Annotated in this window: 39 protein-coding genes and 1 other annotated feature; of the genes, 28 read left to right on the top strand and 11 right to left on the bottom strand. The window is 36.0% G+C overall.

Annotated elements, in window-relative coordinates:
* A partial coding sequence (gene trmB, locus ACESM9_RS03310; RefSeq protein ID WP_372995266.1) for a tRNA (guanosine(46)-N7)-methyltransferase TrmB occupies positions 1-561 on the bottom strand: 561 nt, incomplete at its 3' end.
* A 274-nt stretch (positions 562-835) separates the two neighbouring features.
* Here trmB and ACESM9_RS03305 point away from each other — a divergent pair.
* Positions 836-2,068, top strand: a complete 1,233-nt coding sequence (locus tag ACESM9_RS03305; RefSeq protein ID WP_372995264.1) for a dicarboxylate/amino acid:cation symporter — start codon at positions 836-838, stop codon at positions 2,066-2,068.
* Between the two features lie 40 nt (positions 2,069-2,108).
* On the opposite strand, the gene ACESM9_RS03300 is transcribed toward ACESM9_RS03305, so the two are convergent.
* Positions 2,109-3,179, bottom strand: a complete 1,071-nt coding sequence (locus ACESM9_RS03300) for a CAP domain-containing protein (protein ID WP_372995262.1) — start codon at positions 3,177-3,179, stop codon at positions 2,109-2,111.
* Between the two features lie 230 nt (positions 3,180-3,409).
* Between ACESM9_RS03300 and ACESM9_RS03295 the strand changes: the two genes are divergently transcribed.
* Both ACESM9_RS03295 and tyrS read left to right on the top strand, forming a co-directional pair.
* Positions 3,410-3,931, top strand: a complete 522-nt coding sequence (locus ACESM9_RS03295; RefSeq protein WP_372995260.1) for a DUF2179 domain-containing protein — start codon at positions 3,410-3,412, stop codon at positions 3,929-3,931.
* 48 nt (positions 3,932-3,979) lie between these two features.
* Positions 3,980-4,210, top strand: a binding site (T-box leader).
* 53 nt (positions 4,211-4,263) lie between these two features.
* Positions 4,264-5,499: a tyrosine--tRNA ligase gene (gene tyrS, locus ACESM9_RS03290; protein ID WP_372995258.1), complete on the top strand. Its 1,236-nt coding sequence runs from the start codon at positions 4,264-4,266 to the stop codon at positions 5,497-5,499.
* Between the two features lie 100 nt (positions 5,500-5,599).
* On the opposite strand, the gene ACESM9_RS03285 is transcribed toward tyrS, so the two are convergent.
* Positions 5,600-6,385 (bottom strand): FMN-binding protein, encoded by a 786-nt coding sequence (locus tag ACESM9_RS03285; protein WP_372995256.1) that lies wholly within the window; start codon positions 6,383-6,385, stop codon positions 5,600-5,602.
* Positions 6,386-6,640: 255 nt separating this feature from the next.
* Between ACESM9_RS03285 and ACESM9_RS03280 the strand changes: the two genes are divergently transcribed.
* A complete protein-coding gene (locus tag ACESM9_RS03280) occupies positions 6,641-7,711 on the top strand; it encodes an alanine/ornithine racemase family PLP-dependent enzyme (RefSeq protein WP_372995254.1) in 1,071 nt (356 codons plus the stop codon).
* Here the strand turns inward: ACESM9_RS03280 and ACESM9_RS03275 are convergent.
* The gene (locus ACESM9_RS03275) at positions 7,701-8,771 is read right to left on the bottom strand and encodes a hypothetical protein (RefSeq protein ID WP_372995252.1); all 1,071 of its coding nucleotides are present in this window, start codon (positions 8,769-8,771) and stop codon (positions 7,701-7,703) included. The genes ACESM9_RS03280 and ACESM9_RS03275 overlap by 11 nt on opposite strands.
* A 193-nt stretch (positions 8,772-8,964) precedes the next feature.
* On the opposite strand from ACESM9_RS03275, the gene ACESM9_RS03270 reads away from it, so the two are divergent.
* From ACESM9_RS03270 to ACESM9_RS03260, 3 genes are all read left to right on the top strand, one after another.
* The gene (locus ACESM9_RS03270; RefSeq protein WP_372995250.1) at positions 8,965-9,333 is read left to right on the top strand and encodes an ArsR/SmtB family transcription factor; all 369 of its coding nucleotides are present in this window, start codon (positions 8,965-8,967) and stop codon (positions 9,331-9,333) included.
* A 228-nt stretch (positions 9,334-9,561) separates the two neighbouring features.
* Entirely contained in the window at positions 9,562-11,670 is a 2,109-nt protein-coding gene (locus tag ACESM9_RS03265; protein ID WP_372995248.1) for a heavy metal translocating P-type ATPase, read from the top strand.
* Positions 11,671-11,877: 207 nt separating this feature from the next.
* Complete coding sequence (locus ACESM9_RS03260) at positions 11,878-13,533, top strand: methyl-accepting chemotaxis protein (RefSeq protein WP_372995246.1); 1,656 nt, start codon at positions 11,878-11,880, stop codon at positions 13,531-13,533.
* Between the two features lie 36 nt (positions 13,534-13,569).
* Here ACESM9_RS03260 and ACESM9_RS03255 read toward each other — a convergent pair whose 3' ends face one another.
* The 4 genes from ACESM9_RS03255 to ACESM9_RS03240 all read right to left on the bottom strand — a co-directional run bounded on the left by ACESM9_RS03255 (position 13,570) and on the right by ACESM9_RS03240 (position 16,669).
* Positions 13,570-14,082: an ECF transporter S component gene (locus tag ACESM9_RS03255; protein WP_372995244.1), complete on the bottom strand. Its 513-nt coding sequence runs from the start codon at positions 14,080-14,082 to the stop codon at positions 13,570-13,572.
* Positions 14,075-14,944 carry a pyridoxamine kinase gene (locus ACESM9_RS03250; RefSeq protein WP_372995242.1) on the bottom strand — a complete coding sequence of 290 codons (870 nt, stop codon included), beginning with the start codon at positions 14,942-14,944 and terminating at the stop codon, positions 14,075-14,077. Before ACESM9_RS03250 ends, ACESM9_RS03255 begins: the two co-directional genes overlap by 8 nt.
* 149 nt (positions 14,945-15,093) lie before the next feature.
* Entirely contained in the window at positions 15,094-15,735 is a 642-nt protein-coding gene (locus tag ACESM9_RS03245) for an undecaprenyl diphosphate synthase family protein (RefSeq protein ID WP_372995240.1), read from the bottom strand.
* 40 nt (positions 15,736-15,775) lie between these two features.
* Positions 15,776-16,669 carry a hypothetical protein gene (locus ACESM9_RS03240; RefSeq protein WP_372995238.1) on the bottom strand — a complete coding sequence of 298 codons (894 nt, stop codon included), beginning with the start codon at positions 16,667-16,669 and terminating at the stop codon, positions 15,776-15,778.
* A 193-nt stretch (positions 16,670-16,862) separates the two neighbouring features.
* Here ACESM9_RS03240 and ACESM9_RS03235 point away from each other — a divergent pair, with 193 nt between their 5' ends.
* Both ACESM9_RS03235 and ACESM9_RS03230 read left to right on the top strand, forming a co-directional pair.
* Positions 16,863-17,756 carry a copper amine oxidase N-terminal domain-containing protein gene (locus tag ACESM9_RS03235; RefSeq protein ID WP_372995236.1) on the top strand — a complete coding sequence of 298 codons (894 nt, stop codon included), beginning with the start codon at positions 16,863-16,865 and terminating at the stop codon, positions 17,754-17,756.
* 260 nt (positions 17,757-18,016) lie between these two features.
* The gene (locus ACESM9_RS03230; protein ID WP_372995234.1) at positions 18,017-19,804 is read left to right on the top strand and encodes a sigma-54 interaction domain-containing protein; all 1,788 of its coding nucleotides are present in this window, start codon (positions 18,017-18,019) and stop codon (positions 19,802-19,804) included.
* A 39-nt stretch (positions 19,805-19,843) separates the two neighbouring features.
* Here the strand turns inward: ACESM9_RS03230 and ACESM9_RS03225 are convergent, their stop codons facing one another.
* A complete protein-coding gene (locus tag ACESM9_RS03225; RefSeq protein WP_372995232.1) occupies positions 19,844-20,995 on the bottom strand; it encodes an MFS transporter in 1,152 nt (383 codons plus the stop codon).
* A gap of 514 nt (positions 20,996-21,509) precedes the next feature.
* Between ACESM9_RS03225 and ACESM9_RS03220 the strand changes: the two genes are divergently transcribed.
* From ACESM9_RS03220 to ACESM9_RS03150, 15 genes are all read left to right on the top strand, one after another.
* A complete protein-coding gene (locus ACESM9_RS03220; protein WP_372995230.1) occupies positions 21,510-22,589 on the top strand; it encodes an ornithine cyclodeaminase family protein in 1,080 nt (359 codons plus the stop codon).
* A gap of 74 nt (positions 22,590-22,663) precedes the next feature.
* Positions 22,664-23,299: a B12-binding domain-containing protein gene (locus ACESM9_RS03215; protein WP_372995228.1), complete on the top strand. Its 636-nt coding sequence runs from the start codon at positions 22,664-22,666 to the stop codon at positions 23,297-23,299.
* A gap of 13 nt (positions 23,300-23,312) precedes the next feature.
* A complete protein-coding gene (locus tag ACESM9_RS03210) occupies positions 23,313-24,785 on the top strand; it encodes a trimethylamine methyltransferase family protein (RefSeq protein ID WP_372995226.1) in 1,473 nt (490 codons plus the stop codon).
* Positions 24,786-24,810: 25 nt separating this feature from the next.
* Positions 24,811-25,743 carry a uroporphyrinogen decarboxylase family protein gene (locus ACESM9_RS03205; protein ID WP_372995224.1) on the top strand — a complete coding sequence of 311 codons (933 nt, stop codon included), beginning with the start codon at positions 24,811-24,813 and terminating at the stop codon, positions 25,741-25,743.
* A gap of 66 nt (positions 25,744-25,809) precedes the next feature.
* The gene (locus ACESM9_RS03200) at positions 25,810-26,166 is read left to right on the top strand and encodes a thioredoxin family protein (protein WP_372995222.1); all 357 of its coding nucleotides are present in this window, start codon (positions 25,810-25,812) and stop codon (positions 26,164-26,166) included.
* Between the two features lie 258 nt (positions 26,167-26,424).
* Positions 26,425-27,861, top strand: a complete 1,437-nt coding sequence (locus ACESM9_RS03195; protein ID WP_372995220.1) for a sodium/glutamate symporter — start codon at positions 26,425-26,427, stop codon at positions 27,859-27,861.
* Between the two features lie 72 nt (positions 27,862-27,933).
* Positions 27,934-29,739, top strand: coding sequence for an ASKHA domain-containing protein (locus tag ACESM9_RS03190; RefSeq protein WP_372995218.1), 1,806 nt, complete (start codon positions 27,934-27,936; stop codon positions 29,737-29,739).
* 73 nt (positions 29,740-29,812) lie between these two features.
* Positions 29,813-30,775: a radical SAM protein gene (locus ACESM9_RS03185; protein WP_372995216.1), complete on the top strand. Its 963-nt coding sequence runs from the start codon at positions 29,813-29,815 to the stop codon at positions 30,773-30,775.
* Between the two features lie 37 nt (positions 30,776-30,812).
* The gene (locus tag ACESM9_RS03180) at positions 30,813-33,494 is read left to right on the top strand and encodes a hydantoinase/oxoprolinase family protein (RefSeq protein WP_372995214.1); all 2,682 of its coding nucleotides are present in this window, start codon (positions 30,813-30,815) and stop codon (positions 33,492-33,494) included.
* Positions 33,495-33,537: 43 nt separating this feature from the next.
* Positions 33,538-34,131 (top strand): GTP-binding protein, encoded by a 594-nt coding sequence (locus ACESM9_RS03175; RefSeq protein ID WP_372995212.1) that lies wholly within the window; start codon positions 33,538-33,540, stop codon positions 34,129-34,131.
* Positions 34,125-34,508: a hypothetical protein gene (locus tag ACESM9_RS03170; protein ID WP_372995210.1), complete on the top strand. Its 384-nt coding sequence runs from the start codon at positions 34,125-34,127 to the stop codon at positions 34,506-34,508. The genes ACESM9_RS03175 and ACESM9_RS03170 overlap by 7 nt, the downstream gene beginning before the upstream one ends.
* 51 nt (positions 34,509-34,559) lie before the next feature.
* Positions 34,560-35,363 (top strand): class I SAM-dependent methyltransferase, encoded by an 804-nt coding sequence (locus ACESM9_RS03165; RefSeq protein WP_372995208.1) that lies wholly within the window; start codon positions 34,560-34,562, stop codon positions 35,361-35,363.
* A 9-nt stretch (positions 35,364-35,372) separates the two neighbouring features.
* Positions 35,373-36,650: an aconitase X gene (locus ACESM9_RS03160; RefSeq protein ID WP_372995268.1), complete on the top strand. Its 1,278-nt coding sequence runs from the start codon at positions 35,373-35,375 to the stop codon at positions 36,648-36,650.
* A gap of 2 nt (positions 36,651-36,652) precedes the next feature.
* Positions 36,653-37,072, top strand: a complete 420-nt coding sequence (locus tag ACESM9_RS03155) for an aconitase X swivel domain-containing protein (RefSeq protein ID WP_372995206.1) — start codon at positions 36,653-36,655, stop codon at positions 37,070-37,072.
* A 63-nt stretch (positions 37,073-37,135) separates the two neighbouring features.
* Positions 37,136-38,212, top strand: a complete 1,077-nt coding sequence (locus ACESM9_RS03150; RefSeq protein ID WP_372995204.1) for a mannose-1-phosphate guanylyltransferase — start codon at positions 37,136-37,138, stop codon at positions 38,210-38,212.
* A 251-nt stretch (positions 38,213-38,463) separates the two neighbouring features.
* Here ACESM9_RS03150 and ACESM9_RS03145 read toward each other — a convergent pair whose 3' ends face one another.
* Together ACESM9_RS03145 and ACESM9_RS03140 are read right to left on the bottom strand one after the other, a co-directional pair.
* Positions 38,464-39,585 (bottom strand): glycosyltransferase family 4 protein, encoded by a 1,122-nt coding sequence (locus ACESM9_RS03145; protein ID WP_372995202.1) that lies wholly within the window; start codon positions 39,583-39,585, stop codon positions 38,464-38,466.
* A 125-nt stretch (positions 39,586-39,710) separates the two neighbouring features.
* Positions 39,711-39,977, bottom strand: a complete 267-nt coding sequence (locus ACESM9_RS03140) for an ATP cone domain-containing protein (RefSeq protein WP_372995200.1) — start codon at positions 39,975-39,977, stop codon at positions 39,711-39,713.
* Between the two features lie 349 nt (positions 39,978-40,326).
* Between ACESM9_RS03140 and ACESM9_RS03135 the strand changes: the two genes are divergently transcribed.
* From ACESM9_RS03135 to ACESM9_RS03120, 4 genes are read left to right on the top strand one after another with little or no spacing between them, the layout of a single operon-like run.
* A complete protein-coding gene (locus ACESM9_RS03135; protein WP_372995198.1) occupies positions 40,327-41,313 on the top strand; it encodes a CotS family spore coat protein in 987 nt (328 codons plus the stop codon).
* A gap of 21 nt (positions 41,314-41,334) precedes the next feature.
* A complete protein-coding gene (locus ACESM9_RS03130; RefSeq protein WP_372995196.1) occupies positions 41,335-41,559 on the top strand; it encodes a hypothetical protein in 225 nt (74 codons plus the stop codon).
* Positions 41,560-41,563: 4 nt separating this feature from the next.
* A complete protein-coding gene (locus tag ACESM9_RS03125) occupies positions 41,564-42,583 on the top strand; it encodes a CotS family spore coat protein (RefSeq protein ID WP_372995194.1) in 1,020 nt (339 codons plus the stop codon).
* A complete protein-coding gene (locus ACESM9_RS03120) occupies positions 42,580-43,632 on the top strand; it encodes a CotS family spore coat protein (RefSeq protein WP_372995192.1) in 1,053 nt (350 codons plus the stop codon). The genes ACESM9_RS03125 and ACESM9_RS03120 overlap by 4 nt, the downstream gene beginning before the upstream one ends.
* Positions 43,633-44,178 lie beyond the last annotated feature (546 nt).

The following is a 44,178-nucleotide window of genomic DNA, read 5'->3' as shown; positions in this document are numbered from 1 at the left end:
TTCCGGATCATTTTCTGAAGCCAAATCATATGTAATATTAATAATATCCAAGTTGGCAGCTCTAAACTCTTCAATGCTGAAGTCAAAGAGAGGTCTATTGTCCGTTTTGAGTATTATCTGTGCCCCATCCTTTAAAAACAGCTTATACTTTTCCAAAAATCTGTTATGGGTAAGGCGCCTTTTAGCGTGACGAGCCTTTGGCCAAGGATCGCAAAAGTTTATAAACAGCCGATCTACTTCTTCTTTATCAAAAATTTCATTTATATTTTCAACGTTAAATGGAAGCAATGCCAGGTTTTTTACTTCCTTTTCAAGAGCCTTTTTCAAAGCCATATAGATTACGTCATATTTAGAGTCAATTCCGATAAAATTAATCTCAGGATTCCTATAGGAGTTCTCTACAATGAACTTACCTTTTCCTGTACCTAGTTCTACATATAATGGATTATTGTTATCAAAATGACTTTTCCAATTTCCTTTTTTTTCTTCTGGTTTAAATATTATCAAATGCTGATTTGCTTCTAATGTGCTAAGTGCTTTAGGCTTTTTTCTCAACCTCATTATACCGCCTCCAATTGATTAGTCGTGATTATGAATTATATTATCAATAAGTATTTTAACATAGATAAGTTTATTTTAAATAGTATTCCTAAATAGGATTATATAATTCTAGATATTCCGGAGCTTGGAAAAAGCACAATGCATTGCAATTTTTGACAGAATATTGACAATATTGTATACAATTGAATGTGGACAAACCTATTTTTATATATCATAATATAGATGTAGGATTTATATACTATTATAAGAGAAAAATATTAATGGAGGTGTTTTAATGAAAAAGCTAAGTTTATCTACAAAGATACTTATAGCATTGCTTATTGGTATAGTAGTGGGGTTGTTCATGCAAGGAATGCCGGATGCTGCTAACAATTATATTAAGCCTTTCGGTACATTATTCCTAAATCTCATCAAGCTTATTGTAGTACCATTAGTGCTGGCTTCATTGGTTGTAGGCACTACGGGATTAGGAGATATTAAGAAAATAGGTAGAATTGGCGGAAAAACTTTAGCTTATTATCTTTTAACTACTGCTTTTGCAGTAATCATTGGACTTATACTTGCTAATGTACTAAATGTAGGTGGTGGATATACTATACCTGTAGGGGCAACTCAAGAAGCCCAGGAAGCCCCTAAATTTATTGATACTCTGCTGAACATAATTCCTACAAACCCAATTAAAGCACTAGTAGATGGCAACATGTTGCAGATTATTGTGTTTGCACTAATGTTAGGTGGAAGTATAATGGCTGTAGGAGAAAAGGCTGAATCTCTAAAGAGAGGTTTTGAATCCCTGGCTGAAACCATGTATAAGATGACTGCAGCTATTATGCAATTTGCACCATATGGTGTATTTGCACTTATAGTACCTGTTGTAGCGGTAAACGGTCCATCGGTACTTCTACCTTTATTGAAAGTAATACTGATCGTATACTTTGGCTGCATACTTCATATGGCGTTGGTATATTCCAGCACATTGAAGGTATTGGGAAAATTCAGTCCAATAGAATTTTTCAAGAAGGTGTCTCCTGCATCCTTATTTGCTTTCACAACAGCAAGCAGCAGCAGTACCCTTCCTATAACTATGAAATGTACAGATGAAATGGGAGTATCTAAATCCATAAGCAGTTTCGTCCTTCCTTTGGGCGCTACCATAAACATGGATGGCACAGCATTGTATCAGGGAGTTTGCGCATTCTTTATTGCTCAGATTTCAGGTGTTGACCTGACTATTGGTCAACAGATTACAGTAGTTCTTACAGCTACCTTAGCATCCATAGGTACTGCCGGTGTTCCTGGAGCAGGATTCATTATGCTTACCATGGTTCTTCAAGCAGTAGGATTGCCACTGGAAGGTTTGGCATTGATAGCAGGTATAGATAGAATATTGGATATGGCAAGAACTTCTGTCAATGTTACTGGTGATGCTGCATGTGCAGTTGTAGTTGCAGCGTCGGAAAATGAATTGAATAGAGAAGTAAAAGCAACAGAAACTGCATCTATGTAAAGCCACCGCAGGAGCAATCCTGCGGTTACTTTTTTCTGTTTTATTTACCAATAAACAATTGAGTATACATATTGCTGCCGTCCATAGAAGCAATACCGACTCCTAATTCAGTAAAGTTAGGATTCAGAATATTTTTCCTATGACCCTCAGATTTCATCCATGCTTGGAATGCTCTGTCGGCTGTTGTATTTTGCGCAAGGTTTTCACCTGCATACATATAAGATATACCGTAATTCCGCATCATATCAAAGGGTGATCCATATGTGGGTGATTGGTGAGAGAAATATCCCTTATCAATCATATCTTTTGATTTCATACGAGCAAGTTTTGTCAAGTCATTGTTGGCCTTAAGCGCAGGTGCTCCGACTTTTGCTCTCTCTGCGTTACATAGCTCTAATATTCTTCTTTCTTCAGCAGTCATAACACCTGTACCAGCCGTATCCTCTGTAGGAGTTGTTCCTCCACCGGCACCAGGAGTGGTTGTTCCGCCGCCAGCACCAGGAGTTGTTGTTCCTCCACCAGCACCAGGTGTAGTTGTGCCACCACCAGGGCTCATATCGTTTCCAATACCTACATTTCCAGCATTGTTATTGCCATTTGTTACAGGTGGTTTAACATTTGGTATTTGTTTTGGTTTAGTTCCTGATGGATAAGGTTCCACATATCTGCTTTCAACGCATCCGATATTTTTACTTCCAGGAACCTGAACAATATACCAGTTGCCTGCTTTTCCATAAACATTTAACTTTTGATTTGATGTTACTGTACCAACTTTGGAATAATTCGTACCAGGACCAGACCTTATGGTAAGGCTGGGTATTTTGATCTTTCCGTAGGATATATCAGCCTTTTCAGAACTTGCTGATATTCTGCTGTTATAATCAACATTACCCCATAAGTCATATCTTCTATTGTTTGTCCTGCCCATATTATTGTTGCCTAAACCATCTAGTCCTATATTATTACCCCTGTTGGTGCCGTTTAAATCTCTGTTCTGCTCGTTTGGAGTTGCTATTCTTCTTGCATATTGGTTAGTTGTACATGCTGACAGTGTCAAAGAGAAGACCAACATGCATAATATGAAAGCAAAAAGCCTTTTATATCTACTCATAAACAGCCTCCTTCTAAAATTTATGTCGAAAACTTGCAAATTTAAATGCAGCTTTCATATTTATTTTGCTTTTATAAATGAAAAATATAAAAAAGGATAAGCCTCAAATATAGGTTTGCATGGATTAAAATTCTTGTTTCTTTTAATGCAAATTTTGTATAAAATAAAAGGAGAAATGATAATATTGTAGAAATATAATAGTCAATAAAATTATGAAAGCAGGAGAAATAATGCCAGTATTTGTACAAGCAATATTTATTTTTTTTGCCAGGATATTGGATGTATCAATAGGCACATTAAGAACAATTCTATTAGTCAAGGGAAACAGGAGAATTGCGGCTTTTTTAGGGTTCTTTGAAGTGATGATATATCTTATTGTTCTTGGCAATGTTGTAGGAAACTTAAATAAGCCAATTCTCATAATTGCATACTGCCTTGGTTATGCATGTGGAAATATAATTGGGGGCAAGATAGAAGAAAAATTGTCCTTAGGCAGAGTCACAGCGGAAATAATAGTAAAGGAAGATTATGAGGATATTGTAAAAGTACTTAGAGACGAAGGCTTTGGTGTAACCATATTTGAAGGAATAGGCTTGGAAGGAAAAAGCTATATGCTGAACATAATATTGGAGAGAAGGCAGGTTCAAAAGCTGAATAAAGTTGTGAAAAAAATAAAGCCTAACGCTTTTGTCACTGTGACTGATGTGAGATCTTCAATAGGAGGTCATTTTATTCCCAAAAAGATGTTTTAATACTTAGCTATTGACACAAAATTATATCAAATATATAATAAGATTCATATAAAGGCGATGACAGGGAGAAGTACCAGAAAGTATGCCTCAAAGAGATCCGGCGGCTGGTGTAAGCCGGAAGGCATTGTCTGAGAAATACACCCTTAAGCTGCAGGCTGAAGTTTGAGTAGGCTGAGACGGAAACTTCCACCGTTATATAGGAAGGGGATATTATCTGTATCCTGTTTGAGTTGGGCATTTTGCCAATTAGGGTGGTACCGCGAGCCATTCGTCCCTATCTGTGGGATGAATGGCTTTATTTTTTACACAATATAAGATGGGAGGATGTTATGATGGAAAAAAGAAATGTTTTTGATGTATTAAAGGAAAGAGGATTTATCCAACAAGTAACTCACGAAGAAGAATTAAGAGAACTATTGGGTAAGGAGTCGGTGACTTTTTATATAGGCTTTGATCCAACTGCAGACAGCCTTCATGTAGGTCACTTTTTACAGATGATTGTGATGGCCCATATGCAGAGAGCAGGCCACAGGCCCATTGCACTCCTTGGAGGCGGCACAACAATGGTAGGAGACCCTAGTGGCAGGACGGACATGAGGAAGATGCTGACATTAGAAGAGATTCAGAGCAATGCTGAGAAATTCAAGGTACAATTTGAAAAGTTTTTAGATTTCAGTGATGGAAAAGCAATAATGGATAATAATGCTAACTGGCTTTTGAAGCTTAACTATGTTGATTTCCTCAGAGAAATAGGGGTACATTTCTCAGTAAACAGAATGCTTACTGCTGAATGCTACAAGAACAGAATGGAAAAAGGACTCACATTTATAGAGTTTAATTACATGCTTATGCAATCCTATGACTTTCTTGAATTGTACAGAAGATATGGTTGCAGACTTCAGTTAGGCGGAGATGATCAATGGTCAAATATAATATCCGGTGCAGATCTGATAAGAAGAGTAGAAAACGTACCTGCCTATGGAATGACCTTCACACTCCTTACTACAAGCGACGGCAAGAAGATGGGTAAGACCCAGGCAGGTGCAGTGTGGCTTGATCCGGAAAAGACCAGCCCCTATGACTTCTATCAATACTGGAGAAATGTTGACGATGCAGATGTAGAAAAATGCTTGGCGCTTTTGACATTCCTGCCTATGGAAGAGGTAAGAAGACTAGGCTCTCTCCCCGGCAGCGAAATAAATGAAGCCAAAAAAGTTCTGGCTTATGAAGTAACCAGACTGGTTCATGGCGAAGAGGAAGCAAAAAAAGCCCAGGATGCAGCAGAAGCATTGTTTGGAAAAGGTGGCAATCTGGATATGGTACCAACTACAGAGATTGATAAAGACCAGCTAAAGGATGGGATAAATATCATAGATTTGCTGATCTTAACAGGTTTAGTACCTTCAAAAGGTGAGGGAAGAAGACTCATCAATCAGGGTGGCCTAGCCGTAAACGATGAGAAAGTAGAGTCTATTGATCTCCAAATCACTTTAGAAGACTTCAAAGAAGAAGGGCTGATGATGAAGAAGGGTAAAAAGACATACCATAGAGTTATTATTATAGCATAGGATACCAAATATATAAATTATCAAATAATAATCGATACAAAATAAAAATAAGACGCTGTTTAAGCGTCTTATTTTTATACATTATTCTGTATATTTATAACTATTTAGCTTGGCTCAAAGCTTTTTCTACAAGAGCTTTGAAGTTCTCTCCTGAGTGAGTTGCTCCGCCTGTTACATCAACCTTAGCTATATCTTGTGCAGCAACAAGGTCTGTACCGAATTTTTCATAGGCTGCAGCAACATCTACGTTTTTGTTTTTCATGAAGCTTGCTTTGTAGCCTTCATCTTCAGATTTGAAAACAACAGCATTAGATGAAGCTTCATCATAAGTAGCAGCTGTTATTTTGCCTTCTGCAACAGTGATTGTAACATAAGGAGTCCAGCCTCTTTCATCTGTCTGGCCTGTAGCTTTGAAGCTGCCGTCTTTCAAATTGTCGCCATCTTTTGCCTGAGCTATAGCTTCAGCTGCTAATGCTTTGAAGTTTGTGAAGGAACCTGTAGCGCCTGATACTGCAGCAACTTTTTCTGCATCTTGAGCAGCTACTAAAGCTTCTCCAAACTGTTTGTAAACTGAAACAATGTCCACATTTTTAGCATCCTTGAAGGATTTGATATACTCAGCATCCTCTGATTTGTTCATAGCTCTTGCTTCATCATATTTCACTTCGGATATTTTTCCGTCTTTAACTACTACTGTAACTTCTGGTGTCCAACCTCTTTCGTCGGTGTCACCTTTAGCTGTGTAAGTACCATCCTTATAGGCATTTTCTCCGCTTGTAGATTCATTAGCCGGTGGAGCCGCAGCAGGTTCACTTTTTGGAGCACATCCTGCAGCCATAGCAACTATCAATACTACTACAAGTGCTAATGATAATATTTTTTTCATTAATTTCCCTTCCCCTTTCGAGACTTTGTTAATAATTTTACATTTTTATTATAGCATACTCTAGAAAAAATGAAATAGTTTTATTACAAAATTTATAGAATTTACATAAATAATATTGGTATAAAAACTAATATATGTCATGAAGGTAGCAGAATATACCTTTTTCCAATAAACATCTAATGGTATAATTTAAGGGTAGGGGGTTTATAGTACGTCATTCTTAATATTTTTTACAAAGATGGAGGTATATTTTAAATGTATACACCTGTATTGGAAGTAAACCTAGGGAAGATAAAACATAATACCCAAAAAATAAAAGAATTTTGTGAAATATCAAACATCGAAGTATGTGCAATAACAAAAGGCTTTTGCGCTGAATTACCCATTGTTGAGGCAATTATAGAGGGAGGACTTAATTTTTTCGGTGATTCCAGGATTCAAAATATTATTAAGGTTAAGAAAAAATTTCCCCATGTGAAATATATGATGATAAGGATTCCGAAGATAAGTGAAGCAGAGAAAGTGATAACTTATGCAGATATAAGCCTTCAATCCCAGTTGGAAGTCATTGAAGTATACTCACAGAAAGCAATAAGCATGGGTAAAGTACATAATATTATACTAATGGTTGATGTAGGAGACCTTAGAGAAGGTGTTATGCCTGAAGATGCAGAGCAAGTAGTAGGTAAGATACTATCCATGAAAGGTGTCAACCTCATGGGAGTAGGTACAAATGTTGGTTGTTATGGTAGCATCATGCCCACAGTAGAAAATGCTACAATATTGATAAATTTGAGGAATAAACTGGAGAAAACCTATAACATAAAGCTGCCTATTATCTCTGGAGGTGCTACCAGTTCCCTTAAGCTTCTGAGAGAAAACAACATGCCCAAAGAAATAAACAATTTAAGGATTGGAGAAGCTATTCTACTAGGAGAAGACAGTAATAATGGTATTATGCTTGAAGGCTATCATCAGGATGCATTTATACTAAAAGCTGAGGTAATTGAGTTGAGGGATAAGCCCTCAGTTCCTATAGGAGAAAGAGGTTATGATGCTTTTGGCAATCAACCTGAGTATCCGGATAAAGGTATAAGAAGAAGAGCTATATTATCAATAGGCAGGCAGGATGTAAGGGTAGAGGCTCTTACACCAATATGTCCGGATATGGAAATCCTTGGGGCAAGCAGCGACCATCTCATAGTTGATGTAACAGACAGCAAGGAGAATACGGAGCCAGGCAGCATCATCGCTTTTCGCTGTGCTTATTCAGCCATGCTGAGTCTTACCACATCCCCATATGTAGAAAAAGTTTTTATTCCATGATGTTTCTTGCGCAGCTGCAGGAATTGCCTTTAAAGATTATATATACTATAAGGAATATGGAAACTGCTCCGAACAAGGGGTAGAAAAATGCTACAAGAGATTTAAAGTCGAAGAGGGATAAGGGTACAGAACATAATACTATTAAAGTACATACAGCTTTATAGCTGTATTTCTTTTTGCTGGAAATACGATTTGCGAGGCTGAAAACATCTGAAACAGCAGTAGAAAATATCTCTCCCCATATACACAAAGCCAGTGCATATTTGAAATAAGGATGAAATGATTTTGTTATGTACAGCATAGGCATAGATTCATTTAGTATATCAGGCATATGAATCAAGATCAATGAATTCAGCAAAAAAGCAAGGAGCATAAGACCGAATCCACCGATGAAAGCACCCAACATAAGCACTTTTCTTCTTTTAATATCCTTGGGAAAAGCAGATAAAACTCCTAAAGATAGCACAAGGTTGTATGAGCAATAAAATAACATGAAGAAAAAAGCCTTAAAAGCAGAAGCTTCAGGAGCTATATTTATAGAGTCAAAAATCTGCCAAGTGCTATTTTCCCTAAGAAAAGAAAAGGCAGTAAAAATCACTACAGAGGATATGACTGGCACAATGATGGAGTTTACATTCAATAAACCTTCAAGAGATTTAAACACAGCCAGTAGTGTTAAAAGACATATTATTATGATTCCAACCATCTTTGGAATGTTGAAAAAAGCCTTAAAAACCTCACAACTACCTGAAAACATTATTGAGGTGCCTAAAAATAAAAACAAAGTGATAATGAAATCATAGAACAAGCCTATCTTTTTGCCGCAGAGCTTGCTCACAAAGCTGTTATAATCATAAACCTTCAAATTGTTTGATATTTTGAATACGGAGTTGGCAGCTATAAAAAATATAAATCCTGATAATATAAGAGTTATAAAGCCATAGGAACCAAATATGGAGAAAAATTGCATTATCTCCTGACCTGATGCGTAACCAGCTCCTATGACAGTTCCAATGAATGCAGCACCTATTCTAAAAGATAACAGAATTCCTTTTCTCATATGACCACCCTTTCAATCCATTATATTTTGATTTGCTTAATAATATGTGATTAGTGCCGATATAATCTGAAAAAACATTGACATATAAAAGCAAAAATTATAAAATAATATTGAACATATGAACAACTATTCATATGTTCATATTTGGACGAGACTTAATTAAGCCAAGTCCAGTGATAAAGGAGGTAATAGTATGGGGGATGATAAAGCAAAAATCGACAGCTGTGAAATAAATATAATACACGAAGACATAGTAAAAAGAATAAGTGAGAATATGCCAGATGAGAATTTGTTATATGATATGGCAGATCTTTTTAGAGTATTTGGGGATAGTACAAGGGTAAAAATACTGCATGCCCTTTTTGAATCAGAGATGTGTGTATGCGACATTGCAGCTCTCTTAAACATGAACCAATCTGCTATATCTCATCAGCTTAGGGTATTGAAAGGGTCAAGACTGGTAAAGAACAGAAGAGACGGCAAAGTAGTATACTATTCTCTTGATGATGAACATGTGAAACATATATTTGACCAAGCTATGGCTCACTTGAAGCATAAGTAGGCAAATGGGCTGATGGGCCAATGGGCAATAGGCAAATGGAGGATGTCATTCTGAGCGCTAGCGAAGAATCTAAAGCCCAAGAGAAATACCTAAATTCCGCGTGCCACGTGCCGTGAACCACACCCAAGAGGAATACCATAGCTTATTGACCAGCGACTAGAGACTAGAGACCAGCGACTGACCTATAAGGAATACCCAAGGCCACGCATATTATAAGGGGGAAACATCATGGAAGGAAAAATAAAAAGAGAATTTATTATAAAAGGTCTTCACTGCGCCAACTGTGCAGCAAAGATTGAAAGGGGCATTCAAAATATTCTAGGAATACATAGTGCTTCCATAGACTTTGTTGGCAAAAGGCTGGTATTGGAATACCAAAATTCTGCAGATGGAGAAAGGATAATAGATGAAACAATAGATATAATAAATAGAATTGAACAAGGTGTAGAAATCGTTGAAAAGAAATTGGCACACAAGGAAGAAGTGGAAGAAAAAAGCACCATAAAGTTGGAAATATCTAAACTCATAGGAGCTTTAGCAATATATGTTGCTGCTATCATGTTTAAATCCTCAGAAATAGTAAGATTGTCACTGTTTGTAGCAGCTTATCTGTTAGCAGGATGGGAAGTAATATCAAGTGCATTGGGAAATCTTTTTAAGGGTCAGTTGTTTGATGAAAACTTTCTTATGACTATAGCTACCATCGGAGCCTTTGCCATAGGAGAATATCCCGAAGCTGTAGCAGTAATGATATTCTTCAATATAGGTGAAATATTTCAAGATATGGCGGTGGACCGCTCCAGAAGATCTATCAAGGCTTTGATGAATATAAGACCTGACCATGCCAACCTGGTATTAGGAAACACTATAGAAGAAGTTTCCCCCGAAGATGTAAGAGTAGGAGATATAATACTAGTTAAACCAGGTGAAAGAGTACCTTTGGATGGTACTATTGTAAAAGGTGAAGCATCTCTGGATACAGCTGCTTTGACTGGTGAATCCATACCAAGAATAGTGAAACCAGGGGATGAGGTTCTTAGTGGCTTCATAGTAAAAGATAAAATCATAACATTAAGAGTAGATAAGGAATACTCCCAGTCTACCATTGCAAAAATACTTGACCTTGTAGAAAATGCGGCTTTGAAAAAGGCTCCTACAGAAAACTTTATAACCAAGTTTGCTAAAGTATATACACCTATTGTAGTTTTTACAGCGTTAGGTATCGCATTTATACCTACTTTGATTTACGGTTTTGATACTTTCTCCCAATGGCTCTACAGAGCACTGATATTCCTGGTTGTGTCCTGTCCCTGTGCATTGGTGGTATCTATACCCCTTAGCTTTTTCGGAGGTATTGGGGGAGCTTCCAGAAAAGGCATTTTGGTAAAGGGAGGCAACTATCTGGAAGCTTTGAATAATATTCATACAGTGGTATTCGACAAAACCGGTACCCTTACTGAAGGAGTATTTAAGGTGAATGAAATAATTAATGAAGGAGATTACGATGCGGAAGCGGTATTGGAATATGCTGCAACAGCAGAAAGCTTCTCTGATCACCCTATAGCCCTTTCCATAAAAGAAGCCTATGGAAAAGATATAAACGCAGCTATGATTAAATATCATGAAGATATGACAGGAAAAGGAATCAGGGTCAAAACTGAATCAGGTGAAATACTGGTTGGAAATGAAAAACTAATGGAAGCAGAAGGTATAGCCTATAAAAGAGTTGAAGCCTCCGATACCATAGTCCATGTTGCCATAGAAGGCAAATATGCAGGATATATCCTTATATCCGATAAGATAAAGAAAGACTCGGCAGATACTGTGGAAGCACTGAAGGAAGCAGGTATAAAGAAAGTTGTGATGTTGACAGGTGACAACAAAACAACAGCCATAAGAGTAAAAGAAGAGTTAAATCTGGATGAAGCCTATTATGAACTGCTTCCCCACGAAAAGGTAGAAATCCTGGAAAAGATAAAAAATGAAAAAAGAGAAAAAGGAAATGTAGTATTTGTTGGAGATGGAATAAATGACGCTCCTGTTCTGACCATGGCAGACATAGGAATAGCCATGGGAGGCCTGGGATCTGACGCCGCCATAGAAGCTTCAGATATAGTGCTCATGACAGATGAACCTTCCAAACTGGTTGAGGGCATAAAAATCGCAGCTTTTACCAGAAAGGTAGTATGGCAGAATATCCTATTCTCACTAGGGGTGAAGCTAATTGTGCTGATTATGGGAGCATTGGGCTTTGCTAATATGTGGGAGGCAGTATTTGCTGATGTAGGAGTAGCTCTTATTGCAGTATTGAATGCTATGAGGGTCATAAGGAACTAGAACTTAGAGTTTAGAACTAAGGGAGCTAGTTTCAGGTAATAAGCTTAAGCAGCTAACAGTTGAAAATGAAAAATTTAACAAAAAATCGGTAATATATGTTACCGATTTTTTATTTTACTTAAATTAATATGGATATCAAACTATAAAAAATGTCTTCTGGCAGGTTGTTTTACTAATCAAATATTAATTTACGGGGGGATGAATTATATGAAGATCAGGACTAAGCTTTCAATAATATTCGGATCATTTACTATTCTGATTCTAGCGGTTGTAGGTTTAAATTATGCTACATATCTATCATTAGACAGTGATGCCAATTTTGTTAATTCAGCAGGAAGACTAAGGGCTGGAAGCTACAGAATGGCTCAGATTTCAGCAAATATAGTCATGAATCCTTATTTGAGCAATGATTATAAGAATGAACTGGAAGATAGAGCTAAGTCTTTCAGTGATTTGCTGACATCCCTTATGGAAGGAGACGATCATCAAGGATTAAAACCTCTTGAGGATGAAAAAATCAAAAATCAATTACTAGATATACAAAATCAATGGGAAAATAATTTTAAACCTGCCTATATGAAGATCAAAGATAATGAAGATATGCAATCCCTTAGCTATATCAACAATAATATATCCGACTATGTATCACAGATAGATAAAATGGTCAGTGATTATTCTTCAATATCACAGTCAAAGGTAGCCAATGCGAAAAATCTGAGTATGCTATCTTTCCTAATATCACTGTTTCTTATGGTTTTTGCGATAATAATAATCAAAAAGGATATTATCGCAAGTATCAACATGATTACCCAGCAGTTAAAAGAAATATCAGAAGGGAATGGAGATTTGACAAAATCTATAAAGGTAAAAAATAAAGATGAAATTGGCACTCTTACAGAATATTTCAATAAGTTTGTAGGGAGCATAAGGGATATAGTGATCACATTGTCTCAATCTTCAATTACTCTTGCTGATTCAACTGGTTCTATATCAGAGACAAGCAGTGAGCTTGCAAAAACTACAGAAATGATTGCTAATGCTGTAGTAGGTGTATCTGAAGGCAGTGCAAATCAATCAGCTATGGTAAAAAAATTGACTGATTTGATTGATAAAATGAGTTTGGATATAGCTAATGTCATAAATAAAGCTAATCAATTGCTTATGGAATCGGAAGAATCAAAGAATGCTGCAATGGATGGAAATTTCACTATACAAAACCAGGTTCAAGAGCTTGCCGAGGTTGTAAAAAGCACCAAAGAAGTAGCTGATACAGTAAATGAGCTTGAAAATCATTCCCGTGATATAGGAAATATAGTGGTGATGATTGATTCAATTTCTAAGCAGACAAATCTTCTTGCGCTAAACGCTTCTATAGAAGCTGCAAGAGCAGGAGAAGCAGGTAGAGGCTTTGCAGTTGTGGCAGACGAAATCAGAAAGCTGGCAGATGAAACAGCGAAATCAACGGAGCAAATTGTAAAAATCATTAATAATATCACGGGACAAACCTCCAAAGTCAAGACACGAATGGATGAAATGGAAAACAAGATTGCAATGCAGGAAAGAAGCATGCATGATGTACAGGTAAAGCTGGATAAAATTGTTGAGAAATCAAATATAACATATGATGAAGCTGCAAAGATAGAGAGCATCAATAGAACTATCAAAGATAATTTCACTGTCATCAATGGATCAGCCAAGAAAATATCGGAGGTAGTTGAAAAGAACTCGGAAAATACTCAGGAGGTAGCGGCTGCAGTAGAAGAGCAAACAGCATCCTTCCAAGAAGTTTCAGCTAATATGGCTCTAATGGATGAACTTTCAAAAAATCTAAATGAGATAGTGGCCAGATTCAAAATAGAATAACAGGCATGAGGAGGCTTTAGCCTCTTCATGCTTTCTTTATGCACTCAATCTTCTTATAGGTTTGTACAATGCAGCTGCCAGAGGAAGTGCAACAATAGCACCTACGGCAGAAGTAATAATTGAACTTGGTATATTGAGCAAAGCCGCTTCAAACTTTCCTATAACAGCTGTCCAGGCTGCTAAATATCCTACGAGAGTCCAGGCAGCACCAGCTATAACGGCGAACACATTTCTTATGAAACTTTTACCCTGAGCCCCACCGGAATGAGCAATGCGGCCTACTATATATCCTGCCAGGCCCTTGATGAAGAATGACCATAATGTATAAGGGGAAAAGCCCATCAAAAGATCAAAGAAGGCTGAGCCTATAGCTCCTCCAAAGCCTGCATACACTCCACCGAAGAGCAGTGCTGTGGTGTATATGGCTGCAGAGCCAAGATGCACCATTGCTCCATTGCCATAGGGTATCTTTATGGTAGTGCCTATGGTGCAAAAAGCAGCCAGCATGCCTATGATAACAATGTCTCGAATGGTAAATTTTTTATTCATTTATTATTTCACCTCTACCAAAATTATTTGCATTGCTAAGTTCAAATAGCATATTCTCTAATAAAATACCTTCTCTCACAGGGGTTTTAGCCATATAGGTTTTCTCAACAGCCAAAGACACAAATCTGCTGGCTCCGCTTACAGCCTGAGGTAAATCGAAGCCTTTGACAATATAGCCTGTAAGTGCACTGGCAAATATATCACCTGTTCCCGGATACTGAGCCGGTATATGTGTATAATTTACTTTCCAATAGGAATCATCTTCTTTGCTATATCCAAAATTTCCGTAACTTCCCTCTGAAATCCTTATTCCTGTAATAACCACATTAGCCGGACCTAAATCAGAAAGCTTTTTAAGCAAATGCTTCACTTTCTGCAAGTCTAAAGGCTTGTCATTATAATCCTTTCCTGCAAGCAAGCATGCTTCTGTCAAATTAGGAGTTATAACATAGGCTTTTTCTATCAGGGAAAGCATACCATTCTTTATATCTTCGTCAGTTATTTTATAAAGCTTTCCATGGTCTCCCATAACCGGGTCAATTACTATCAGCTTGCTGTCGTTGTTTTCTATAAGTCTTTTTACTAATTCTACTTGCTTTGCAGAACCCAGAAAGCCGCTGTATATGCAGTCGAATTTTATATTTTCCTCTTTCCAGCAATCAATGGCGTGTTCCATTTCATTTGTAAGCTCATAGAAGGTGTAATTATCAAAGCCTCCGGGATGGCTGCTCAATACTGCTGAAGGCAAAGGGCAAACCTGAATACCCATGGATGATAGGACAGGTATTACTACAGAAATAGAACTCCTACCGAAGCCGGTTACACCATGAATGGCAGCTGTCTTAGGTATTGTGTTTTTCATGGGACCCTCCTCTTTTGTGTAAAAAATAAAATCAAATGCATAAGTAGCATCTGATTTTATTCTAAAAGATTATATAACAATAATGAATATAACAAGGGGGTAATAAACATGATTTTATAATTATTATTAAAAGTGTATCGATACACTAATCAACCTCCCAGGGTTATGTCCTGGTGGTCATACCACTCCAAAGCTTCCCAGAAGTGTTGGGGTTTAAAATCCGGCCAATAATCATCTATAACATAGAAATCCGAATAAATAGATTGAACAGGTAAAAAGCCACTCAATCTCCGCCTTCCACCCCAGCGAATAATCAAATCCACCCTGGATACATCTTTGGATTTTATGTAATCTGTAATATTTCTTTTAGTATTCTTAGCCATCTTCAGATAGCTTAAATCCCACTCCCAACCGTAATTCACCAGAAAGTTTACCCTTATCCCCCCTTTTCCAAAGGTTTTTCTGGTAGTATAAGGGAGCAGCTCTTCAGGAAACATTGGCGAATCACTGTTTCCGATTACCAATAATTCTGCATCTTCATTAGAAAGCAGCTTTACTGCATGGATGCAGGCCTCGGTAAATGCCTTTCTCTGCTCCACGGGTCTCTTGGTATTATCTACGGTGAAACCATAGTAAGTCAATTCATAGATGCCAACTTCTTTACAGAGTTTAAAGAGAGCTAATCCTGGTTCGGTACCTATCATATATCCCTTTTCCTTGGTCAATCCCTTGGACTCTGCCCATCTTCTGTTTCCATCGGGTATGACACCAATATGCTTGGGTATTCTCAATACAATTCACCTCAAGGATATTATTTACCCTTAGCAAATATTAATACACCTCAACATCGCCATAACGGTATCTTACTGGGGAATGATCCAATCCGCCGTTTGCTTCTACAATCCATCCTTCCATATGGCATTTATAATTTAAACCCATATTGTCTTTGGCTGTGATATACATGATTATTTCATCACCTGCATTGCATTGGAGTTCATAATCTTTCAGCAGCACATAGAATCTTTCATATTTTGATGTGTCCTCCAACTTCATAGGGAAAGTATCAATGACCTTGCCATTTAGCTCTATATGGAGATTTGCTTCTTTTATTGCGGTGATATCACCATCCGGTTTGGAGTCGTTAATAAGCTCGTATTCATAGGTTATAATTTGTTTTGTGCTCCCTGCATTCCGCCTTATAGAGCCACCTAATGAATGGGGCCTTAACCTTGCTGCATATTTGTCTGCAACTGAACGAATGGTATCCAGTTTTTCAGTTTTCTTGTTATTTTCACCTTCGATTACCAAATCAATATTTGCCTCATCAAATATAGAAATACTGGCATTTGCTGTAAAGATGATATTATCCTCAGTCTCTGCAGGTATAAGCTGTGGACTGTCTTTGTCTGTATTTATGAGGAAATAGAGCTTTTCCCCCTCTTTATAAGCTTTAGGTATGACACTGAGAAGGTAATCTACTTTTTTGTCCTTTATACCCATATTTTCATACTTAAACTCATTTACAATGCTGGCTTCCTTCTCCAACGTTCTTTCTATATCGTTTATGATATTTGACATATTATTAATTATAGAATGCTTCAGAGAATTTATATCACTTTTTAAATTTCTGATTTCATTTTTCAGTGAGCCAATATCTAAGGCTGCCTTCATATTCAGGAGCAAAGATGCTATAAGTATTACTGTGACCCATCTAGGTAATTTCATTGTCTTGACCTCCTTATTTTAAAATTTTATGCCCCATTAATATGATTATATCATTAAAAAATGTCATCAGCCCATATATTACGAAATCCAAAAAAATAATGATGATAAAAGGGCATAATAATTTAAGGAACTTTTTTATATGGACTTATGTCTAATTATATGCAGCTGTAGATTAAGAATGGGAGGTATTCATGTGAAAATAAGAAAATTTGTTATAATTACAGCATCTGTTGCAATACTAAGCTTTGCTACTATGGCTTTCGCAGATCCGGTTATAAAGCTTGTGTTAAATGGACAAGAATTGAAAACTGATATAGCACCAATTCCTGCGGATGGCAGGGTTATGGTGCCCATAAGAGTTATATCTGAAGCTTTGGGTGCCAAAATTGAATGGGATGCTGAGACCAATTCTGTAATAATCGACTCAACTGAATTGGAAGCCAGGAAAATGCAGATAGAAAAGCTGGAAGAGGCTGTGGAAATTCTCATGCCTCAGGATCAGCTAAGCGTAGCCAAAACATGGGCAGAAGGTGTTAAAAGAAGAAATGGAGTATTGCAGTATTCTGTAATGTCACCGGAACTTCAAAAACAGAAGTATGACTATTTTGTATCATTGGGCTGGGTAACAGGCACATCAAGCCCTTGGGTTGAAAGCTATGAGATAACAGAAAAGTACAAATCCGAAAAAACATACAGATATGAAGTTGAATTCACCTATACAGATTCAACAGGAGCTAAGTTTACAGAAAAGCAATTCATAACTGTAAAGGATTTTGATGGTACCTGGCTGATTTCTGATATAGAAAACATAGATGTAAAGGGTAAAATAACAGAATTGACCTTTGGTAAGGATAATATGCTGGAGAAAATATTTGTGGAAGACGATGCACCAGCAATGGGCTCCTATGACAAAGCCAATGTTTTAATAGGAAAAAACACCAAAATATATAAGGGTTATTCCGATGAAGAGCTAAAACCCAGCGATCTCAAAGAGGGTATGAAGGTGGAAGTGGACTTTGTAGACGGTCCCATGATAATGATCTATCCCCCTCAGGCTGAAGCCAATGTAATCAGGGTAATTGAATAGTTAAAAGTGAATGATTTGTAGTGGTTGCGTATGTTATTCTTGTTGACATAAACGCAACCACTTTTTTTAAATATTTATAAAATCAAGAGCTTTATCGTTAAGAAATATAATTATGAATATATTATTTTATCAAAAAATTTGCATTAAATTAATATAACAGACTATTTTGAGAAGGTAATGAATGGATTAATGTAGAAATATTTATGCGCGACAAATTCCGACAAATAGTAGAATATAATGATGATTTTGAGGTGGTGTATATGAGCAGGTTATCCCAGATCAAGGATGCAGTACAACAGTTTGCAGAGGCAACAAGTGCAGCCCTTGGGCTAGATGTGGAAGTAGTTGATGATAACTTACAAAGAATAGCAGGAACAGGTCATGCATACGACTTAATCGGGAAATTTATCCAATCACGAGGAATAATAAACAGATTTTTATTTAAAGACACCAAAAAAATAATTATTGATAAGCCTGGTGCATGTGAGTATTGTCAAATATGCCCCAAGTACGGTAAGTGTATTTATAAAATGGCTGTATATTCATCTATTGAATATCGATCTAAGGCGATAGGTGTTATTGGTTTGACAGCGATGAATGATCATCAGATTAAGCTTATAGAACATAACAAATATGCCATGCTTGACTTTGTTGATAAAATTGCTAATCTAATCAGCCTAAAAGTTAAAGAGCATGAAATGCTTAAGCAGGTTGAGACTTATGCACAATTTATGCATATAGTTATAGATAACATCAATAAAGGAATCGTTATACTAAACAAAGATCATATAATAGTTGACATAAATAGTTACTTAATCGAAAAGTTAAGTACCAAAAAAGTTGAAATAATTAATAAGAATATCCGAGATATTTTTCCTAATATAAATCTAGTAAAAAAGAAAACCAATACTACTACTGCAGACAATGAATACCAAGAAATTGTTTATAGTAATAAAGGTAAGCAAATATATTTGCTATGCATGACTAAAACAATAATCGTGGACAATCAAATTGAAGGGATAATATGCTTAATTGAAGATTATAAGGATACAAAACAATTAGATTATGATATTTCAGAAAAACAACGGCAGATATCATTAGCTGATATCGTTGGAAATGATACTAACTTTATAGCTTTTAAAGAAAAGGTGCTGGATGTCGCACGAAATGATTCAACGGTTTTACTGACAGGGGAAACTGGGACAGGTAAGGAGCTTTTTGCCAGAGCCATTCATACAGAAAGTATGCGTAAAGATAAGCCTTTTGTAATCATAAACTGTGGAGCCATTCCGGAGTCGCTGATAGAAAGTGAACTTTTTGGATATGAAAAAGGAGCTTTTACAGGAGCAAAGAATATTGGAAAACATGGGAAGTTCTACATAGCAGATAAAGGCACAGTTTTTCTTGATGAAATTGAAACTATGCCGTTATACCTACAAACTAGGCTGCTTAGAGTTATTGAAAATCAAGAGATAGAAAGAGTAGGTGGCATTAAAAGTATACCTATCGATGTAAGGATAGTTGCAGCTACCAATGTAAGATTGGATGAGATGGTTAGAAATGGGCAGTTTAGAGAAGATCTTTACCATCGTTTAAATGTGGTAACATTGTTTATACCGCCTTTAAGAGATAGAGGTGAGGATATATTGGTTCTAGCTCAACATTTTATTGAAAAGTTTTCAAAAAGATTTAAAAAGGATATATTTGGACTATCTGAAGAGGTAAAAAAGATATTTTTAAACTATCAATGGAAAGGTAACGTCAGGGAACTACAGAATACTATCGAGTATGCTATTAATATGGAACATGGTAATTATATCACTGCAAAAAATTTGCCCTTCCAGTTTAGACAAACCAAGAGTAATAACAAATTTGTTACTCTGGAGGAACGAGAGAAAGAATATATAAAAAAGGCTTTGGATGAGTTCGGATGGTCGGAAGAAGGAAGACTAGAGGCAGCAAAACATTTGGGCATAAGCAGGGCAACTATTTATCGAAAAATAAAAAAGTATGGTTTAGTTTGTGGTTCAAATAGCAATTTTTTGTGATTTAATTGTTTACTGTTACTCAATAAAAGCAAGGCTTTATTATGCTGTTTTTATGTAGTACCAGGAAATAAATGTTCCGATAACTCCTACTAATCCAGTTGCTATAAAGCCGAAATTTAAACTGGTTGTATCAATTAAAAGTCCTACTATTATAGGTCCGATAAATGTTCCTAATGCAAAAATTGCTTGATAAATTCCCATAGCAGTACCTCTTTTCTGGTATTTTACGTTCTTAATGCTTAATGCCATCAATAGCGAATAGACAATATGCCTTCCAAATCCCCCTACAAATTGAATTATATAAAAAATAAATATCTTATTAATAAAAGGTGTAAGAAAACATGATAATGAGATTATTGTGTACCCCAGTATTATTGTTCCTTTTTCACCAAATTTTTTTGCAAAGAATGTACCACTCATTGCAGATGCTAAGATTCCTGGAAGGTTAAAAATAGTAGCTAACATGCCAATTTGAATATCATTGGCTCCAATGCCTTTTGCAAATAAAGGAGTAAAGCCATATATAGTAGAGAATGTTATGAATTGTAAAGTCATCGCAATAACTGAAGCTATTATTAGATTTCTGTCCTTAAGAATTTCCATTAGAATAGTAAATTTAATTGGCACGTGATATTCATTTTTCTTTTCATATATAAAAAAGCTAAGTAATAATGCTATTGTACTCGCAACTGAAGCAAGCAAGAAATTATATTTTTGATTGAAGCAATGTGATACTATACTACCTATCAGTAAAGCGGATACCATAGAAAAAAAGTCAAAGCTGTTAAGTATACCTATGGGTTTTGCAACATTATTATCACTAAAATAACTAGCAAAAAGTACAGTGAAGATAGCCCAAGTTGCAGAAGCTATTCCTGATAATGAACGAAAAACTATTAAAGAAGTTACATTTGTAGAATACCACATACCTAGACTGCTTGTTAGAGAGGTAAAAAGACCAAGAATAATAAATACTTTTCGATTGTTAATAGCATCAGAAAATATACCAATAGGAATTCTACACAACATTTGGGTAAAACCATAAGAACCTATTACTATTCCTACTAGCTTATAAGAAGCTCCCAAGGATTCCGCATATGCAGGAAGAATAGGAACATATGTGTATAGGGAGAAACTGTATAGGCTGCTTACAACACAAAACAAAATCGTACTATGCTTATTGCTATTCATTTATATCATACCTCAAGATAAATGTTGTTACTATTTCAAACTCAATAATATTTAAAGCAATTTTTATGCCATGGCTTTGTGTTCAATAACAAAGTAAAGCTGTATAAGAAGTATTATAGTTTAGCCTTTTACATAAAAAGAAAGAGGTAGATAAAAGAATAGCATGGATGATGCATAACAACATATCAGATTGAGATATAACATCTCAATCTGATATGTTGTTGCAACTAAGTATTGGAGACAAGTTAGCATTGTATATAAACATATCAAATTGAGACATAACTTAATGGGATTTATACAGTAAACTAATATAAAATATTTTGGATGAAATTTAAAATATTTTTGTGTTTGTATTCAATAGTAGCTTGATTTCCTTATAAATCCTTAAAATAAATGATGAGTTTTTAGAAATATAAGTAGTTTTCAGAATAATAAATAATCTTTGGCATAATAGTTGCTCTAATAGTTTATAGAGCATTTAATCATCATCATATATTTTAAGGAGGAAATAAAAGTGAGCAGAAAAGTAGAATTCTTATATCTACAACAGGAGGATTGTGTTAAAGCTGGCGGCTTTGATATGAGCGGTACCTTAAAAGCAGTTGAAAGGTCATTCTTCCTACATGGGAAAGGTGATTATATTCAACCAGGTAAACCTGTTATTAGATGGGGTGGTCCAGAAACTGAAGAAACAACTGGAAGAATAATGTCCATGCCTTCTTTTTTAGGTGGATCACAATACGCTGATGAGTTAATAAAAAGAGGGTTGATAGGCCCTGTAAATACATCAGGAATAAAATTTATTCCTAGTAGACCTCACAATCCTAAAAAGTATGGCTTACCGAGGGCAAATGCTGTGATAATTATTGTTGATCCTGATACATTAATGCCTGTTTGCATAATGGATGGTACTCTCGTAAGTGCTATGAGAACTGGTGGAGCTTCAGGTGTTGCAGCAAAGTATTTGGCTAATCCTGATTCAAAGGTTATGGGTCTAATAGGTGCTAGCGTACAGGGAATTACACAGGCATGGGCTATGAAAGAAGCATTGCCTTCATTAGAGGTATGTAAGGTTTATGATTTGAATCCAGAAACAAGCAAGAAGTTTGTACAAGAAATGAAAGACAAAGTTGATATGGAGATAAAGATAGTAGATAGTGCTGAGGAGGCCTTTAGAGATTCAGATGTAGTAAATACAGCAACAATGGCGAGAGCTCCTTATGTAAATTCTGAGTGGTATAAGGAAGGCGTATTACACTGTGAAATTTCCTTCTGGGATACACCTCCAATAGCGTTAAAGGATGTGGATTTTATCGTGGTTGATGATTGGTATCAAGTAACACATCACGGTGTAGACGTTAGTGCAAGGGCTGTAAAAGATGGAATAATCCCTGAATCAAAAATTAGGGGAAATCTTGGTGAAATAATAGTTGGAATAAAGGAAGGAAGAAAAGATAAAAAGGAAAAAATATTCTTTAACCCAATAGGACTAGGTATACATGACCTTTCTGAAGCATTCAGAGTATATGAAAATGCTAAGAAAATGAACATTGGTAGAGTACTTCCTTTATGGGATAACCCAATACTTGGATAACTATTTTAAACTCTTTGTTAATAATTACAAAGAGCAATGCTATATAAACATTTTTTACAGGAGGAGGAAAAGTTGTGAGCAAAATACTTGAACAAATATCCGAGAATGTGCTAGAAGGCCAGACCAAAAAGGTAGTCGAATTGGTAGAACAAGCCATAAATGAAGGCTGTCCTGTAAAAGACATCATAAATGAAGGCCTGATAGCAGGAATGAATGAAGTAGGAGAATTATTCAAGGAAGGGGAAGTGTTTGTTCCTGAAGTTCTAATTTCTGCAAAGGCTATGAACGCTGGAATGGAACTCTTAAAACCGTTAATACAAGACGGAGATGTCAAAAAGATCGGAAGAATTGTAATGGCTACAGTTAAAGGTGATCTTCATGATATCGGCAAAAAATTAGTTGGTATGATGATGGAAGGCGCAGGATATGAAATCATAGATTTAGGTGTTGATATACCTCCTGAAAAGATTGTGGAAGCCATAAAAGAATATAATCCCGATCTTCTTGGTATGTCTGCAATGCTAACAACAACAATGGTTTCTATGAAGGACACTATTGAAACGTTAAAAGAATCAGGACTATATGAAAAAGTAAAGGTTATGGTAGGCGGGGCGCCTGTAACACCAAACTATGCGGAAGAAATAGGAGCACACTATTCTGGAGATGCAACTGCAGCAGTTGAACTTGCTAACAATCTTATGGGTATATAGGAGGTGTAGTTAAATGCGAAAAAGACAAAATCCTTTTCCTGGAGGATTGGAAGGTGGGCTTTATAAGCCTTTGACACAGGAAGGAATTATGAAAATTCACAAAGCATCTATGAAGGTGTTCGAAGAAACAGGTATACAGGTAAATGACGAAAGAGCATTAAAAGAATTCCATAATGCAGGCGCAGATGTAGATTTTAACAAAAAGATTGTTAGAGCATCTGAAAGCTGGGTACTGGACAAGATTAAAACAGCTCCGTCAAAGGTTACCCTTTATGGAAGAGAAGATAAATATAATATGGAACTAGATGGTTACAAAGTATACATAGGCACAGGTGGTACAGCATTAAATGTTTTAGATATAGATACAGGCATGAGAAGGCCATCTACGTTAAAAGATGTGCAAATGGCAGCCAGGTTAGTAGATGCCCTTGATAATATCCATTATTTTGTACTTTCCTGCTATCCTAATGAATTAGACAAAAAAAATGTGGATGTAAATAGGTTTTATGCAGGGATAAGAAATACATCAAAACATGTTATGGGTGGAGTATATACAAGCGAAGGCATCAGAAATATAGTTAAATATGCAAGCCTAATAGCTGGAAGCAAGGAAGCATTGTTGAAGAAGCCTTTCATATCCTTTATAACATGCATTATGAGTCCTTTGGTAATGGATAAGGATTATACTGATCTAATGATCACTGCAATAGAAAGTGGACTTCCTTTAGCTACACCTACAGCACCGATGGCAGGCTCCACCTCTCCAGCAACACTTGCCGGAACTCTGGTACAAATGAATGTAGAGGCATTAAGCGGTGTGTTGCTTTCACAGATAATTGATCCAGGTCATCCGGTATTGTATAGCTGTGTGCCTACAACAACAGATTTGAGGACAGGAGCATTTTGCTTTGGTTCAATAGAAATGGGTATGATGAATGCTGCATGTGCCCAACTGTCACGTTTTTATAATCTACCTAATTACACTACTGCCGGAGTTAATGAATCAAAGATACCTGATATACAGTCCGGTTATGAAAGTATGGCTACCACAATGCTGTGTGCATTAGCCGGCTCAAATTATATTCACGATGCTGCAGGTTTAATTGAATCAGGTCTAGCTATTTCCTACGAGCAATATGTTGTGGATAACGATATACTTGGCATGTGTATGAGAGCTGTTAAAGGAATTGAGATTAATGATGATACTTTGGCAGTGGATGTTATAAACGAAGTAGGTCCGGCAGGCAACTATTTGTCAAATGATCATACAGTTATGAATATGAAAAAAGAATTTTTCTATAATACAGTATCTGATAGAAATACAAGGTCTAGATGGGAAGCTGACGGTTCATTAGATGGAAGGGAAAGAGCCAGAAGAATAGCTAAACAAATACTAGCAAATCATAAACCTCTCGGAGTGGACAAGGCTATAGAAGATGAAATATTAAAAGAGATACCTGGCATGGTACAGGAATGGATTGACTAAGCGGCTGAAAAGGAGTGAAGCATATATGACTGGAAAGGAACGCGTTCTCAAAGCACTGAGTTTTGAACCTGTAGACAGGACACCATGGGTACCCTATGCAGGTGTTCAGGCTGCAAATCTTATAGGTAAAGATGCGGAAGAATATTTAAAGAGTGAAGATAACATAGTTAATGGAGTTTTAAAAGCATTTGAGATGTACAAGCCTGATGGGCTTCCTGTAGCTTTTGATTTGCAGATTGAGGCTGAAGCTCTAGGTTGTGATCTAAAGTGGTCGAAGCAAAATCCACCTGCTGTTGCAAGTCATATACTGAGTGAAAAGAGCTTAAAGGAATTAAAGCTTCCTAAAGAAACAGACGGACGATATCCTATAGTTTTGAATGCAGCTAGAAGGCTATCAGAAGCCATAGGTGATAAGGTAGCACTATATGGTATCATATGTGGGCCTTTTACACTTGCGTTACATCTTATGGGAACAGAGATATTCACTAAGATGATAGAAGAGCCGGATGAAATATTTGAGTTAATGGAATTTTGCACAGAAATCGCAAAGGATTTCTCAAAGATGTATTCCAAGACAGGCATAGACATAATAGCCGTAGTAGATCCTATGACATCCCAGATATCTCCAAGACATTTTAAGAAATTTGTAAAGCCCTATCTGACGGATTTAAATAGAGCTATCAAAGTTCTGGGACTGAAAGCAACAATTTTCTGTTGCGGAGATGCAACTAAGAACATTGAACTGATGTGCCAAACTGAGCCTGATGGTATAGCATTTGATGAAAATGTAGATTTGGCATTTGCAAAAGAAACAGCCTCAAAATATAAAGTATCCTTTGGCGGTAATATGCCCCTTACTACAATCATGCTATTTGGATCACCAGTAGAAAATATTGAGGAAGCAAAAAAAGAGCTGGCCATAGGCAAAGGCTTGGGATATATACTTTCTCCTGGCTGAGATATTCCATTTGATACTCCGGTGGAGAATATATCAGCAATAGGTAATTATATGCAGGGCAATTTTATGTCCCTTGAGGACTTTAATACTGAAAGGCAAATGACAAAAGAAGAAGAAGAGGACCTGGATGATGTTATAGTTGAGCCGGGAAAAGTGTTTATTGAAATTGTAACGCTGGATTCTGAAGGATGTGCTCCTTGCCAGTATATGTGTGAAGCAGTTAAAAAGGTATTGCCTAAGTATGGAGAAAAGGTAACATGGAGAGAATCTTTAGTTAAAACAAGAGCGGGCATAAAAAGAATGGCAAAGCTTGGTGTTAAGAATCTTCCGGCCATGTTGATAAATAATGAAGTAGTATTTGATAACATAGTTCCAGCTGAAAAGCAATTGATAGAAGAAATAGACAAGAGATTGAACATATAACCTTAAAAGCAGTCTTGCAGTGGATAAAAGGTGTGCTTTACCCACTGCAAGATAAAAATTAATTGACATATAAGGAAAGTAGGTGGAAAGTATGATAATACAAAATATTAATCATCCGACATGAAAAATATAGGGTGATGGTTTTAGTATACCCGCACCCTATCAAAAGAAATAATGTATTTATAAAACATCTCAAGAAATATTATAGAACAATTCTCCTAAAGTCACAATGAAATTAAGATTGAAAGGTGGGTTTTCATGTCTACTTTTGGCCCATATGAAATGCTCTTAGATTTTGCATTTATGTCAGTACTTCTTTTTATAGCCCAATTCTTAAGAGCTAAGATAAAGTTAATACAAAATCTGTACTTACCATCATCGCTGCTGGCAGGTGTTGCAGGGTTGCTGCTGGGACCCCAATTTGCCAATGTAATTCCTTTCACCAGCCAGGCAGGAAGCTATCCATATTTATTAGTTGTAGTCCTTTTTGCTACCTTATTTATAGGAAATAGCGAAAAGCAGTCCTTAAAAAAGGTTATTAATGATGTTGGAGATACCTTTACTTTAAATATGGCAGCTGAATTTGGACAGTTTGGTATTGCATTGCTTGTTGGTGGTTTTATTATGGCAAGCTTGTTCCCTGAGGTGACACATGTATTTTCATTATTAATGCCGGCTGGTTTCGTCGGAGGTCATGGATATGCAGCTGCTATAGGCGGAACATTGGAGCAGATGTTAAATTGGGATGAAGCTGTAACCATAGGTCAGACATTTGCTACATTTGGATTATTAACAGGTGTTTTTGGAGGTATAGTTTTAATTAATATTGCTATAAGAAATGGTTCAACAAGACTTGTTAAGAGTATGAGTCAAATGCCAGAGAGCATGCGAACTGGATTGGTTCCGGAGAATGAAAGATCAGTTATGGGAGAAGATACTATCAATCCAATGGCTATGGATCCTCTTTCATGGCATGTGCTTTTAGTATTGATAGCAGTTCTTGGTGGATATTACGCCTCTGAATTTTCTGCAAAGATTTTGCCTGGTATTACTTTACCCATGATGAGCTTGTCTATGTTAGCAGGTGTAATACTTCAGTTTATATTAAACAGGACTGGTTTTGGTAAATATGTTGATAAAAGAATTATAACAAGAATCGGAAGCTCAGCATCTGATTACCTGCTTGCTTTTGGAGTGGCTACAATCAAGATATCGGTAGTTATTAAATATGCTTTGCCTATACTGGTATTATGTATCCTTGGTTTCACAACATGCCTTTTCTTTGTATATGGCATGGGAAGAAAGCTATTTCATAACTTCTGGTTTGAGAGATCCATATTTATCTATGGTTGGACAACAGGTGTTGTGGCAATAGGAGTCACACTACTAAGAATAGTTGATCCGGAGTTTAAGAGTAAAACCTTAGAAGATTACGGCATGGCCTATGTATTTATATCAATAGTTGAAGTATTCATTGTTTCGATTACACCCGTATTCATATCTCAAGGCTGGTCAAGTGTATATATAGGTGGTGCTGTACTAACTGCAATATTCTTAGCTTTGATGGCTATTACTGCAATTAAATATGGAATCAATAAGCAAAAAGTAAACGAACTCAGAGTAGGAGAAGAAGAAATAATAAAACAATATATGAAGGAAAAATCCATTAAAGGAGATAATGTGTTTACAGCATAATGCTATTAAGGCTGCAGGTATATTATTTATAGTATACCTGCTTGCCTATATAGGAGAAAAGGGAGATGCAGATTGGATAAGGTTATAATCAATATTCCTCAATTTAATAAAACCATAGAAAGTGATTCTGGAGCTACGATTATGGATGTTTTGAACAGTGAAGGGCTGATTATGCATGCACCATGTGGTGGCAAAGGAACTTGTGGTAAATGTAAGGTACAAATAAAAGGGAGCGTTAACGACTTAACTGAATATGAAAAAAGAATATTGGCTGATGAAGAGATAAATAAAGGAATACGACTTGCTTGTAGAACTTGCTTGTCAGGTGATGCGGAAGTATATTTACTGGAAGACTATTCGATAGACGAATCAAAACAAAACCTTGAGAGAGTAAAGGTTTATTCTCGAAATAGCTCCATAATAAAAAAATCCATTCAATTGGATATTCCAAACCTTAAAAATAATTATTCAACTGCTGATTTGATAAAAAGAAAACTATTAGTAGATGAAATTGATTTGAATATAATGAGGGAAATATCCCGTTATATAGATTGTACAAAAGAAGTTACAGTAACACTGTACAAAAACGAAATAATAGATATAGAAAATGAAGACAGCAAGGATAAGATATATGGCTTGGCAATAGATATCGGTACAACGACCGTTGTATGCTATCTAATGGATTTGAATAGATATGTGCAGATAGCCGTAAGCTCTATGCAAAATCCTCAAATAGGTTATGGATCTGATGTTATATCAAGAATTGATTTTGCTACAGGAAATACAAAAGGACTAGACATATTAAGGGAAAAAATAATTTCTGGTATAGATAGATTGATAGACGAAGTAACTATTAAGGCTGACATAGACAAAAGATATATATATAAATGTGTAATAGCAGGAAATACGGCTATGACCCACATTTTTTTGGGATTAAGCCCAAAAAGTCTATCTAGAATACCTTTTAATAGTGTAACAAAAGATGCAATAATTGTTGATTCAAGTACAATAGGCATAAAAAATATGAATAAAAGGGGTAAGGTAGTTGTTTTACCAGGAATAGGCGGATTTGTCGGGGCTGATACCATCAGTGCAATGATAGCAGCAGACTTAATTAATACCATGGATAATAGATTGCTTGTAGACTTAGGAACCAATGGAGAGATAGTATTATCTACCCCAAAAGGCAGGTATGCATGCTCAACTGCTGCAGGACCCGCCTTGGAAGGAGCTAGGATAAAATATGGTATGCAAGCCTTTAGCGGAGCTATAAATACTTTTTATATTACTGATGATTTTAACTACACAACCATAGATAATTCTAAGCCGAAAGGTATTTGTGGATCCGGTTTAATAGATATAGTAAGTGAATTTTTGAGAGCCGGTATTGTAAAAGAGAATGGTAGAATTGTAGAACCTGATGAAATAAGCAATGAGAAGTTATCTAGAAGAATAATAAAAAATGGAAAGAGCAAAGAAGTAAAGATAACAGATAATGATAATTTTGAAGGTATATATATAACCCAAAAAGATATAAGAGAATTGCAACTTGCAAAAGGAGCAATTAGAGCCGGAATCAACATATTATTGAAAGTTGCTGGATTGAAGATTGAGGATATTGATGCAATATTACTTGCAGGTGCTTTTGGTAATTTTATAGACAAGAAAAGCGCATTAAACATAGGGTTATTCCCTCAAATAGACATCGAGAAAGTAATTCCCCTAGGAAATGCTGCTGGTGATGGTGCAAAGATAATATTGTGCGACTCAGAAATGCTTAATATAGCAAAAAAATATTCTGATACCACCAAACACATTGAATTGACTATCCAACCAGATTTTCAAGAAGAATTTATGGAAAGCATGTATTTAAGATGAAATAAGGGCTAAACAGAGATTATGTATTTATCAATAATCATGTAATATTAGCTATAATTTAAGGGGGTACAAAATGAATATAGGAAAAATTTTGGAAGAAGCTAGGAATGGTAAGTTACTTACTAAGGAAGAAGCAATTGCATTACTTAGAGTAAGGAATGATTCAGATGATTTTTATAAGATTTTATTCCTGGCTAATGAAATGACTCGTTCAGAATTTGGTAATAAGGGGGTAATATTTGCACAAATAGGCATAAATGCAGAACCCTGTTCTGTTAACTGCAAATTTTGTTCTATGGGAAAAAACCATTACTCCATGGAAAGCATCTGGCGCAAGGACATAAACACCATATTACAGGAAGTAGAAATTCTAATTGAAGAGGGTGTAGATGATATTTTTCTCATGACTACTGCAGATTATCCCATATCTGAATTCATTAATATAGCAAAAGAAGTAAAAGAAAAACTGCCGCATAATATAAGGTTTGTTGCTAATATAGGGGATTTTGACTATGACACAGCATTAAAACTGAAAGAAACAGGTTTTACCGGCGTATACCATATCAACAGATTAAGGGAAGGAATTGATACAACAGTTAGTCCTAAAACAAGGATTAAAACTCTTGATGCTGTAAAAAAAGCAGGACTGGAATTATATTATTGTGTCGAACCTATTGGCCCAGAGCATGGATATGAAGAACTTGCGGTAGAAATGTTAAGAGCAAGGGAGTACGGTGTAGGAGTTATGGCAGTGATGAGAAGAATACCAGTCAAAGGTACACCATTATATGATAGAGGTCAGATTTCAGCAGTTGAGCTTACAAAAATAGCTGCTGTTGCTAGAATAGTTTCAAAGCCAAATAGGGCAATGAATGCACATGAAAGCACTCAAATGAGTTTAATTGGGGGAGTTAATCAGCTATATTGTGAAGTTGGGGCAAATCCAAGGGACAATTTATCCAATACGGAAAAAAATCGGGGCTTATCTGTAAAAATGGTAAAGCAGATGCTTATTGATGCAGATTATGAAGTATAACAATTAACATGATCTTAGGATATGGAGTGGAAACACAATGAACAATGATATAAAACTAATTATTGCATGTGAGGTCTTTAAGAATGAGTTAGAAAGCTTAAAAAGTGAAATCAGTGTTCCAATAATTTGGATAGAGCATTCTCTTCATAGCGTACCTAATAAACTTAGAAGGAAAATTCAAGAAGAGATAAACAAAGCGGAAAAAGAGATGGAACCTGGTAGTAAAGTGCTGCTGATGTTCGGAAACTGTGGTGGTGCTTTGAATGAACTACATACAAATATGCTTCATCTGATTTATCCCGAAGTACCGGATTGTACACCTATTCTGCTAGGATCCATGGGAAAATATACTGAATTACAGAATCATAGACCGGGAACCTATTATTTTAATAACTCATGGATTGAGTCAGGTAATAATCCCTTGGACAAAAACAGAGAGTATGCTCTGAAATATGGAGAAGAATTAGCCTGGGAGCTTTCTAATGAAATTTACAAAAATTATACACATTTTACACTCATCAATAATGGATGCTATAACATTGAAAAGTCAAGAGAGTTTGTGAAAGAATCTTGCAGGCAGTTTAATAAAGAATATTCAGAGGAAATGGGTAGTTTGGAATTTATAGCTGACATACTGAATAATCGCTGCAGAATGGTACACATATTGCCTGATAGTGAAAAAGAGGAAAATGAGTTTGAAAAAGAAGTAAATGTTACAGAGATTAACAGCAAAAAACACTCAGAGGGCTTATTATTAGGTGTTGATACTGGAGGCACATATACAGATGGAGTCATATTAGATTTAAATACAAAAAGTGTGGTTAGCACATATAAAAGCATAACTACTCACTACGATTTAACTGTAGGCATAAAAAGAGTTATTGAAAATATAGTAAAGAATGTTAATACAAGAGAAATAAGAATGGTTTCAATATCAACTACATTGGCTACTAATATGATGGTAGAGGGTAAAGGCGGAAGAGTGGCTTTGATTCTTGTAGGATATGATAGGGAAATAATAAAAAAGTATAATTTTTATAAAGATTTTTCTACTGATATTTATGGTTTTTTCACAGGTGGCCATGATGTAAAAGGAAAAGAAAAGGCAGAGGTTGATATAGAGGAAATTAAAGAATTCGTTAATAAATATAAAAACAAGGTTGATGCATTTGCCGTATCTTCATATTTCTCAGTTTATAATCCGTCTCATGAACAATTGATAAAAAAATCTATCAAGGAAATAACGGACAAGCCTGTAGTATGCGGACATGAGTTATCAGGGCAATTAAACGCAGTTAAAAGAGCTGCTACAACAGTTATAAATGCAAAGTTAATTCCTGCAATCAATAGATTGATAGAAGATATAAAAAGCGTAATGAGAGAAAAAGAAATTACAGCTCCTCTATACATTGTCAAAGGAGATGGCTCTATAGTCTCAGCAGAAGTCGCAAAAGAAAAACCCATTGAGACCATATTATCAGGACCTGCGGCTAGTGCAATAGGGGCAAGAGCCCTTACGGAAAAAGATGATTGTGTTATTGTTGATATGGGGGGTACTACAACAGATGTGGGCTTATATAAACAGGGTAAGCTGAAGTTAAATCCTTCTGGAATTAAAGTTGACCAAATATATACCCATGTACAAGCTATGGATATGGTAACTGCAGGGATAGGTGGTGATAGTAGCATACATTTCGGCATTAACAGAATAACTGTGGGACCTAAACGAATAATGCCATTATGTAGACTTGCATACAAGTTTCCTTGCGTCAAAGAGATTATAGAAGCTTTTTCATCAATGTATGTCAGTCCAGATCAGATACATGATTACATAGACTTTGTTTATATTGAAAGAATTGGTATTAAGTATACATCTGAAGACCCATTGGAAATAGAAATCATAAATGCAATAAAGGAAGCACCTCTTAATATACAGAGCTTAGCAAGTAAATTAAATACCACAATCGTTAAACTTAGAAAAAAAATCGAAAATCTATACAACAAGGGAATTATTGAATATGCAGGATTTACACCTACAGACATTGCACATTGTGAAGATTTTCTAAAAAAATGGGATATTGATACTTCCAAAAAGGCGTTAAAATTTATTTGCTTTAACTCAAGTTCAGATAAAGAAAAACTAATAACCAAAATAAAAAAGGAGATTAATAAAAAAATATTGAGCTGTATTTTTGATGTTTTAGGAGAGGAATATATAAATAATTGGAACTTGGAAGGTATAGTAAGTTCCATTGTACATCATAAAAAAGACGCTCTATTAAAGCTAAATCCTGAACTTTCTATACCTATTATAGCAGTTGGTGCACCAGCAGAGTTCTATATTAAAGAAATTGAGAACTATATAAAAACTGATGTAATTATACCAACCAATTATGATGTGGCCAATGCAGTAGGAGCGGTATCAGCCAATATATCCTTAAGATTAAAAGGGAAGGTTGAATGTGACAATAAGCTGGCGGAAAACCAAATATTCAGAGTGTATAGTTATTTAGGCATCAAAGAGTTTGCGAGCAAACAAGACGCTTATGATTTTTTTATAAACACAGGTAAAGACAAGCTTACTGCAGAAGCAAAAATCGCGGGGGCAGATGACATAATCATAAATGAATGGAAAGAAGAACAGGATGAGGATAGATATTTCTATCAGATGGATATAGAATTGATTGCCTTTGGAAGACCGATTTTAAGTAATGCATAGCTGTAAATTAAAATATATATTCAGAAAAGGAAGGTCGTTAAAATTGGAATTCTATTTATTTGGTGGATTTTTGGGATCAGGTAAAACTACATTGATGACATCATTGGCAAAAAATTTAGTTGAAGCTGAGAATAAGAAAGTTATGCTTATTGTAAACGATGTTGGAGATGTAGGCATCGATGCAAAACTTATGGAAAAACTTCACACCGATGTACATGAGCTTTTTGGAGGTTGTGTATGCGGACAAATAGGTAATTTGGCGAATATACTCAAAGGCTTAGGCAGCAAATATGTTGTAGATGTTGTTCTGATGGAAGCTTCTGGTATAGCACAGCCCCATCGTTTTATTGATACTATTCATAATTTATTACCTGAATCTTCAAGAGTTAAAGTTATAACATTGGCAGATGCAATTAGATGGTTTGACTTAATGGATGTACTAGAGCCGCTTATATCAAGCCAGATTAAGGCAGCAGATTATATCTTAATCAACAAATCCGATTCAGTGAATACTTATGTAATTAATGATATTACTGCAGATATAAAAAAGTTGAAAGCAGATGTTGACATATTACCCATTTCAGCCAATAAGCAAGGTGATATTATTAAGGTTGCAGAGGTGATAAAAAAATGCTAAAGGATCCTCAATTGACAGCATATTCCACAACAATAGAAATAGAATCAAATACAATACTATCAGCAGATTGTTGGAAAGAAGCCATAAGAATTTTTTTTGATTCTATAACTGAAGAAAGTAAAAAAGATAGAGATGTAATGATTGGTCATATAAAAGGTTTTGTGGAATTTAAAGATGCCGGTTACTGTTATTACTCAAATACAGGGAAAAATCAATACACAGAAATGAAGGGCAATGCATCCGGTAAAACAAACCAGGGAACATTGCATTTGAATGTGCTGATATACGGTCTCGGAAAAGAAAAGGTTAATAGGATTGTAATGCAAGCGATTGGTATAATTAATGAGAATTTAAATGCTTCATGCAATATTATGTAATGCCTTTAGATGTATAGAATGATTTAGATTAATAATTATAGAGGTGTTAGTGTGAACAAATTTGATTGGGATGCCAATGATTATAACAAGAATTCTTCGATGCAATATACACTGGCTAACGAGTTAATACCAAAGCTTGGACTCAAGGGAAACGAAAGGGTCTTGGATGTAGGTTGTGGAGATGGCAAAATTACTGCCGAGATTGCAAAACTACTACCGGATGGTTCAATAGTTGGAATTGATATATCTGAAGATATGATTAACTTTTCGAAGAAGAATTTTGCCTCACAAGGTATTAAGAATATTGATTTTATTGTAGATGATGCTACAAAAATGGATTTCTATGATGAATTTGATCTAATAGTATCATTTACATGTTTGCACTGGATAGAGGACCATGTTGCAGTTTTGAATAATGTACGAAAAGCCTTAAAAAACTCTGGAAGGTTATTCATGCAATGCGGTGGAAAAGGTAATATGCCTCATCTTATTGAAGCTTTATTAAATATAGCATCGAAAGATAAATGGAGTAAGTACTTTGAAAATTTCAATTTTCCGTGGTTCTTTTATGGGATAGATGAATATAACACTTGGTTGGAGCAAATTGGATTAATTAAAAAAAGAGTAGAACTAGTTCCAAAGGATATAGTGCATAAAGGTAAAGAAGGCCTGATGGGCTGGATAAGGACAACATGGATGCCTTATACAAGCAGGGTCCCAAAAGAGCTTCAAAGTAATTTTATTGAAGAAATTGTTGATTTATACATGATGGACAACCCTATTGATGATAAGGGACTACTGCATGTACATATGGTCAGATTGGAAGTCGAGGCTATTAAATTAGGAGTAGGGTAGGTGGCTATAATGGTAAAACTAACTGAATATGAGCAAAGGATGCTTAATGGAGAAATGGGGGAATTCAAGCAAAAGGCACTGCAATTCATTGTTAAATATGCAGAAGTACTTGGTGCCAATGAACTATGTAAGATAAGTAGGGCTACTGTATTCATTGGCGCTCAACATTATTTGGACTCTTTATCAACTGATAATTATGATGAAATTTTTTCAAAGTTTTATTTAAACAGTGAAAAGGAAATAAAAGTTGGCGAGTTTGCTAAAGACTGCATATGTCAGACATGTGCTGCTCCCTGTGATATCAATGATTATGAAACAGTACATTTGTCAAAGGAGTTTTTTGAAAAAAATAAACGATTCATGGAAATTACAAAAGAAGCAGGTGTAAGTATAGTTAATTCATGTACGCCTTACTATGTGGGTTGGCTTCCTCTAAAAGGAGAACATTTTGTAACTACAGAATCAAGCAATGTAGTTATGAGTAACTCATTGTTTGGTGCGTGCGGCAATGCAGACGGGATTGAAGCTGCTGTTTGTGCAGCCATATGCGGTAGAACTCCTCTATGGGGATACCATGTAAAAGAAAACAGATATGGAACAGTTGTATTTAACATTAAATGCCCTTCAGAATCAGTATATGATTGGGATATAATCGGATATACAATGGGAAGATTGCTGCCCCCACATGGAAAGCCAATAATAAATGGTAACTTTGAAATACCTAATATAAATAAATTAAGGCAGTGCTTTTCTTCTTTATCTACAACTAGCGGCGCTGAAATATGCCATGTTGTTGGGTTCACTCCAGAAGCTAGAACATTAGAAGATGCTTTAGGTGGGAAAAAACCTATTGAGGTTATTGATATAACATATAAAGATTATGAAGAATCCGTAAAAATGATTTGTGATGAAGGTTCCGGTGATATTGATTTAGTCAGCATAGGTTGCCCTCATTTGGCTCTTGATGAGATTAAGGAAATAGCAATGTACTTAAAGGGTAAAAAGATTAAGGAAAATGTTGAGTTGTGGATTTGGACCGATTATGCAATTCAGGCCATGGCTGATTTTAACGGGTACACAGATATTATCAAGGAGAGTGGAGCAAAGCTGCTAAACAGTTCATGCCCTATAGTGATGAGAGAAGAAAGTCATAAACACTCTAAAGGTATGGTAATGAATGGTGCCAAGCAGGCACATGGTATAAAATCTCAGACAAAGGTTCCTGTATATTTTGGAGATATATTCAAATGCATAGATGCAGCAATTAAAGGAAGGTGGGAGGCTTAGCAATGAAAAAAATCATACTGAAGGGAAGGCCAACTCATGGTGGAGTTGCAGAAGGTAAAGCTGTTGTCTGCCCTGATAGTATTGCTGGCAATAGTGGAGCTGTAGGTGATCTGGATGGGGTTATTCATGAAAATAGTAGTTCCAACAAAGGTGTATCAATTAAAGATACCATATTAGTACTTCCATGCGGCAAAGGTTCTACGGGTTTTTCTGCACACTTTAAATCTGCAAAACTTATGGGTATTTGTCCCGCTGGATGGGTCATCAAAAAAATGGATTCGAGATTAGGTGTAGCTGTTGCTTCTCTTGATGTACCTGCTGTATCTGATTTTGAAGAGGATGATCCTATGGAAGTAATTAGAACAGGAGATTGGGTAAAAATAGACGGTAGTACCGGAATTGTAGAAATCACACGGGAATAATGAGGTAACAAAGCACCGCCTTTCTTCATATTATGGTTAATATGAAGAAAGGCAGGTGCTTTTATGAACTATGCATTAATAATGTGCGGTGGTTCGGGAAGCCGCTTTTGGCCAAAGAGCAGAAAAGCTTATCCCAAGCAATTTTTGAATCCCTTAGGACCCCACACCATGATACAATCAACATTTTCAAGAATCAGCAATCTCATACCCGTTGAGAATATATATGTAGTGACCAATAATAATTATGTGGACATTATAAGACAACAGCTTCCGGAATTGGCAGAGGAAAATATTATATTGGAGCCTATGCAGAAGGAAACTGCCACATGTATAGGATACTCTGCCGTGAAGCTTTTGAAAAAGGATCCGGAAGCAATTATGATAGTGCTGCCTTCAGATCATCATATTGAAGATGAAAAAGAATTCATCAGAACCCTTCAGCAGGCACTCCTCATCGCAGAAAACAATAAAGCCTTAATAACCATAGGAGTAAAACCTACAAGACCTGAGACAGCCTATGGATATATTCAGGTAGGTAAAAAAATAGATGGTCAATGGCCTATAGATACCCACAAAGTAAAGAGGTTCACAGAAAAGCCTAACAAGGAAAAGGCTATAGAATTTGTTGAAGATGGAAGGTATCTATGGAATAGCGGTATATTTATATGGAAAGGTTCTTATCTTTTAAAACAGTATAAAAAGCATTTACCTGATATGTATGATTCTATGAAAAAAATCAGGGATGGTTTAGGCACTGATGAGGAAGATTCTATAATAGAAGAAGAATATAAGAAAATAGAGGGGATATCTATAGATTACGGCATCTTGGAAAAATCAAAAGATGTTTATGTTATTAAATGCAATTTCAAATGGGACGACATAGGCAATTGGACTGCTATGGAAAGATATATGGAGAAGGATGAGTGGGGAAACCAGGTAAGAGGAAGGTTTGTCCATATGGATTCCAGAGATTGTATTATATGTGGAGAGAAGAGACTTATAGCTGCCATAGGAGTCAATGATTTGATTGTGGTAGACACTGATGATGTGCTGCTATTATGCAGGCGCGAAAGAGATCAGGATATAAAGGAACTCCTCAATAAATTAAGCGATCATGTAGAATTTAAGGAATATGTATAATTGAAAAGTCGCTAGTCACTAGTCGCTGGACTTTGGGCTTTGGGCTTTGGTATTCCTTTTGGGTTAGCTGTTGGTCATGGCTTTAGATATTACTCTGGGGTTTCGGCTCGCGGCACGGGGCCCGCGGTATGGATTTAGGTATCCCTTTTCCGTCTTGGTTCACGGTACGTGGCATGAGTTATATATGAGTTATATATGCAAAAGGCAAATAGGTATCGTATTTATAACCTATTTGCCTTTATAAGTAAGAATTATTTTTCCATGGCTTCTTCATAAGCCCTGATGGTTTCAAGAGCTGTTTTTTTCCAGGAAAACTGATAGGCTCTTTTCATACCCTTCAATGATAGTTCTTGGCTCAAATTAGTATCTGTCAGCACATCATACATCGATTGGGCTAACTGATCCAAATCATATGGATTCACAAGAATAGCACCACCATCAACTATCTCTGGAATGGAGGTTACATTGGAAGTTATAACAGGTGTGCCGCAGGTCATTGCCTCAAGGGGAGGAAGTCCAAAACCTTCATAGAAGGACGGATAAACAAAAAGGCTTGCGCAATTATAAAACAAGGGTAGGTGTTCATAGGGGATATAACCTGCAAATACAACTCTCTCTTCAATGCCCAATTCCTTGACTTTTTTCTTCATTTCGTAATGATTATCCTTAGAAGAACCTAAAATCATCAGATCATAGCGACCAGGCAGCTCTTTGTATATGGCTTTATAGGCTTTCAACAAGCCATCCACGTTTTTCCTTGGGCTAAAGCCTCCGATATAAAGAATATAGTCCGTAGAATAGTTATATTTATGTTTCAGCAAATCCCAGGCAGCATCCTTATCCATATGCTTAAACATGCTGTCTGCTGCTAGATATATCACCTTTATTTTTTCTTCCGGTACATTAAAATATTTTATTATATCATTCTTTGAATACTGGGAAACCGTTATAATCAAATCTGATTTATCCAATATAAAGGGCATTTCTGTAGTAAATTTCTCAAGATAACTTTTGCCGCAAGTCTCAGGCATTGTATATGGTATAAGATCATGGACTGTAACCACATATTTGGAATACTTTTTAAAAGGGAGGCCAAGGCCGTTTTGGGGAAGGTGAAAAACATCCGGCTTCAGCCTCTTCAATCTTTTAGGCAAATAGCATTCATCCCAGAATTTTTTGTTCCTTTCACCGAACAAAATAACTTTAGTATTCTTTCTGTTGGCAAAATACTCATATCCTCCATTAGGCCAGAAAAAGCTATAAAAGTTTTCCTTATCAATGGCTTGAATATTTTCCATCAACCTCATAGTATATGTTCCTATGCCGGTACCGGCATATAGTTTTGCCCCTCTTACATCTATGCAAATATGCATGAACTCACCTCGTTTTTAAATCTTGAGTCTCAATCTAAATATACGGCGCAATATAATATATTATAATCATTATTCCTAAATTTTGTGACAGAGAAGTGAGCCATGGCAGTATCATAGAATTTATCCTAGCATAAGTCCATATAAGATTTTGCTACATTTTTAAAGCCGTTTTCCATCAATACATGATATACAATGCCTCTTATTTCATATGATGATGTATGATAGTTATCTTTTGTAACCTGTAAAAAAATCTTGTTAAATTGTTTAGCAAGGGCCTGTATATCTCCTTCATTCATGTAACAATCAACTTTACACTTGCAATTATCAATGCTTTTCTTGATCTTCTCCATGTCGAATTCCTGATAAGTACCATTCTTTTTTAAAACCAACATTCAAAAGACCCCCTTTGTATTTATAAGATCATATTACCAAATTTTTCACAAAGTCACAATAGATAACAAGTCATAAGCACAAACCCTAAACCCTCATGTCTTGCGCCAAATCCATCAGGGATACCCAAAGCATCCAGCCCGAGTCACGGGTCACGAGTCAGGACCCTAAAGGAATACCAAAATCCAGTGACTCGTGACACGAGACACGAGACAGGACCCCAAAGGAATACTCTAGAGAAAATCTCAGCTCTGAGCTCTGAGTTCTGAGCTCTGAGTTCTACTATTGTAACCCCCCTGAAGTCTCCCACATATAATGATATATATATCAACTATAAGGAGAGGCATTACGATGGACTGGCAATACGTAGAGGAGATATATGGATTCAAAATCATAAGTGAAGAAAAGGTTAGAAAAATTTATAAACTGAATACAACTAAGGGTATAAAATGCTTCAAAAGGGCCCATGTCCGGAGAAGTTATTTCCTTTTTGTATTCTCCGCAGTAAATTATCTGATAGATAAGGGTTTTACAGCTCCCATAGCTTATGATAAGACCTTGGCCAATGACATATGTATAGAAGATGGAGAATATATATATTATGCCTTGCCTTGGATTGAGAGCAGGCAGTGCAAGTTCAAAAAAAGAGAAGACTTAATAAAAGCAATTGAACTTTCTGCAGGGCTTCATAAAGCTTCAGTCGGTTTCAAGCCCCCTGAAGGATCGAAACCCAGAATATACTATGGAAAATGGCCTCAACACTTCAAAAAGAGACTAGACGAAATTAAGCTTTTTAAAGATATCATAGAAGCAAAAGAGAATAGAGATGAATTTGATGAAGCCTATTATCCTCTTATAGATTTTTTCATGGATCAAGGCTATGAAGCCATAGAGCTCTTAGAAAAGAGCAGCTATTATGACATTTCCCAAAGAGCTAAAGAAACAGGCGAGTTTTGTCACCATGATATGGCAGAGCATAATTTCCTCATTACCCCTTCGGGGGAGATGAGAATAATTGATTTTGACTACTGTATAATGGATACCAGGCTCCACGATGCTGCAAGCCTTGTAATCAGAAATATGAAGCATGGGGTGTGGGATATAGCCAAGGCAGATTTTATATTAAACCAATATTCAAAGCATCTTCCAATAGACCATGAAGGATTAGAAGTAATAAAATATTTTACACTTTTTCCCCAGGATTTCTGGCAGGTAGGACTTCAATATTATGTGGAAAAACAGCCTTGGACCATGGATAACTTCATGTCAAGACTCAATAATGTAAGAAAGGATTTTGAATTAAGACAAAATTTCCTTAAAGAGTTTCTCAGGCTTTAACAATAATTAGAGGTGATGTTTATGGGAAAAAGCAGTAATCGCAAAGATAGCAGAATGCCGGATGACGAGAGATATTATTCACAATCTCCTTCGGAAGATGTGGATTTTTACAAGAGAAGGATAGATGAATTGGAAGATGAAATAAAGATGCTGAAAAAGCTTGTAAAAAAGAGAGAGAAATATGAGGAACTATTGAGGGAGAAAGAACAATTAGTCAATAAGAGGCTTAAGGGCAGAAAGAGGTGATAGGGTGTCTGGAAAGCATGGGAAGTTTAAGCGAAGGGAAATAAGAGACTTAATACAAAAGGAATATGAACTTAAGATTCATAACATGCATGAAGGAGATAAAGGAATTCTGATCTATACAAATAAGGGAAACAAGATTTTTAAAAGGGTAAAAAAGGATGAAGCTCAAGTGCTCTTTATTGCTTCAGCCTATAATCATATAAAGAACAGAGGCTTTACAAATATTTCATCCCTGTGCAAAACTCGGGACGATAAATACTATACCCGATATGATGGGAATCTATATGTTCTGGAAGACAGCATGAAAGGCAAGAATTTCTCAATAGCATCTGAAGAAGGCGGAAGAAAAATCGGAGAAATATTGGCCAGATTTCATATTGCAGCGGATAACTTTATACCTGTCACCGGCAGCAGAGCAAAGGTGGATTGGGGCAGATGGATAGACAAAATCAAGGTACAATCTGTTAGACTTAAAAAATTTAAGGAAATTGCTCAAGAGAAGTCTCTTAGAACAAAAATAGATAATATGTTCCTCAAGCATGCAGACCAATACATCAAAAAAGCAGAAGAGGCATATATATTGTTAAGGAACAGCTGTTATATGGAAAAGGTCTATAAAGCCATGCAGACAAATCAGCTGTGCCATAAAACCTTTAAGAAGCATTCCTTGATACTTCTTGATGATGGCGACATTTTCGTAACTACCATGGAAAACTGCAGCTATGATATTATCGAAACGGATTTGGTATCCCTTATGGAAAGCTGTATAGGAAGCAAAGCTTTGCCTTATCTGGAAAGCGTTATCCAAGGTTATTCCTGCATAAAGCCTCTTGATGCCGACTCAATAAACATAATAAGAGCATTGCTTCTGCAGCCCGGTAGGTTCTATAAAATAGTGAACAGATATTATGGAAAGAAAAGGAACTATAATGAATATGAGCTTATAAAGAAGATGGAAAGAAGCCTCAGAAAAGAAGAAAGAAGGAATGAAATAGCAAAGAAGCTTGAGGAAGTGATTAAATGACCATTGATACATTCATAATAGAAAATAAGCAGAAAGACAGAGAGATACTTTCTGATTATAATTTGGATCTGGAACTTTTCAACTTGTTAGGCTTAGATGTTACAGATATAGTTCCTGTGAGGAATATTTTCCGAATAACCACACCAAAAGGTATGTTTTCTCTTAAGAGGGTAATATACCAAAAAGAAGAAATGGACTTCATAATGTCTGCGGTAGAACACTTAAGAAAAAATGGTTTTGAAAATGTGATGGAGTATATGACTAAAGATGATGGAAGCTTGTTTTATGAATATGATGGTGAAAAGTACTATCTCACCAAATGGGTAGACGGCAGAGAGTTGGATTACCTTAATCCAATAGATCTGAAATCAGCAACCCATCTACTTAGCCAGATGCATAAAGCTTCACAAGGCTTTGACATGTCTATAGCTCCTGAGTCTAGAAACTTCCTGGGAAAATGGCCTGAAAACTTCAAAGAGCGGATATCAGAGATGAATGAAATGAAGTTCAGAGCATTATTAAAAAAAGGTAGAGCCCACTTTGATAAGATATATCTGGAATTTGTGGATATGTGCCTGGAGGACGCTCATAGAGCCCGGAAGCTTCTCATGGATTCCCCCTATGAGGAACTAGTAAGCAAGGCAAAGGAAGAAAGTGGATTTATACATCATGATTATGCCCACCACAACCTGATACAATCCTTTGATGGCAAGCTTTATGTTTTGGATTTCGATTATTGCGCTGTAGATATAAGGATTCATGACTTAGGAAGTCTAATAATCAGAAATATGAAAAAGACGGGATGGGACATAGACAAGGCCTTATATATTATAGAATGCTACGATAAAGAAAGTCCCATAAGCAATGATGAATTGAAGGTGCTTGTGCCCTTCTTCCTCTTTCCCCAGGACTTCTGGCAGATATCCAGGCAATACTATATAGAAAAGAAGGATTGGGGAGATAGAGACTACTTAGACAAGATGAATACCAAGTCCCAGTACACAATATCCAGGAGGGAGTTCATAGAAGAATTCGAAAAGCGAATCTAAGAACATCAAAAGCTCAAAGCCGACACTTTCAAGTGCCGGCTCTATTTTTACTCAGATCTCTGTTCTCTGAGCTCTAAAACCCCGTACCCCGTGTCAAGACGCAAAAGGAATTCCCTAATACTAGAGACTAGCGACAAAAGACTAGAGACTGACCCAAAAGAATACCCTGGAGTAAATCTGAGTTCATAGCTCAATATCCTAAAGAAATACCCAAGGTTATGACCGGTGACCAGCGACCGACAACCAATGACTGATTTATAGCTAAAGGTACAAATGAATCGTCCTTTGTTGTGGGGAAAATTGAATTTTATAAATTTCTATTGACACAATACTAAAACAGAGGTATTATTAAGCTAATATATTACGTAATACGAAATATTCGGGTGATGAATCAATGTTTGACTTGGATAATATTATAGATATATTTATAGATAATCTTAAAAAGCTTTTCTTTCCTGAGGAATGGATAGAGCTCGATATGAAATTGTCCAAAACCGAGGTTTTCAGCATCCTGTATCTGGATAAAAGGAAAGAAATCACCATGAC

It is taken from the genome of Lutispora sp., from assembly GCF_041687175.1.
In the GTDB taxonomy this organism is placed as follows: domain Bacteria; phylum Bacillota; class Clostridia; order Lutisporales; family Lutisporaceae; genus Lutispora.
The sequence above is the reverse complement of the archived record's forward strand: the minus strand, read 5'-3'. Positions and strand labels throughout refer to the sequence as shown.

Excerpts from the sequence above, each read along its gene's own strand:
- ACESM9_RS03305 (WP_372995264.1), top strand. The coding sequence starts at position 836 with ATGAAAAAGCTAAGTTTATCTACAAAGATACTTATAGCATTGCTTATT.
- ACESM9_RS03300 (WP_372995262.1), bottom strand. The coding sequence starts at position 3,179 with ATGAGTAGATATAAAAGGCTTTTTGCTTTCATATTATGCATGTTGGTC.
- ACESM9_RS03295 (WP_372995260.1), top strand. The coding sequence starts at position 3,410 with ATGCCAGTATTTGTACAAGCAATATTTATTTTTTTTGCCAGGATATTG.
- tyrS (WP_372995258.1), top strand. The coding sequence starts at position 4,264 with ATGGAAAAAAGAAATGTTTTTGATGTATTAAAGGAAAGAGGATTTATC.
- ACESM9_RS03285 (WP_372995256.1), bottom strand. The coding sequence starts at position 6,385 with ATGAAAAAAATATTATCATTAGCACTTGTAGTAGTATTGATAGTTGCT.
- ACESM9_RS03280 (WP_372995254.1), top strand. The coding sequence starts at position 6,641 with ATGTATACACCTGTATTGGAAGTAAACCTAGGGAAGATAAAACATAAT.
- ACESM9_RS03275 (WP_372995252.1), bottom strand. The coding sequence starts at position 8,771 with ATGAGAAAAGGAATTCTGTTATCTTTTAGAATAGGTGCTGCATTCATT.
- ACESM9_RS03270 (WP_372995250.1), top strand. The coding sequence starts at position 8,965 with ATGGGGGATGATAAAGCAAAAATCGACAGCTGTGAAATAAATATAATA.
- ACESM9_RS03265 (WP_372995248.1), top strand. The coding sequence starts at position 9,562 with ATGGAAGGAAAAATAAAAAGAGAATTTATTATAAAAGGTCTTCACTGC.
- ACESM9_RS03260 (WP_372995246.1), top strand. The coding sequence starts at position 11,878 with ATGAAGATCAGGACTAAGCTTTCAATAATATTCGGATCATTTACTATT.
- ACESM9_RS03255 (WP_372995244.1), bottom strand. The coding sequence starts at position 14,082 with ATGAATAAAAAATTTACCATTCGAGACATTGTTATCATAGGCATGCTG.
- ACESM9_RS03250 (WP_372995242.1), bottom strand. The coding sequence starts at position 14,944 with ATGAAAAACACAATACCTAAGACAGCTGCCATTCATGGTGTAACCGGC.
- ACESM9_RS03240 (WP_372995238.1), bottom strand. The coding sequence starts at position 16,669 with ATGAAATTACCTAGATGGGTCACAGTAATACTTATAGCATCTTTGCTC.
- ACESM9_RS03230 (WP_372995234.1), top strand. The coding sequence starts at position 18,017 with ATGAGCAGGTTATCCCAGATCAAGGATGCAGTACAACAGTTTGCAGAG.
- ACESM9_RS03225 (WP_372995232.1), bottom strand. The coding sequence starts at position 20,995 with ATGAATAGCAATAAGCATAGTACGATTTTGTTTTGTGTTGTAAGCAGC.
- ACESM9_RS03210 (WP_372995226.1), top strand. The coding sequence starts at position 23,313 with ATGCGAAAAAGACAAAATCCTTTTCCTGGAGGATTGGAAGGTGGGCTT.
- ACESM9_RS03205 (WP_372995224.1), top strand. The coding sequence starts at position 24,811 with ATGACTGGAAAGGAACGCGTTCTCAAAGCACTGAGTTTTGAACCTGTA.
- ACESM9_RS03200 (WP_372995222.1), top strand. The coding sequence starts at position 25,810 with ATGTCCCTTGAGGACTTTAATACTGAAAGGCAAATGACAAAAGAAGAA.
- ACESM9_RS03195 (WP_372995220.1), top strand. The coding sequence starts at position 26,425 with ATGTCTACTTTTGGCCCATATGAAATGCTCTTAGATTTTGCATTTATG.
- ACESM9_RS03185 (WP_372995216.1), top strand. The coding sequence starts at position 29,813 with ATGAATATAGGAAAAATTTTGGAAGAAGCTAGGAATGGTAAGTTACTT.
- ACESM9_RS03180 (WP_372995214.1), top strand. The coding sequence starts at position 30,813 with ATGAACAATGATATAAAACTAATTATTGCATGTGAGGTCTTTAAGAAT.
- ACESM9_RS03170 (WP_372995210.1), top strand. The coding sequence starts at position 34,125 with ATGCTAAAGGATCCTCAATTGACAGCATATTCCACAACAATAGAAATA.
- ACESM9_RS03160 (WP_372995268.1), top strand. The coding sequence starts at position 35,373 with ATGGTAAAACTAACTGAATATGAGCAAAGGATGCTTAATGGAGAAATG.
- ACESM9_RS03155 (WP_372995206.1), top strand. The coding sequence starts at position 36,653 with ATGAAAAAAATCATACTGAAGGGAAGGCCAACTCATGGTGGAGTTGCA.
- ACESM9_RS03150 (WP_372995204.1), top strand. The coding sequence starts at position 37,136 with ATGAACTATGCATTAATAATGTGCGGTGGTTCGGGAAGCCGCTTTTGG.
- ACESM9_RS03145 (WP_372995202.1), bottom strand. The coding sequence starts at position 39,585 with ATGCATATTTGCATAGATGTAAGAGGGGCAAAACTATATGCCGGTACC.
- ACESM9_RS03140 (WP_372995200.1), bottom strand. The coding sequence starts at position 39,977 with ATGTTGGTTTTAAAAAAGAATGGTACTTATCAGGAATTCGACATGGAG.
- ACESM9_RS03135 (WP_372995198.1), top strand. The coding sequence starts at position 40,327 with ATGGACTGGCAATACGTAGAGGAGATATATGGATTCAAAATCATAAGT.
- ACESM9_RS03130 (WP_372995196.1), top strand. The coding sequence starts at position 41,335 with ATGGGAAAAAGCAGTAATCGCAAAGATAGCAGAATGCCGGATGACGAG.
- ACESM9_RS03120 (WP_372995192.1), top strand. The coding sequence starts at position 42,580 with ATGACCATTGATACATTCATAATAGAAAATAAGCAGAAAGACAGAGAG.